This is a genomic window from Liquorilactobacillus hordei DSM 19519, assembly GCF_019443985.1.
GTDB classification, from domain to species: Bacteria; Bacillota; Bacilli; order Lactobacillales; family Lactobacillaceae; genus Liquorilactobacillus; species Liquorilactobacillus hordei.
Map to the genome: position 1 here is coordinate 2076173 of NZ_CP049303.1, position 57671 is coordinate 2133843.

The window sequence follows — 57671 nt, forward strand, 5'->3', positions numbered from 1 at the left end:
GTTGTTGTTACCCACGAAATGGGCTTTGCAAAAGAAATGGCTGATCGTGTGGTCTTTATGGCAGACGGTGTCGTTGTTGAAGAAGGCAAGCCTGAAGATGTGTTTGATCATCCGCAAAACGAACGAACAAAGTCTTTCTTGGATAAGGTTATCAATGTTTAGATTGAACTAGCAAAAACATCGATGTAAAGCATTTGGAAATGTCGGATAAACAAGCATATCCAGGTTTAACTCAATAAAAAAATTAGGTTATTTTGAGGAATACTTCTAGCATTAAATCTTCTATTTTAATGCTAGGAATATTCCTCATTTTTTTCATTTATTTATTATGAATAACTGTACTTTATAAATCAAAATTCTCTGCTAATATCAAATTTTATTACCTGCTGCTATTCACTACTTTGTTCTCTAAATGTTCATGTTTTATTTGAAAAACAAACAAATATCGTTTCAAAAAAAATCTTATGTTTCTTCTAAAATAATGTATAACTTATACTTCAATATATTTATTTAGAAAGAGGTTTATTTTGACTAATACTACTACAAAGAAAAGACAACATTTGTATGAAATTGATTTTATGCGTATCTTTTTTACGCTAGGGGTATTATTCAATCATACAGTTAACCAATTTACTTCAGTAATGACAGATGGTAATGCTTATTACACTATCCGTAGTACCCGTGTTATGTTTCACTATACTAGGATGGGATTTATTTTCATTAGCGGAATTGTTCTAACAATGACATATTTTAAAAAGCATGATTGGCCGAAATTTCTCAAAAAAAGATTTGGTGGCAGTATCTGGCCCTACCTCTCATGGAATGCTCTTTTAATGTTTTTAATGATATTAATTGGTAACCCGAATTATTCACTTAATTCATTTGGCAATAAATACTTTACAATTGTTCTACATGGAAGTAGCTTTTATCTTTATTACATGTTGCTGGTAATGCAATTATATCTGCTATTTCCCGTAATTGTTTATCTTTTTCAACATTTTACAAACCATCATTCACTGATTCTCTCAATCAGTTTTACTATCCAATTATTACTAGATTTCTGGATTAAATATGGAATGAGTCAAGCTGATACTAGTTCTTGGCCTTATTGGATTAAAGCTGTCAGTATCAATATCTTTGCATATCAATTCTATATATTCTTCGGCGTTTACACTTGGTTATATCACAAAAAAGTGTATGATTTTCTTGATAAACATATTAAAAAAATTGCAGCACTAGCTATATTAATGGCTTTTGGCATGATTATTTATTATCGTATTTGGAACCAACAATATTTACACTTAGACAGCGATCACGCATTGTCCCTCCATCAACCTTATATCGTTTGCTATGATATTATAATGCTCAGTCTAATCTTTTGGATCGGTAAAAAGTATGCCAAACGGCAAGCTCAGGGCCTACCAATCTGGTTAGAATCTTTGATGGATCGAGCTGTTAAAGTTAGTTTTGGTATGTACTTGATCAGACAATTGGGTTGCTAATTATAAGTACAATTTTAAATACACTCTCGTTGCCCAATTGGCTGCTAATCGTGCTCATCCCTGTTGGCTGGATTACTGTTATTTTTATCTCATTCGAGCTTGCTTGGATATGCTACAAAGTAACACCTCTTGGTTTTCTAGTTGGGCGTCCCAACTGGCACCCCTTAAAAAAACAAAATATTTCACCCATTAAAAACATTTCGACTTATAAAGATTAGACATGGCACTCCTGATTATAACTTCTTACTACTGCTAATCTTAACTATGGTCTAGTGATAAAGTTTATTCAAAAGTAATCATCCACCAGCATAGCTGGTGGCTTTTTTTAGCCCTAGAAGGGCTTGACCCGACACAAAAAGCCCCTTAAAGGGGCCCAGCAAACCACTACCAACTGCTACAGCATTATTCTTATTTTTATTTTGACTGTTTAAATGGATCGATATATTCCCGTTTGCTCATACTATCACTCAATCGATCCTCAGATTCTTGTTCTCGAATGTATTTTTGAATGGTCTTCTGATTCAAACCAACCGTGCTAACGTAATATCCGCGTGCCCAGGAACTTCGATTGCCATAGTTATATTTCAAATTGGCATGTCTCTCATGGATAATAACGGCACTTCGTCCTTTTAAATAACCCATGAATCTCGAAACACTCATTTTAGGCGGAATTTTAACTAACATATGAATACGATCAGGCATGGCATTCTCGATAATTTCAACCTCTTTCAATTCACACAGACGTCGTAAAATCCTACCAATATCTTGCTTTAATTCACCATAAATATTCTTGCGCCGATACTTGGGTGTAAATATAATGTGGTACTTACAATTCCATCTTGTGTGTGCTAAGCTATTATCGTCTTTAGACAAGGCAAAAACTCCCTTTCGAATGTAGTTTTGGTTGGTAGCCGAAACTAATTATATCGAAAGGGAGTTTTTCACGCTAAAGCTTTTTTCACCCCCACAAGTAAAACTTGTGGTTTATTCGCGGGTATTAAACTAAATTTTTTGTTCTGTAACAAAAAAAGCCCCCTGCTCAAAAGTTATCTTTAAGCAAGGGACGAAATTATTCGCGTTACCACCCTTTTTCGCACTAAAAGTGCCTCAACAGTACAAAAATACCAGGGAAATTAACGGTTCCTACCGAATATTTGGCGTAAAACCAAATATCATTTGTTCAAAGTTCATCTTCACCCAGTTAAACTAATGCCTATTTTCAGCAATTTAGGCTCTCTTAATAATTAGCATACATGGTTACTCTTCTTCTCATAAATTTGTCATTTTTAATAAAAAACTTAATGTGATCTTAACGCTTGAAAATCACTATGTCAATCTTTTTTTAATATTTTTATTTTAATGAATTTTATAATTCAGGTTCCTTAACTGTTCCTTATCAAAACTTAATCAGTTAAATTCTATACATCATTTTTTAGTTATTAACTCAATTAAATAATCCGCAAAATCACTTGTTGAAAGTTCAACTGCATTGGATAATTCAGCTGCAAAATCAATCGTAACATGTTGTTTTTCAATTGCGGTTGCAATTGCCGTCTTAATTTCCAAGGCAACTTTGCCCCAACCAATATATTCAAATAGCATTACACCTGAAAGAATAAGTGAAGTTGGATTCAACTTATTTTGTCCTGCAAATTGAGGAGCAGTTCCATGAGTTGCTTCGAAAATCGCCCGCTTAGTCTGATAATTAATATTTGCACCAGGTGCGATTCCAATCCCGCCAACTTGAGCAGCCAATGCATCTGATATATAATCTCCATTTAAATTTAGAGTTACAACTACATCGAAGTTTTCTGGATGTAACAACGATTGTTGAAAAAAATTATCAGCAATGATGTCATTGACAATTACCTTACCATCTTTTTTTGCTTGTAGTTGGGCTTGAACAGCAGCTGACTGACCTTGTTGTTGTTTAATCTGAGTATATTCAAGGTTTGTAAATACCTGATTTTTAAACTCGGTTGCAGCGACTTCATACCCCCATTTTTTAAAACTACCTTCTGTTTTTTTCATGATATTACCCTTATGTACAAGAGTAACACTGCTTTTTTTGTGTGCAATCGCATAGTCAAGTGCTGCTCTTACAATTCTTTTAGAGCCCTCACTTGAGACAGGTTTGATTGCAAAGGATGAGGTTTCAGGAAAACGCACCTTATTAGATTGCTGATTTTTCTTAAGTAAATTCAATAATTCTTCTGCTTCTGTTGAACCACTTTCAAAGTCAATCCCAGCATAGATATCTTCTGTATTTTCTCTAAAGACTGTAATATCAACATTTTCCGGATGTTTCACGGGCGAAGGTGTCCCAATATAATATTGTACAGGTCGAACACACGCAAATAAATCTAGTTCCTGTCTTAGTGTCACATTGATTGAACGGTGTCCTTCTCCAATTGGAGTCGTTAACGGTCCCTTTATTGCAACGAAATACTCTCTGAAAGCTTTCAATGTCTCATCTGGCAGCCAATTTCCACTATTCTGATAAGCTGTTTCACCAGCAAAAAGTTGTTTCCAATGTACTTTTCGATAATCACCATAAACCTTACAAACAGCTCTATCAAAAACACGTTGCGCAGCTTGCCATATTTCTGGTCCAATTCCATCTCCAGCGATATATGGAATTATCGGATTATCAGGAACAATCAATTGTTCATCCATAATCTTTATTTTTTCTGGTTGTTTCATTTATAATCCTCCTCTGACTCCTTCCGTAAATAATGTTGATTAGTCGGCCCAACATACTCTGAATTGGGACGAATTAGACAATTTTCTCGGCGTTGTTCCATGATGTGTGCTAGCCAACCTGCTGTCCGACAAGTTGCAAAAATCATAGTAAACACTGACTTATCAAGTCCAAGGCAGTGATATATCAGTGCTGTATAATAATCAACATTCGGATGGAGTCCAAATCGCTCTAACATATATTTAGCAAGTGCTTGTTGAATCTTAAGATACTGCTTATTTCCAGTTTCAGGAGCCAATTCAGCTGCAATCTCTTCCAAAATAAAAGCTCTCGGATCTCCATTCTTATAAATTCGGTGACCAAAGCCCATGATTTTACGCTTCTTTTTTAATTGAAGTTCAACAAAATCTTTGGGATCAATTTGTTCTTTTTCGATTTCTTCAATCATCTCAAAAACACGTTCATTGGCACCACCATGCAAAGGTCCTTTTAATGCAGAAACAGCCGCTGTTAAACATGAATAATAATCCGCAAAAGTCGAAGCAACCACCCGTGCTGTAAATGTTGAAGCATTAAATTCATGATCAGCTTGTAAAATCATTACGCTTGAAAACATCTTAGTCAACTTTCGATCCGGTCGTTTTCCTTTAATCATATATAAAAAATTTTCAACAACGTTCAAATTAGGATCAACAGCAATTAACGGTTCATTGTCTCTGATTCGTAAAATGGCAGCAATTGCTGTCAACATTTTTGCCAAAATCTTTGGTGGTTCATCATGTTCAACATCATTTGTTGTCCCTAAAAGTGAAGTGGTTGTCCTAAGAATACTCATTGGATGTTGCGGTTCTTTAGCAATATACAGCAATAAGCGAATTGTTTCAGCTGGTAAAACCATTTTGCTAACTAAATCAGCGCGAAAATCATAAAGTTCTTGTTCGTTGGGGAGCCTTGTATTCCATAATAAAAAGACAACTTCTTCAAATGAAGCTTCACTTAACTCTTCAATCGGATAACCAGCATAAGTTAAGTGAGCTCCGGCTGTAGAACTTATTTTAGTTTGATCAACCACCACACCTGCTAAGCCTCTTGGGTAATCCATCCTCATTTTCCTCCTTCATACTAACTCATTAATTTCCAGAAATCTTTTTTTCTAATACATAGGGTAAAATTCCGTTTGCTTGGTAATATTTAATATCAATCGGTGCATCAAAGCGCGAAATTACATCAAACTTAGTGATTTTATTTGTAGATTTGGCTATTACATGGGCATATTTTCTATCTAATGTAATTGAAAAACTTTCTGTTCCGTCTAACTTAAGTGACTGTGCATCCTCGCCTGGTAAATATTGCAATGGTAAAACTCCCATCATTACTAGATTAGAGCGATGAATTCGTTCAAAACTCTCAGCAATCACCACCTTAACTCCTAATAACTGAACGCCCTTAGCTGCCCAGTCACGAGATGAGCCCATTCCATAATCTTTCCCCGCTAAAATTATCGATCCTATTTTTTGCGTACGATAATTCATTGCAGCTTCATAAATTGTAGTTTCTTCGCCAGTTAACCAATCCTTGGTAAAACCACCTTGTTTATCTGGAGTTAACTGATTTTGAAGACGGATATTTGCAAGTGTCCCTCGAATCATAACTTCATGATTTCCTCGTCGTGAACCATAGGAATTAAAATCTTTCGGATTTACTTCATGTGCTAGTAGATACTTTCCAGCGGGTGTTCTTTGACCGATAAAACCAGCTGGTGAAATGTGATCGGTTGTTATTGAATCACCTAACTTGGCTAAGACCCGCAAATCTGTTAACTTTTTTTCATTATTTTCAAATAATGGAGGTGAAGCAAGATATGTTGACTTTTTATCCCACTTATAATTAATAGATTTAGTGCTTGGTAAGGCATTCCAGCTTGCATTTTGCTTAAAAATATTACTATAATTGTTGGAGAAAAGCTTTGGTTTTACATATTTGTGAATTGCCTCACTTACTTCCTTTGAGGTTGGCCAAAGATCAGTTAAATATACCGGTTTATTCATTTTATTGTATCCAATAGCATCTTTACTCAAATCAATATCAAGTGTTCCAGCCAGTGCATACGCAACAACTAGTGGCGGTGAAGCTAAATAAGTATCTTTAATAAGTGGATTTACCCTACCTTCAAAATTACGATTGCCACTTTCAATTGCAGCGATTGGATAACTCGTTTTTTCTATTACATCTTGTACTCCGTCCTTCAGTTTTCCTGAATTTCCAATACATGTTGTACAACCATAACCAACTATGTTAAATCCTAAATTATCAAGATATTTTTGTAACTTTGCCGTGACCAGATATTCCGTAACGACACGTGAGCCAGGTGCAAAAGAGGTTTTTACATACTCTGGAACCTTCAATCCATTTTCAACAGCCTTCTTAGCCAATAAGCCCGCTGTAATTAAAATCTCTGGATTCGATGTATTTGTACAACTCGTAATTGCTGCAATTCCCAATGCCCCTGGGCGAAGTTGAAATTCTTTTTCTTCGATACTAACACCACAATTCTCCAATTCGTCGTACTTTCTGAATTGTTGCGATAACTGGGATAATTTAACCAAATCTTGTGGTCGCTTTGGTCCAGCAACACTACTTTCAACTTCATTTAAATCTAATTCAACATATTCTGAATATTTTCTTTGGTTATCCTCATCTTCTTGATACATCAAAGAATTTTCTCTAGCATATGTTTCAACAATTTCAATTTGTTCTTTAGTCCGATCTGTTAACCTCAAATAGTCTATTGTTTGTTGATCAATTGGGAAAAATCCACAAGTTGCTCCATATTCAGGAGCCATATTTGAAATTGTCGCTCGGTTAGCTAGCGGAAGATCTTTTAAACCTGGACCGTAAAACTCAACAAATTTTCCAACAACATTGAATTCTCTTAATAAATGCGTTAAGGTCAAGGCCAAATCAGTTGCTGTGGCTGTCACCGGTAATTTGCCAGTCAGCCGTACTCCTACAACCTGAGGCATCGGAAAATAAGATTCTTGTCCAAGCATGCTGGCTTCTGCTTCAATCCCACCAACTCCCCAACCAAGAACTCCCAATGCGTTAATCATTGTAGTATGAGAATCGGTTCCAACTAACGTATCTGGAAACAAAACAGGGACGGCATCATCAGATTGTCTGATAACTGCTGAAAGGTATTCAAGATTAACTTGATGAATAATTCCAGTATCTGGCGGTATTACAGAAAGATTATCAAAACTTTCTTGAGCCCACTTCAAAAATAAATACCTTTCTTTGTTACGCTTGAATTCTTGTGCAATATTATATTCAAATGCGTCTTCATTACCCGCCATATCAACTTGAACAGAGTGATCAATTACAAGATGAACTGGCACATCTGGATTTATTTCATTTGGATCTTCTCCTTGAGCTTCATATTCTTCGCGCATTGCCGCTAAATCAACTAATGCAGGGACTCCCGTAAAATCTTGTAATATAACGCGTTCAGGTTTATAAGGAATATCATGTTCATGTTTTTGATCCCAATCTAGATAATTAGGAAGAAATTGTTTCATCTCAGAATATTTATCACTTCTACGCAATGTTAACTCTAATAATATTCTAATCGAATAAGGAAGCTCTTGAACTTTTTTTCCATTATCCATCATAAATTTATCGATATTATAAAATTGGTATTCCTTATCACCAATTCGGATATTATTGCTATAATCATCTGCCATAATTAAACCTCCATCCTCTTTTTAAAACCTTATAATTTTTGCTAATTCTAACATAGTTTTAATAATGGACAACTTACAAGCAGTGTTAATTTCTCCTTTTTATTTACTATTTGTGCATTTTATTACTTTTCCATTTAGCTAAACAATTATATAAGCACCATTTCATTTACAAAATAAACTGTTTTTGCTATTATTCTTATTTTTGTTAGTATCTTTATTTTTTTCATAAAAAAAATAAAGTGGATTGAAATTTAAATCTCAATTCACTTCATTTCTTTTTTTTTGAATTTAGTTCACTATCAAATTCATAGTGTTTTCAAAATACTTAATCACTGTCATCAAAAAAATAATTTTTAACTCCTAAGTATTTACGAATGGCCCTTTGTGTCAAAATTTGCTCTTTTGTTCCTGAAACTAATTGATTAGCAGTCAAGAACCAAATGTTATCACTACATTTACGCGTAAATACAATATCATGTAAACTAATAAGAAAAGTTCGTCCTTTTTTCTTTTCTTCCATTACCATGTCATAAAAAACTTGTTGATATTTTACATCCAAGTACGTCAATGGTTCATCGAGCAGTAAAATATTGGTATCTTGTAGAAACGCATAAGCCAACCACGCTCTTTGCTGCTGTCCACCCGACAAATTATTAACATCACTGGTTAACAACTTCTTCAATCCTAGACTTTTTATTATATCTTCTGTATTTGTAATATTATTTTTTCTACCATGTAGTTGAGCAATTTCAAGTAATTGTCCTACAGTGACATAATCAAAAACCTGATTTTTTTGTGGCAAGTAAAAAAATGTTTCTGCATTCCTTATTATGCTTCCCCTACTAGGGGAGATAAGCTGTGCCATTGCCATCATTAATGTTGTTTTACCACTGCCATTTGGACCTAAGAGAACTGTTATTTGTTGATCTTGCAAAGCTCCGCTGATTTCTTGAAAAACTGGTTTCTTGTTATATTCAATTGTTAATTCTTCAAACTGCACGCGACCACCTCATTAATAGCAATAAGAATGCAGGTGCTAATAATACCAATAAAACTGCGTTCGTGGGTAATTCAGTTGGATAAAAAATAAAATGCGCAACTGTATCTGCCAAAAGCACATCTAAAATACTAAAAGTAATAACAAATGGTATTCTTGCGATTATTCCAAGATGAGTATATTCACGAACCAACTGATTAATTATCACTCCTGCAAAAAAAACAGTTCCTAAAACAGCTGTTACTGCACCTAATAAAGCTGCTGCAATTAACTGTAAATTCATGGCAATTTTTGCTTCATCGATTCCAAGTTGTTTGGTCTGCAGCTCAGGTAAAGCAAAGTATTGTAAATATCTGCTATTTTTTCTCCAAGAAGCAATTACAAGCGAAACAATCAGAAACAGCCAGCTGACATCAAGCCATGTAACATTGGCCAAACTTTTACCAGTCCATCCACTGCTTTCAGTCAAGATAGTTGTAAGTGCGTTGAAAAACATTGCGAGACAAAATCCACCTATAACTAAGAACAAAACATGATTATGATATTTGAAGATACTGCCGCGCAATAATAATAAACACAGTATTCCCGCAACAGTCCCAATTAAGACACGATATGTTAATGAACTTGGGAATAAAACCGTTATTAATGCAATCATTAATTCTGAACCACTTGCAATCCCTATCATAGAGCCATCAAGGTAGGGCTGTCTCAATGTTGCTGCAAGCAACAACGCACTTAATCCTATAGCAAACCCTGTTCCAAGTTCAAATATTAACCTTGGCAACCTTAATTGAATAATAATTAATTGCCAGCTGCTTTGATTTCCTATTCTGAATATTAACTGAAAAAGAACTATAAGAATACATCCTAAAAGCATTAAAACAAAACATTTTTTTTGCTTATTTGTCAATCTGATCAAGCCACCTCTTTACCTGATTGTATGCTTGTTTAACTTTCAAGTTAGCCGTTGGTGAAAATTTTGGTGCTACTACATCGTAGACATGTTTCTCCTTAACTGCTTTCAAATTATTATAAGGACTTTGTTTGAAAGTTGTTATAAAAGCTGCTTTTACCTGTTTAGGCATTGCATGTGCTAACCGAATAACAATATCCGGATCAGCTTGGACAATCGCTTCACTACTCGCTGTAGTATAAAGCGAAGACGGGCTGGCTCCAACTACCTCACCACCAGCTCTTTTAACCAAATCACCTAAGTAAGTTTTTGAGTTCATTACCAAGAAACTTCCGCCAGGCATTCCCATTAAGATCAATACTTTAGGTTTTTGAACCCGACTAATTTTTTTTATTTTTATTTGAGAAAGAAGTTTCTGCGCCTCTTTTTGTTTATCATACTTCCTACCCAAATATTTAATGCTCTTTACTAAGCTTCCATAATTTTGAAAATTTAAGGATTTCATACCTATCTTTTGTTCTTTTAACTTGCCTTGATACTCATCCGTCAGTTCAGAGTCTACATAGACTATATCGGGTTTAGCCGTCAACAAGTTATCCCAATTAATACTCACATGATTGCCCACACGTGTAACATTATGGTATTTATTAGGTACTTTTTGAAGGCTACTATCACTCGGAACACCAACTAATTTCATATTTAAGTGGGCAAAAACTTCTGTAATAGCTACTGTCGTTGCTACTATTCTGGGCTGTTTTTCAGATGTTTGACTACTTTGTTTTTGCTGACTCAAATACACTAATCCAAGCACTGCCACTAAGATAATAATGCTTGAAATTATTTTTTTAGATCTTATAATGGCGAATCAACCCCCACGCTCCAACACAGCCACCAATTACTATTGCTGTTATTGAAAATCCGAGCACGCTCTTATTAGTGCTTTTGCTCTTATTATTCTTGTTCTCTCTTTTTTTATTTTTTTTGTCCCATCTTCTTTATACTTAGTCTTTTTACTGCTATATTTCTTTTTACCGCTGTTTTCCTTTTCACTAGCTGACTTTGTCTCACTTGTACTTGAACTGGCTATGTTTGAAGTAGTGGCAGAAGACTCTATTGAGACAGAACTAGATGAGCTCGTTGCTGCAGTTGAACTAGTATTACTTGAAGATGCAGTTTTATTAGCCGTACTGCTACTAGATATTGAACTGTTGGTTTGCTTCGAACTTGCCGTAGTACTTTGTTGACTGGCCGAAGATGAACTACTAGAAAGTTCGGGAACACTTCCGCTATTCATTAATAAATTAAAACCATATGTGTGATGATAATCCATGCTATCAATATCAACTTTCATATTTCCTGATATTGACTGCTTCACTGACTTGGTAGTAAAGGAAAAGGTGTAATAATCTTCATTTCCAGAGGTACTTTTACTGACTTGTGGTCCCTGACCGTTAATATTTAAAATTTGTACAGGAAATGAACCTAAATCATGACTTGTTTTGACTGTGATACTAACATTATATTGTTCTTGCCCAACTGAAACTGTTGCTGGTTTTACAAAATATGCATCTGCAATAGATGTCTGCGATGTACCATATTTTTCAATCGTATAATTAACCTGATATGAAGAAGCAGAAACTTCTATCGTTTTCATGAAGAAAACCAATAAGAAAGTTCCTGCGACTACTAATAAATATTTAATTCTCATTTGCCAGATCTCCTAATGCTTAAAAGTGTTCCTCCTAATCCAACCGCAGTAATAAGTGCTAAGACACCTAAGATTGAAGCATAGGAATAATTAGACTCGCCTGTTTGTGGAAGGGTCATTTCACTTGATTTTACAGAACTATCAGCACTTAAACTTATAGAACTATCGCTGCTTGATGAACTGTTGTGCGGATCTGTAGAAACTGCCTGTGCTGGTGCAACTACATCTGTAATCTTCTTATCAGCCGTTGTGGTTCCGTTACTACCAGACTCCTTTCCGGATCCGACTTCGTTGATACTTTTTATGACTGCCAACGCTTGAACATTATGGGTAAACATATTTGGAACTGTATATGTCATATCAAGCAAAATCTTGTTTCCTACTGTTAAATTAGCAACTTTTTCTTTACTCAAAACAGCCGTCCATGTGCCACTAACCGCATCTGCTGAAGCAACATTTTTAGTCATTTCTACACCATCAAATTTAACTGTTGTCATATAATTCATCATTTTGCCCTGCGTAATTGTAACGGTCGCTGTTCCATCAGTATTTTTTTGGATCTTAATTGCTGTATTCCAGATACCATCTTCTTGAATCATTGATAAAACATTTAGATCATTGCCGTTACCATCAACCTGATGATATTCAACTGTTGGGGCTGTGCCATAAGTCCTTCAAAATAGAAGAGATTAGTGAAAATCGTTCTTTGATTTTCACTAATCTCTTCTTTTTGTTTATAAAACAGTTATAATTGGTGCCTTTCGCCACCAATTTTCTAATATTCATTGCCATCAAGGCAATTCCAGCTTCCCTTTTTACCTTCTCAAGACCTCTAACCGAAAATTTTTTAAAACCCAAACAAGCCTTCAATCCACCAAAAACTGATTCAACATCTATTTTACGTTGTCCGTAAATTGAACCAGTTTGGTGATTTGAAAGCAACTTGCGTTCCTTAGCTTTGAAATACTCCCATGCGCTATTAATACTTATTTTACGAGGATTTCCGTTTTTAGTGAATGCTCGGTGATCAATTTTAAAATCGTTATCGTATTTGTTTGCCTGATACTCTTTAAATTCACGTACAAATCCGTACTTATCTTTGCGCTTACGGTAAGCATAAAAACTAAATCTAACTCCCTGCAGATCAATAAAATAATCGTCTTTAGGATGATACGCCCAATTCATGACCTTACGGTCATCACTTTTCCATTTGCGACTATTTTCTTTTAACATTGTCCCATATGGAATTAACGCTGTATGTTCAGGTAATTCATCTTCGAGATATCGATAATTTGATTCTGAACCGTATCCTGCATCAGCCACAATATACTTACCTAAAGTTCCAGCTGCTTTTTGTTGCTGTAAAAAAGGAATTAATGTTTTGGTATCTCCTGGATTTTGAAAAATGCCGAAGGCAGTTACAAATTGTTTACTTGTGGCGATTTGTAGATTATAAGCCGGTTTTAGCTGTCCGTTGAGCATTGGATCTTCCTTAACACGCATGAAAGTTGCATCATGATCTGTTTTTGAATAACTATTTCTTTTACCATAAATTCTGGTTTGTATTTTATGAGCTAATAATTTAGTTTGCCGTAACTTAAGTTTTCGTTTTAAAGATTTTAGTTTTCGACGCCTTGACTTGTCTGGGTTTGGAGAGATATGTTCTTTTTCAATCTTTTTATTCAAATCTTTCAAGTCATTTTCTAACCGCAAGGTAATTTCATCAAGCATTTCTAAAGTAAGATCTGTCTCTGCTGGGAGCTGACACTTAAACTTAGCGTCATTTAATTCTTCCAGAAGGGTTATAATCGCAGAGCGATTAAGCTTGTCAAAACGAATCGTATTCTTACGCCAAACAAAACTATATTTATTGGCATCAGCTAAAATTTTAGTCCCGTCAATAAAAGTAACTTCATCAATAAAATTGTTTTGTTTCAGATATTTGGTTAGTTTTAGAATACATTGATTAATCAAGCTCTCAACTTCATCTGAAATTCTAAAACGACAAATTGTTCGGTAGGCTGGAACCTGTTCTTGTGTCAGCCAACGGGCTGCCAAATTCTCTTCTGCCAACGTATTAATACGGCGACTACTAAAGATACCTTTTGTGTACGCAAACAAAATTAATTTTAAAAGTACACGCAGATCATACTTACGCGGTCGTCCAAAGATGTAAGGATCATTAATTTTAAGGTCTTCAACTATTTGATTAATCATCCGTGCAGGATGATTTTCTTTTGGCTCCCAGTCAGTTTTAATACTAAGTACAGTCTGATTTATGTTATAATTATTGTACATTTTGATTATCCTTTCTATAGGGGTATTGTTTTTGAAAGTACTGGCTCCAACCAGTGCTTTTTTATTTTTAATTATACCAAAAGAGCTTCACCAGAAAAATCATTACTTTCTCTGGTGAAGCTCTTTCACTTAGGGACTTATGGCACAGCCCCACTTGAACTTATTGAACTTGCATTAGAGCTTGATACATTGCTTGAACTTGTTGAAGTTGCGTTAGAACTTGGTGTGCTACTTGAACTTGCTGCACTTGAACTTGTTGAAGTTGCATTAGAGCTTGATGTGCTACTTGAACTTGCCGAACTCGATGATGAACTTGCTGAGCTGGAGCTTGACGAATCTGCATCAGAAGTTGTCTTAGTAATTGCATCAGGTACACCACTATTAATTTTTACATAAAAACTAGGATTTCCATTATATCCACCAGAACTATAACTTACATCTGCTAAATACACACCGCTATTAACTAAAGTCAACGCTTCTTGAGACGATAAGCTAGCCGTCCATGTACCAGTATTTCCTTCACTTTTTTCAACTAATGAGTGTCCATCGAAATTAGCAGCGGTCATTATCGACATACCTGACACTTGAGAAAAAATTAATTTTGCCGCATTGCTTGAATCAACAACAAGTTGTACAGATGTACCCCACATGTTATCCATTGACGAAGCAGAGGTTGTAGCTTCATCTTTATAATACCCAACATTCAATGTATATGTACCCGTTGGTAAGACTTTTACACTATCTGCATTGATACGTGCCGTCTTAAAAGCCAACGTAAAAAAGGCAAATGTAAGCATTAACAGAAAAATAAACTTTTTTTCATAAATATTCCTCCCTTTTTAATTGAGAATCACTATCAATTAAGTTGAACTAATTTTAGCACATCCAAAAAAATATTCAATAACTAATCAAAAATAATTTATATAGATAAGAAACTTTCTTAGTGCACAATATTTATTACATTAGATTCTTTAAAAAAAGCGTAAATTAATTCTGCATCTTTAACGTTTCTTATTATTTTAAGATATACTTGTGTTTTTTTTAAAATGAACTATAATGACACATTGTCACATGACAGGTCGTCATAAAGGAGGATAGAATAATGCCCAAGGATACTTTTTTTAATCTTATCCCAGAAAAAAAAGCAAGGCTCTTCGCCGCAATTAGCCATGAATTTTCTAGGAAAAGCTTTGATGATTCTGCAATCAGTGAAATTATTGAATTTGCTGGTATTCCCCGCGGAAGTTTCTATCAATATTTCAATGATAAATTAGATTGCTACCTCTATTTTGTCGGACAAATTCAAAATGAGCAAAATGAACTTTATCTGGCTCTTTTAGAAAAGAATGAAGGAGATTTATTTGAAGCGTCTAAGCAATTCTTCAAAGAAACCATTAAGGATGTTTTAGAGGGGGATCATTCTGATTTTTATCGAACAATGATTGAAGCCCATGACTTTCGTCTTCAAAAAGTGCTAGGTCACGGGAGTATGCATCAATTAATTCAAACATTATATGCACAGACTGATCTAACTCACTTACACATTGAATCATTTGAAGAATTTCGTGATTTAGTTAGTTTAATGTTGAATATTTTCTTTAAGTCTGTTGGTGGCTACTTTCACCATCATCAAGGAAAAGATCCGCTTTCTGTCACCGCAGTTCAAAAAAGCTGTCTTAAAATGCTGTCTTGGCTTCAATATGGAGTTACAAAATAAATTGATTTAGATGTTATGGAGGTCGATTATGTATAAAATTGTTCGCACTCGTTTAGAAAAGTGGCCCGTTCTAGCTGCTGCATTCTTTATGATTATTCAGGTTTTTTGCAATCTTACTTTGCCAACACTCACTTCCGATATGATTAATAAAGGTGTAGCCGCTGGAAACACAAACTACATCTGGCAGGTAGGCGCGAAAATGTTAGGAATCACCCTGATTGGAATTCTGGCTGCCGCTGGAAATGTTTTTTTCGCATCAACGCAAGCTCAAAAGCTTGGTACTAAATTGCGCAATGCATTATTTGAAAAAGTTCTTAAATTTGGAAGTCACGAAGTTGATAAGTTTGGTGCTTCTTCACTTACTACAAGAACAACCAATGATGTTTTACAAATTCAAAATGTGACAGTCATGATTTTACGGATGATGCTACAGGCACCTGCAATGTTAATTGGTGGTATCATAATGGCTTATCTTAGTGAAAAAAAATTAACAATTGTTTTTCTCGTATCACTTCCGCTATTGGCAATTGCAATTGGAATTGTTATGTCTTTAGCTGGACCGCTATTCAGTAGTCTACAAAATAAGATTGACCGCATTAATCTTGTTTTCCGTGAAGGATTGACTGGTGTTCGTGTTGTACGCGCCTTTCGACAAGATAATTTCGAACAGACTCGCTTTGAAGATGCCAATAAATCTTACACAAATACTGCTATTAAGGCTTTCAGCTTGGTATCCTTGATGTTTCCAGTTATGACATTGATTTTAAATGGAACTAATATCGGAATTATTTGGATTGGGGCTAACCTAATTGCCAAGCAGTCAATGGAAGTCGGGAATCTAGTTTCTTTTATGACATACGCTGCAATGATTTTGTTTAGTTTTATGATGCTCTCCATGGTTTTTGTTTTTATCCCCAGAGCACAGGCTGCCGCTGTTCGTATTCAAGAAGTTTTAGATACTGAATATTCAATTAAAGAGGATCCACAACCAACTGTTTTAAATAACTCTGAGATCTCACTTGAATTTAAAAATGTTAATTTTCGTTATGCTCATGCTGAACGTCGTGCACTTGAATCAATTAATCTCAACCTGCATTCCGGACAAACACTTGCAATCATAGGTGGAACTGGAGCAGGTAAGTCGACCTTGATAAATTTGATTCCACGATTATACGATATTGAATCAGGTAAGATTAGGCTTAATGGTATTGATATTTCCAAGTTACCGCAAAGTCAACTTCATGAACAAGTTTCCTTCGTGCAACAAAAAGCTTTCTTATTCAAAGGAACGATCCGCAGTAACTTGCAAGTCGGGAAGCCAGATGCAACTGAAAAAGAAATGTGGCATGCACTTGAAGTCGCTCAGGCAACTGAATTCGTCAAGGAACTTGACAGTGGGTTAGATTCTGTTGTTGAACATAATGGAGCTAATTTTTCTGGGGGACAACGTCAACGTCTAGCAATTGCCCGTGCACTTATAAAGCCAGCTGCTATCTATATCTTTGATGATTCATTTTCTGCACTTGACTTTAAGACAGATGCAAAACTACGAAAAGCTCTCGCCAATGATAATAAAATCAGTCATAGTATTGTCATTATCGTTGCTCAAAGAATTGCAACAGTCACAACCGCAAATCAAATTATTGTTCTTGATGGAGGTAAAGATGTTGGACATGGAACACACAATGAACTAAAAAAATCTAACCCTACTTACCAAGAAATTATCAAATCACAATTGAAAGGAGAGGATATTTAATGGCTAGTCGTGGACCCGCAAGTAATATTGGCAAAGCAACAGAAAAACCAAAGAATTTTTGGCAAACAACTTGGCGTTTATGTAAATACATGGCACCTTGGAAATGGTTCCTTTTTATTGTTATTTTGTTTGCAATTGGATCTGTAGTTTTCCAGATTATCTCCCCTAAAATTTTGGGAGAAGCTACTACTACTATTTTTAATGGTTTTCTCAAAGGTTATAAAGAAATCAAGGCTGGACAACATATCAGTTCTCTTCCTATTGATTTTACAAAAATTAAAACAATTTTATTGACCGTTGGCATCATGTACATTTTCTCAGCCGCTCTATCCTTCTTTCAACAATTGATTATGGCTAATATCTCACAAAAAATCGTTTTCCGCTTACGGCAGGATCTTAAATCGAAGCTACAAAGGCTTCCGATTGTATACTATGACACCCACTCCAATGGAGATATCATGTCTCGTGCAATTAACGATATGGATAATATTGCTGGAACACTCCAACAGAGTCTTGCACAAATTGTCACTAGTGCCGTTACCTTCGTAGGTGTTTTATTCATGATGCTTTCAATTAGTTGGGAAATGACCTTGATAGCTTGTATCACAGTTCCGCTTGGTGTACTTGTGATTTCATTGGTAGCACCTCGATCGCAAAAATACTTTGCAGCCCAGCAAAAAAGCTTGGGGTTGCTTAACGATCAAATCGAAGAGAGTTTTTCTGGACATACTGTGGTTAAAACTTTCAACAAGGAAAAATCAAGCATCAAAACATTTAAAAATCAAAATAATAACTACTACCGTTCTTCCTGGAAAGCACAATTTATTTCTGGATTAATTATGCCGCTTATGAACTTCGTTTCTAACATTGGATACGTTTTTGTAGCTATTGTTGGTGGTTTAAAGGTGGCGAATGGTCAAATTACACTTGGTAATATTCAAGCCTTTCTACAATATGTTAACCAGTTCACCCAGCCGATTACGCAACTCGCTAATTTAGCTAATACTATTCAAGCAACTGTTGCATCTGCTGAACGTATTTTCCAAGTATTGGATGAAGATGAGATGGAAGAGACAAGTGTTGACATTGCTGATGAAACACATAACACTGCTAAAGTAAAATTTGAACATGTTGATTTTGGCTACAACAACAGTGAAATTCTAATTAAAGATATGAATCTTTCAGTCAAATCTGGTGAAAAAGTTGCTATTGTCGGTCCTACTGGAGCGGGGAAAACAACTTTAATTAACCTACTTGAACGGTTCTATGATATCAAGAGTGGTTCACTTAAGCTTGATGGTCATGATACAAGAAATCTCTCACGTGAAGAAGTCCGCTCACATTTTGCAATGGTCTTGCAAGACACTTGGCTCTTTACCGGTTCGATTTACGATAACATCAAATATGGACGTGAAGATGCTTCAGAAGAAGAGGTCTACAAAGCTGCTAAAGCTGCACATGCTGATACATTCATTCGCCAATTACCAGAAGGCTATCAAACGATTCTAAATGAAGAAGCATCGAATATCTCTCAAGGTCAACGTCAGCTTTTGACAATTGCACGCGCCTTTTTGGCTAATCCAGACATCTTAATTTTGGATGAGGCAACTAGTTCAGTTGATACAAGAACAGAAATTCTTATTCAAAAAGCCATGGAACGATTACTTAATAATCGTACGAGTTTTGTAGTCGCTCACCGTCTCTCTACGATTCGTGATGCAGATAATATACTAGTAATGAATCACGGATCCATTGTCGAGACTGGAGATCATAACTCATTAATGAAACAAAATGGATTTTATGCTGATTTATACAATAGTCAATTTACTATTCCAGTTGAATAGTTATGAAAATAGAAGAAGAGGCTGAGCCCAATTTAAATTTGGCCCAGCCTCTTCTTCTATTCTTTTGTAAATAAACGTATTTTATAAGTCACATTCACACTCTTTTTTGTTTCCTCATTAATCCATCAACTATACTCCAAAAAATCTGATAAGTGCTAAGGAAATCGCACCAACTACAACCACAACCAAAAGACTCTTAGTTAAAATTGCACTTAAAACCGTTGGAACTGAAGCTACCAAGTTTTCAAAGTTTAAACTTGGTAGATGACCTAAATGTTGAACAAATAAACTCTCAAACCACAGTGCAGACATGATCGTAATTGGAACAAAACTTAAAAAGTTAATTATTTTTTCATTCAAACGATACTTTTTCAGAATCACAAGAGGAAAGATTTTAGACAACCAAACCACAAATCCAGAGCATATAATAATTTTTAATACATAATCAAAAGAATACATTTTTCATTATCACTCCAAATAAACAACCCAAGATTGTTACCAATAAAACCAGTATGTTTGCAGAAACAAAAATTAATCCAAAATACATTATAAATAGTGTGAACATAATAACCAGTACTTGTAATCCAATTTTGATTTCTTTTTCACTGATAATTTGTAGATACAATAGCCCAATGAACATTGCAATTAAGGCAAAGTCTAAGCCAAATTTCTGTGGTGTCTCTACGTAATTACCTACCAAGGCCCCAGTAAATGAAGCAATTGCCCACGTGAAATATGCTATCAAGTTACTGATATTAAGCCATTCGAAATTTAGTCTCTTCTTTGTATAATTAATTTTATTCATGCTTAACACGTATGTTTCATCTGTTAATAACGAGCCTAACAATATATTTTTAAAAACTGATTCTTGTTCTAAATAAGGTGCAACTGACATACTGATTAGAATCATTCTTGCATTAACTAAGAATGTTGCCAAAAGAATTGGCAGTAACTCACTATGGTTGATAATCATACCAATAATCACAAATTGGACAGATCCTCCGTACGTAATCATTGACATCAATACTACTTCTAACACGTTTAGCCCAGCAGCGCGTCCAACAATTCCAACAGTGATCCCAATTCCAATATAACCAAGGACGGTAGGCAATGTTTCAATAATTGCCCGTTTTCTTGTTAACTGATTATTCAACTTTACCGCCTTTCATTCTCTCTCATAACTATTACTCAATATTGTCTAATGCTTGTTGGAGGTCCGCAATCAAGTCTTCAGCATTTTCAATTCCAACTGAAATTCTGATTAAATCTGGTGTAATTCCAGCCTTTTCCAGCTCTTCTTCGTTCAACTGTGCATGTGTTGTTGACGCTGGATGAATAATTAATGATTTAGCATCTCCGACATTAGCCAATAATGAAAAAATTTCAAGCTTTTCAATCAATTCTTTTCCTGCTTTTTCTCCGCCAGTTAGTCCTAATGTAAAGATAGAACCCACTCCATTTGGAAAATCTCTTTTTGCTAATTCATTATATTTATTATCTGTTAATTCAGGATATTTAATCCATGATACCTTTGGATGTTTTTGTAAGAATGCAATAATTTTTCTAGTATTTTCAACATGTCGCTCTAATCTAAGTGATAACGTTTCTAGTCCTTGAAGTAACAAGAAAGAATTAAATGGACTTATAGCTGCCCCAGTATCACGCAAGCCTTCAGCACGGACCTTTGTGGTAAATGCGCCACCCGCTAAATCAGCAAAAACTAGCCCGTTATATTGTGGGTCTGGTGTTGTAAATTCAGGATATCTACCACTCTTTTGATAATTAAATTTACCATTTTCTACAATTACTCCGCCCATTGCTGTTCCATGTCCACCAATAAATTTAGTTGCAGATTCTACTACAATATCTGCCCCATGATCAAGTGGTCGATACAAGTATGGTGAAGCAAATGTATTATCAGAGATAACTAAAATTCCATGTTCATGCGCAATCTTTGCAATTTCTTCAAGATCAATCAAGTTAATATCTGGATTACCAATTGTTTCAACATAAATTACTTTCGTATGTTCATTTATATTTTTTGCGAAATTATTAGGGTCGTCTGGATTCACAAAATGGGTTTTAATTCCCAGTTTTGGAAGTGTTACATTAAACAGATTATAAGTCCCACCATAAATTGTACCTGCAGAAATAATTTCATCGCCTTGTCCTGCAACATTAGTAATTGCCGCTGTAATAGCTGCTGCCCCAGTTGCTAGAGTCACGCCACTGGTTCCGTGCTCTAATTCTGCAACACGTTCGTCAACAACTGCAGTTGTCGGATTAGTCAGACGATTATAGATATTACCAGGATCTTTAAGTGCAAAGCGCGCCGCTGCCTGAGCAGCATCTTTAAATACATACGAGGTTGTTTGATAAATAGGTACAGCACGTGCCCCTGTTTCGTCAACTTTTTGTCCAGCATGTACCTGTAATGTTTCAAAATGTAAGTTTTGTTTTGTCATAATAAATCCTCCAATTTCATTTATATTTGCTTCTATTTTCAAAATTACACATTTTTATTTTTTTAAATCTCTTATTTCCAAATTTGCTTTGCTGTATCAACTACCAATTTTATTTTGGCCCACTGCTGCTCTGGTGTTAACTTGTTTCCTTCTTCCGTTGAAGCAAAACCGCATTGTGTACTCAACTTAAGATGTTCTAGCGGTACATATTGTGTAGCTTCCTTTACTCTGGCAATTAAAGACTCTGCTGATTCAAGCTCTGGGTGTTTACTTGTTACCAATCCCAAAACAACATCCTTTCCCTCTGGAACCTTAGCTAGTGGTGCAAAGTCTCCTGAACGATCATCATCAAATTCAAGATAAAAAGCAGAAACATCTTCTTTTGCAAACAAGTAATCGGCAACTGGAGCATAACCACCTGAAGCTGCCCACGTTGAATGATAATTTCCTCGACAGACGTGAGTACTAATTCTTAAATCATCTGGGAGATCAATCAATGCCGCATTATTAGCCGCCAAATACTTTTTTTGAATCTCTTGTCGATCTAGTCCTTTGCCTGCACGAGTAGCCCAGTAATTATTATCAACCACCATTCCCCAAGTACAATCGTCTAGCTTTACATCTCGACAACCTGCTTCATATAATGCAAGAATTAATTCACGATATGCTTTTCCAATATCAGCGATTAACCCATCTTCATCCGGATAAACTTTTCTCAAAGCTTTAATATTTTCCTCGTCTCTTACAAGTTCCGAATAAAATTGTGCAGGTGCTGGAATACTTTGACGTGCAGTTATCTCATCATTTTTTTCAACCAATTCTTCTAAAAATTTATAAGCTAACAAATCTGGATGATCTGGTTTAAATTCAATTTTACCAATAACTCTTGCAGAATCGGCTCTAGTTTCTTCATCATGAAATAAATATCCATGACTAGGAATGACATGCTCAATCCCTGCAAAACCCCAAAATGTATCTAGATGCCAATAACTTCTTCTAAATTCTCCATCTGTTACAATTTTCAAACCACTTTCTATTTCTTTTTCCACTAATTCTCGAATTAAGTCATTCTCAACTTCTTGTAATTCTTCTGCAGTAATTTTCTTATTAAAAAATTCTTCACGAGCTTTTTTTAATTCAGTAGGTCTCAAAAAGCTTCCCACAATATCGTAATGTAACTTTGTAGCTGTTTTAACCATAATTAAAATCCACCTTCCATTAATTCATAATCAACTTTAGCCTATTAAAACAACAAAAAAGCCCCCTATCTGCTTATAAAAAACAGATAAGGGGCGAATTAGCGCTATACCACCCTTGTTCACACTTAAAAAAGTGTCTCATCAGCACATAATGGATACTATGCTTGGGAAGCTAACGGTTCCTACCGAATATTCAGCGATCTACCAAATATCTCTATCTCAAAGTTCATCTTCACTAACTTAACTAATATCTGCTCTCAGCAATGTCAGACTTTCTGTAAAAAATTAACATTAGCTACTCTTCTTCTCATAAGATTATTAATATCGTTCTAATAGCTTAATGAGATTCTAATACTTAAAAAACTACTTGTCAACTAAAAAAAAGATTATTTTTCAACTTTTTTTGTACGTTTCTCATACAATATAAACAACCAATAGCCAATAATTCCAAAAAGAACTGGCCCAATCAATTCTAAAAAAAGATTCAAATAATTCTGAGTTGTAATTGCATCAACCATTGTCGATCCAACTCCTAGTAAAAGAACAAAATTAACAATCACTACTATCGTCACATATTTCCATTTAACTTTAAAAATCTCATAGGGTTTCGCAATTTTTTGATTGTGCTTAAAAAAGATAAAAGCACTCACCAAAAATAAATAAGGCAAAGTAGACGAGACATTGTCCATTAAAGTTAAAATTTCATAAAAAGCTTTTGCAGAATTATTCCCAAATGATGTTAATGCGATTAACACACAGACAATCAATGCCTGCCACCACATAGCATTACTAGGCATTCCGAAACGATTAAGTGCTGGAAGTGACTTTGGCCATAATTTTTTGGGAGTACCAAGAATAAATGATTTTATTGGCATATAAACAATCACAAAAAATGATCCTAAATAACTTAGCAACATTGTAAAAGAACCAAAGCGAGCGAAAAAGAAACTGAGTTTTTCGGATTGATTGGCCGATAAACCAACCGTATTCCCAATACTATATCCCAAATTACTCATCAAAACATAGGTTGTATTACCTAAATTCACACCTTTTCTCTGAAACACTTCATGCCAATTCGCAGATGTGCTCCATAGAAAAATGATAAGCGCATAAGCTGATGCAATCAATAATGCACTTATACCTAATGCAATTGGAAAATTTCTTTTTGAATTTTTCATTTTATCCGAAATACCACCTAGTGCTTCAATTCCAGCATATGCATAGACAGCATATATCAAAAAAGAAATCATTTGGCTAGTTGACTGATAGCTTGGTCGAGGCGATTCAATGAAACTTTTAGGAAAGTTAATTGGTTCTGCGAGCTTGAAACCATTCAGAACAAGAAAAAAAAGACTTGCCGATATAAAAAACAATACCAAAACAATTGCTGCTATTCCCCCAATTGCAGCCAATCCAGATACCTTATCTAATCCTCTTGAGGAGATAGCTGTGACAACAATAATAAATATTATGCTGATTAAACCAATTGTCTCAGTTGAATTCAGACCCAAAACATGCCATTGTCCTGTTTTATCCGCCCCACTAATTGTTGTAGATAGCATTATCCAAATCTTAGAAACAGTTGAAACTGTTAAAATTATCCAAGATGCAATCCATATGAAGCCTCCGATGAATGCCCATTTTAGTCCTAAAGACTTTTCTAACCACGAGAAAACTCCACCAGGTTCATCACGCATTGCGACCCCAAATTCTGAAAACATTAGTGTTGATGGTACAAAAAAGAAAAGAGCAGCCAAGATGTACCAGATAATCCCAGCATCCCCCATAGTGTAATACGCAATCGATGTGTTATCGAATGAAAAAGTCGAAGTAAATATCATGAGCATGACGCTCATTAATGTAAGCTGCCTTTTATCTGTCATCTTTATTCTCCATAAATCCTAATTAATCTTATTAAAATACTATTCAAAAGTAACATTTTGAAACTACTTGTCAAGTGGTATAAGTATCTATTGCTATTCAATTTACTTTATAAAAAGTGCCTTCCATATAGCAAACAATTAAGGAAGCAAAGTTTTCTATAGCATTGTATTTTCATAGTAAATAAGTTAAAATTAGTTTATTAATTTATTATGAGAAAGATATATTTTTAATTTTCTTAATCGTGATTAAAAGTAATTTCCAGCTATAAATTATTTTGTTTTACAATCGTTTAACATCATCAAGATTTAATTAGTCACACATGGTTAATTGATAATACGCATTTATTGCGTAAATTAGCAGAAAAAAGCCGTGGCAAAATTTTTTGTCGTGGCTTTTTTCTGTAAGAGGAGTGTACATAGTGAAAAGAAACAACAAAGAATTAAATCGTGCTTTATCTTCGCGTCAAATGCAGATGATCGCACTAGGAGGAACGATTGGAGTTGGGCTGTTTATGGGATCTTCCGCTACAATCAAGTGGACTGGTCCATCTGTCTTATTAGCGTATGGATTAGCCGGATTAGTGCTATACATAGTAATGCGTGCACTAGGAGAAATGCTTTATGTTGACCCTTCAACGGGTTCTTTTGCAAATTATGCTTCGGAATATATTCATCCTCTTGCAGGTTACCTTACTGCTTGGAGTAACGTCTTTCAATACCTAGTAGTTGGTATCAGTGAAGTGATCGCTGTTGGCCAATATTTAAATTATTGGTGGCCCAATCTTCCAGACTGGATCTCAGGAACAATTGTAATTGTTACACTATGTATTGCAAATCTTGTTTCTGTAAAAGCATATGGAGAACTAGAATTTTGGTTTGCACTGATTAAGGTCTTAACAATTATCTTTATGCTAATTTTGGGAGCCCTCGTAATCCTATTAGGTTTAGGAAATAACTGGCATCCACTTGGCTTTTCTAATTTATGGTCTCACGGTGGCTTTTTTACAGGTGGATTTAAAGGATTTATCTTCGCGCTTTCAATAGTAATTGCCTCCTATCAAGGGGTTGAAGTCATTGGAATTACTGCAGGTGAAGCTAAGAATCCCCAAGTCACAGTTATTAAGTCAATTAAGTCGATTGTTGCCCGCATCTTATTATTTTATATTGGTTCAATTTTTATCATTGTCACAATCTATCCATGGAATCAGCTTGCTAATGTTGGTTCACCATTTGTCGAAACTTTCTCACGCGTAGGAATTTCAGCCGCTGCAGCCATCATCAATTTTGTGCTTGTAACTGCCGCAATGTCTGGTTGCAATTCTGGAATATTCAGCTCAAGTCGAATGCTTTATACCCTTGGTCTAAAAAAAGAAATTAATGATAAGTTCACAAGATTATCTTCCAAAGGTGTTCCAGTTTTACCAGTTCTCACAATTTCTACAGGGATTTTACTTGGATTATTATTAAATGAAATTTTGCCTTATTTTGTTAAAAGTAGTTCTAACATTTTCGTTTTGGTCTATAGTTCCAGTGTCTTACCTGGAATGGTACCTTGGTTTGTAATCTTATTTAGTCAATTGAAATTCCGTAAAATAAAAAAAAATGAGTTAACGGATCACCCCTTCAAATTACCGTTATATCCTTTCAGTAGCTACTTCGCAATTTTAGCATTATCTCTAACTTTATTATTTATGTTCTTCAATCCTGAAACTAGAGTTTCTGTAATTGTTGGTGCAATTTTCTTGATTATTATGTCTTTAATATTTTGGAGGACGCATCGCAATAACTAAGCCAACTCAAAATCAGTATAATATTAAAAAAGGGCTGTAGAAAATTCTACAGTCTTTTTAATATAGAAATATAAATTGGCTCTTCCACAAAAAGCCTTGTTGCATTTTAACGCCTGCTTGATGAACCATTGTTCTCATTTTTTCAGAATCAATTCCTTCAATTACAAGTTCTACCTTTGCTTCATTAGCAACTAACTTCCAAAATTTAATTAATAATACCAATGATTCCATACTCAGTGTCTTAAAGGGCACTATTGATAATTTTAATCTTTTTATGTGATTAGTATTTGCTAATACAAATGCCAGTGTATTCATCCCCATTCCTACATCATCAAGCGCTATTTCGTATCCCATTTCTTTTATCTTGGATATTCGTTTTATTGTTTCTCCTGTTTCATTAGAAGCGCTTTCAGGAATTTGCTCTGGATTCTTAATATTATGTTTATACTTCAATTCATGTTCTAAACTAGCCCAGGAGTCCATGGCAATCGTTCTCAACTGAATCTCTGCATAATAATCACCTGGAACATGCCCATTAATATCTGGATATGAAGTATTAAATTTTATAATTAAGTGATAACTTCTATAGCCATTGGGTTTTGACTTTGACACGTAATCCTTTTCCTTAATTACATCACACCAGTCTTGTTCCTTTAAAAGACCAACTAATTTGTAAATGTCATCAATAAAGTTGCATACAACTCTAATCCCAATTGCATCCTTACAATCATTAAGTGCACTTCTAGGGGTCAGATCCAAACCTTTTCGCTGACATTTCTCAATCATACTTTCTTCTTGTTTAACTCTGCCACTTAGATGTTCGTATAGTTTCTCTTCATCTCGTTTTTCAATTTGATGACTAAGCTCGCTGATTTTGTGCATAATTTCGTTTTTTATTTCTGGAAGATACTTGCCATAAGCACCATATATTTCCATATTGTTCATTCCTTCAACTGCTAATTTGATATTTTCACTTCGCAAAATTAAGAATTGATTTTTCCATACTGTCTTATATTCTTAAAATAACACACAAATATTAAGTAAATATGGATAAAATTTGAAAAAGATCTTTAATTATTATTTTTCTTACTTCTTTATTGATATTAAAATTATTATTTCATACTAGCCGCCATCTTGATAGCCGTTGTAATATCATGTGCGTTTAACTGATATATCACATTGTTTTGCTGCCACATAATTAATTGATTACGACTACCATATGAACTATTCACATCCGCTTTAATTACCCCATATTGCGAAGGTGCTGGTAATCTGTAGGACTCTAGCATATTCACTATTTGAACGGCCAAAGTCTTAGGATCTTGTTGATTGACAGCCGTTGCATGGACTGTTAACGACCAATTTCCTTCATACCACGAAAGATATCTCTGCCCTGCGCCTGCATCTTTATACCCTGTTATGTTGTGCCCTAAATCTATGGTAGGCAAACCATTTAAATCATTTTGTTTAATATAATCAATTTGCGCACTCGCTTCACTTGAAGTTCCATATGATGTTTTTTTAAACTGAACATAAGGAATTTCTTTTGATACTGCTTCATCATTTAATTGATACGCGGTATTCCCCACACTATAACTGATTGTATAATTAGCTTGATTTCCTTCATAGCGCACATTTAATTTATTGCTCCCATTTTCTAACCCATCAGTAGTTGGTAAGATAACATTTCCTAGAGCATTACGTAGTTGCTGATTAAAAACACTCAACCTAGTTACCGTAGATGAATTGTTGCTATTAGATGCAGTTGAATTTGATGTTGTCGTACTCGAGCTAGTCAGTCCTTGACTAGAAGATGTTGATGTTGACTCAACAGCAGAACTTTTTTCACTGCTGCTCTTTTGTGAAGATTTAGAGTGCTTTTTTACTGAAGTCTGCTCTGAAGTTGCTTTTTTACTAGAATTTGCTGCTTGCTTTTGACCTCCACATGCAGTTAGTAAGCCTGCCATCAATATTGTTAATAATAAAGCTGTCTTTTTCCCCTTTTTCATGATGATTCCCCCAATTTTAAATTGTTAGTTCTCGCAGACAATCTCCCTTAATTATTTGCTGAAACTTCAATCATCTTTCGAAATATCTTGTTTACACTTTTAACACTGTCAATTAACATTTCTGGATGAAATTGAACTCCTAAAAAAAACTCCAAGCTGGGGTCTTCGAGGACTTCTACAACACCGTCAGAAGTGGTTCCTGTAATCTTTAGACTCTGTGGCACAGATTTAACCAACTGATGGTGAAACGAATTAACAACCAAGCTGTCTTTTTGAATAACCCTATCCAACAATGAATTCTCTGCAATTTCAATCTTGTGCGTTGAAATTGGCGGATCTTGAAGTTGGAAATGTCGCAATGTATGCTCAGCACGGTAAGAAATATCCTGGTATAATTTTCCTCCACGATAAACATTAATTATTTGTGCACCACGACAAATACCCAATATCGGAATTTTTTTTGTTTCAGCTGCTTCCAGCAACGCAAATTCAAAATCGTCTCTCTCAGGAAAAATTGCACCACATTTTTGCTGAATCTCTTCGCCATAATTAAAAGGATTCACATCCTGCCCACCTGAAAGAATCAAACCATCCACCGAGGCAATAATTTGCTTAGCCGTTTCAGCTGGACTTGTTGGTAAAATCAGTGCAACTCCCCCATTATTATTTACAGCTCTAATATAATCATTATTTACGTAAGCACGCTGGTAGCCTGGAAATATTCCTCCCTGATCTTTGATGATGCTTCCTGAAATACCAATAATTGGTTTTTTAGTCATATTTCTCCTCCAATCAAATTCGATAAACCGCTCTTTTTATTATCGGATTCAAAGGTTCTAATTTCTATCATTATAACAAAAAAAGGGGAGACTGAGTCAAAAGTTAAATTTGTTCTATTCTCACTATCGATTGCAAATACAAATATTTTGCAAAAAAAAGGAAGAGATTGGTCAAAATGATTTTTTGATAGTCTCTTCCTTTTTTTCAGTTAAGTAAGGTTACTTTTTTGTTACTCAATTCAATAATAATTATCTACAAAAATTAGCAATCATTTAATTTATTTTCTAGTAGGGGATGTGCCAAACGTTAAATTTTGTCCCAGTTTCGCTAATTATTTTGTATAAACGTGTTTCATAAGTTTAAATTCTACCAACTTATGAAACACTCCCATTAACTATTTTTCTTTGAGGATTGAAGTGCAAGCACTTCGCTCAAGCTCGGTGCTTTCGAATCTTTTTCAGATATCTGCTCACGATTATTTGGATCTATACTGATTGGCCATTCAATACCTAATTCAGCATCTAGCGGAGTCAATGCAACCCCAGACATTCCTGGAGCCCACTCGTTGTCAAAGAAATACAAATATTCCGTGTTCTCATCAAGTGCCTGAAATCCGTTGCAGACCCCTTGTGGAACAAATACTTGGACTCCTGGAGTTAGTTTAACTGTTACAACTGCCCCAATTGTCTTACTATTTACTCTCGTATCCACATAAACACCATAAGCAGATCCATAGGCTACTGTTACCAACTTTGACATTGCCTCACCATGAAGTCCGCGAACTGCACCGCGTTGAGTCCGTGTTAAATTCACTTGACTCCATGCAGAAACAGTATTTGGAAGAAAACTTGAATAGCTGCTTTGACGATAAAGTTCACGAACAGTACCGCGACCTTCAGTTACCATTTTAGCATTAATAATTTGTAACCCTTCAATTTTTGAATCTGTGACAGATAATTTATCAATATGTAAACTCAACTTAATCCCTCCATTGGCTTTTTATAGCATTATCAATAAAGATTTCAAAAAGACAAATACTTCACCAAGTATTACTGTCTAAATCAATTTCAATATTTAAGTCATACCACTTAAACAAAATTGATTCAAGTTCTTAAAAATTACGTTCTTCATTTAAATGATTACTTTTTAAAAACTCATTGCAAGACATTATTTCTATCCTAATATTTGGTATATAAATACTTAGACATTTATGACCTAATTAAATAACTAACATAGGAGTTTTTATATATGAAACGATATACCAGCGTTTTTAAAGCGAGTGTTATGTTATTAAGATGCAAAATACGGAAAAAAATCAGTTCGTTTCGTTCTCTTTCAGAAGAATTATGAATTACCTCCTGCATCAAGATTAAAGATGCAAAATTGCTGAAATTATAATGGAACTGAAGTTATTCCTAAAGAATTTAAAAAATTAAAAATAGGGAACCACACCCCAATCTGATTAAAAACAAACCAAAAACTAGTGCTTGGCGGGCTGATATCACTTATCTTAAGCTTCAATATGAAACTTGGGTATATCTTAGTTCAGTACATAAACCAAAGATTCATAGGATGCTCGCATATAAATAGGAGGATAGCTGATTAGTAGCTACAGTTAACCAAGCACTTGAATATCATAAAAAACCAGCAGCTTTCACTAGCTGCCTAGATCTAACATTATTGGTTTAACGTCTTTCTAAAACTAACTTCGCCTTTAATCTCTCCGTTTCTAAGGATCTAACATTATTGGTTTAACGTCTTTCTAAAACCAGCCGAATGCAGCTCCTGGCACATCGCTTGGATCTAACATTATTGGTTTAACGTCTTTCTAAAACCGTTATTTTCTAATCACGATCTCACAAAGAAAGTATCAACACAATAATATTATTCATACCAATCGACATAATCCTTGTCAATATAGTAAAAATTGCAATTTTTATAAAATTCATTTGCTTTATTATCTGTGAATTCAATGAGAGCAAGTGGCAACATCACGTCTTGTAGGAATGCTGCTAAATCTTCCATTTGTTCAATTGTTATGTAATGAGCTACATTACAAATAGTTAAACATGATTTCATTTCACATATTTGATGAATTTTAAGAACTGTTTTTATTATATCATATGGTTGTTTCAAAATATCATCATCAAAATGTGTATGCGCAAATTTTAACGATTTTCTCAAATCAAAATCATAAGTAACCTTAATTGGAAAGTCTGCTAAATACAGACCCTCTTGAATAGCGTTATCCAGATTTTGAGTTGCCAGATGAATTCTACCTCTTTGTTCATCTGGCATATCTGCGAACATCTTTTTAAAAATAGCCGGCAAATACTTCTTGTCAAGATTCTGCGTTATCATCAAGTCTCCCAACCAATCAATCGCCCCGGTTACTTCCACTGCATTAAATTCATCATCATAAGCTTTTACTAGGTCACTTTGATCTCTGCATCCTAGAATAAAATCTCGGTAAACTATCGGATTATCAGTAGCAATCACATTGATCTTCCCCCGCTCAATATTGAACAATTTATGCGTGGCGTATGATATCTTCATAAAATCACCGTCCGATCTGAAGAATTACGCACATCCTCAACAGGGGCCCCCACCAGAAAGTGCATATCATTATATTGTTTCTCTGTTAATACCAATGATTGAACCAGTCCACTCTCAGGTAAAAATGTTTCAATTCTATGTTCCATGAACAAAGCAGATTTTTTATTCACACAAACTCTAACATATACGGAATACTGCACCATAATAAAGCCCTCATTTATTAATGACTTTCTAAACTTCCGATAGTCCTTTCGCTGCTTACTTGTTTCTACAGGTAAATCAAACATTATCATTAACCGCATTATTTGGTACCTCATTTGTTAACTCCACCTCAATTTCGACATGATCTTTCTCACCATTCAAAAACTTTAAAGAATTTCTGACATGCTCAATAATGGCATTTTTAAAAAGCATTTTTCTGCCATTGAATTTAATCTCTAGACTTAACAATTCTACTAGTCCATACTTAATATCTGGTGTAAATTCAACAAATCTTTGGCCAGCAACCCAATAATCAATTACTGGTCTAAACGGCTCCATCAAATCTGAGCTTAGATTAAAAGAATTATTTTCACTATGATGGTGGATACCAATATAAGTTAAATACCCATTGGTCACCACTTCTTGATTAACCGTCGATAATAAAATAGAATACCCATAGTTAAGGGCTGCATTAATTGGTGAATTATTACGCCTTACAAATTTTGTATCAAAAAGCAGTGGAAAATATTTTCTGGCAACTGTTGCTTCTCGATTAGTAAAGTCATTAATTTCAATTTTCTCTAATTCTGTACCAATATCAGTAATATCTCTTTTATATAAAGATAAAACATTCAGTTGATTTTTAATTTTGCTAAAAATTATTTTTGTCCATAATATTTCTTGTGTTTGGACAGACCAGTTAATCTGCGTTGTCAATAGATCGATATCGCGATTATTAGGATAGTAACTAACTGTTTCACAAATCGGTTCATGCATACTATCTGAAAATATGACTTTCACTTCATGTGCCGCCAAATGACTGATCAATGCCGAAGTTATTACTGCTTGAGTCGTTGCAATCAACAATAGGCTAATATCATCCAGAGGAATTTGATTAATTCCATCCCTAGTCTGAACAGTCATCATGCGAGAAGCATATGAAAGTTTTGCGTGTTGTGTAATGATAACAGATCTCCATCCCATCTTAAAACCACTCCTTGTCAAAATAATAATAGTGTTATATAATTACGGCGCTGGGTAGCTCCCAGCGGATTAACATTATTGGTTTAACGTCTTGTTTTAAAATCAAACAAAACACTTTAGTGTTGAGTTTTAACTTTTGACCCACTTTATTAGTGGGCAGTACATAAAAAAGGAATCACTCTTATAATGAGGAGTGATTCCTTTTTTATTAATACATCTACAAATCTTTAAGTGTCACTCTTCGCTCAAAAATTCCTGTTGGAGATTGATAACATAGAATTGCGTTTTCCGAAAGTATAATCCCACTTGGATACTGTATCATTCCAAGTGGTGTAGAAAATTTAAGGCTTTTTAAATCTTTCTTAGTTGCATTTGCATGCAATCCTTCCAATATTTCATTCAACGTCTCACGTTTGCCGCTTTTTAATAATTTTGTTCCTGAGAATAAATTATTTATTGGTAATTCAGTAAAAATCTTTCTACTTTCATGTAATTTCTGGCGAAATTTATTTTTGTCATATAAAGAAAAATATTTGTCTACCTGTGCAAGAATTTCATCGTAAACATTATCTAAATCAACAGTTGTGTATTCTTTTTTTTCAAAAATACTTCTATCTAAAACTTCCAATGCATACTCAGATAAGACCAGTTGCTTAGCATTATATTTATACGCTGAACTTCCCAACATATATTTCTGATCACCATCAATAATCAGCTGTCGATATAGAGTTTTGGAAACCACGATTTCAAAATTCTCTAACTTTTGTGTAATTTTACCGGTTTTTCTATCTTTCTTTTTCTTAATAAATTGTGGTTTTATAACATTGTATAAAACTTTTTGGTATGCTTTACTACCTTGCTTTGCGGCATCATTCAGTTTAACTACTGCTCTTTGTGGTATACCAACTACCATATATTGCTTTTTCTTAGTAACTTTAACGATTGCCAGAAAAGCATCATTATTATTGGTGTATCCTCCATAAATATCAATTGGTCGATCCTCTTTAACAGGAATCAATTTTTTGCTTCCTGCTACTGCGGCCGAGTATACAGTTTGCTTAAACATCGCACCTTGTCTAGTCAAAACTTCATGCGTTACCAGCATATATTTAAAATTATAAATTCTTTTAAATCGTGCAATTCCTTCATCACGATGCCAGAGAATTTCTCCTGTATCATTATCCTTAATGATCTTTTTCTTATCATCTTCTATATCATGCAAAAAATTAAAATACTTTAATTGGGAATCATCAACCTTTTTAAAGCATCCATAAGTGAAATATGCACGCAATTTTGGATAACGCCGATAAAGATAATTTCCGATAAAGGTAGTTAAATAGGCGTCCAAGGCATGATGATAATCATTGACATTTCGGTTTTTGATTAATCCAAAATCCTTACGTAACTGTGAATTCATTTTAGCTCGAACTTCAATGATCTCACTTTTACTCTGATATTTGTTATACAAAAACTCAGCAACTAGTCGGATAACTTGGCTTGTTTCAACCAATTGTCGTTTAACAAATCCTCTTGCAGTAAATTTATTAATAGAATCAGGATCAGTTATCAAATTATTAAATTTTCGTTTGGATATCAACCCCTGATCATACAGTCTTTGCCCATGTTCTCGCACTTTATACCTATCATTTTTTGTGGGAACATTATCAGATTTGCCATTATTTACGGCTGCACTCACTAAAACACGATTATCAAGCGAATCATCTTTAATAAATGCTTGCGGTAGAATATGGTCAATTTGATAATTACCAATCTGATCAATGTTAATTGACTTACCAGTATACATATCTTTGCCAAGCTGGGTAAAGTACAAGAAATATTTATCAGTTAAAGTCTGTTTTCTGTCAGAAAAACGTTGTAACTCATCCTTTACTCCAGCGTTCTCGACCTCATTTGCAACGCTTTTATAAATTTTTTCAATTTGCTGCTGTCGCTCGACAGAACGACGCGGTTTTTCTTCGGGCGCTCTAGTAAATTCAATTGATATTTTTTGCGGAGCTATTCCGCCCATAGCTTTTTGAATATCTTCAATAACTTTAACTACTTGTCGAATAGCTTTTTTATTTTGCGGAGATGTATAGGCATCTGCCAAAACTTCTTCTAAAGTATTTCCTTTTAAATGCTGATTATTTTCTTCTTGAATTCGTTGTGCGAAATCTTCTTCAGCTTGAACTTGCATAAAGTTTTGTTGAGTATTCCACATATGCTCAATAATTGAGCATTCATCAGAATCTCTTAAGCCTTTAAGTAGCTTGGCTGATAATTTACCCCAACCATGGTAATTTTTATTTTTTAATTCTTTTTTTTGCCTATCGTTTAACCATTTAATTTCATTTAATTTTTCACTGTAAATATTTTTGTCTTCAAAAATAGTTGCCCATTCAATCATACGTTCAAAGTCATTTTGTCTAGCAGGATTATCAATATCTTCGCCAAAAATTTTTTTTAAATCAATATAGGTCGCTAGACTGGAGACAAAATGCTCTGGTTTTGATAAGCCACTAATCTCAGGAGTAGTTAAAAAGCTGCACTCAGCTTTTAAATAATTTTGTAACTTAACTATTGTAATAGTTTTTTGTTGCTGAAATAACTCTTTAAAAACTTTCTGCTTAACAGAAACTTTTAGTTTACGCCCATCAGCTCGCAAGTTATTTAATTCATTCAACACTTTAAACTTCTGGTAAAGAAGGCTTTCATCAGGTAAAACATCTTCTGCAATTAGATAACTGTCTTTTGTTGTCATACGTCGAATAAAAGTATTTGCTGACTCCATTTTGTTAACTTTCTCATCAAAATTCCATGGTGTGATTCTACCAGGCTGTTTACGTACCATCCAAGCAAATTCTTTCCCTGAAGTTTTCTTTTGGTCAGTTGCTGTAATAAGCGGTCCAACGTAATATGGCACACGAAAGGCTACTAACTCATCCAATTTATACTTTGCAACCTTACTCCGTTTTTCATTCGGATTAGTTTCTGCCAAAAACGGATAGTACTTTGCTTGATTTTGAATAATTCTGTCTAATTCTTGCTGATGTAACTGATGTGGGATCACACCATTAGCAGATGTTCGCTGTTTAGGCATAAAATTCTCAGCATTAATCAATTCTAGAATTTCATCCGTAATCAAAGATGATTCTAGATTTTGCTTAACCTTAGAATAAAAATCTGCTTGATTTAGTTTCTTGTTATTATTTCCATGTACATATTCGTTATATGCCTCATGTAAACCATGTGCTTTCTTTTTATCTTTAGTATTATTAATCTGCTGTTTTAAAAGTGCTAGATGCTCTTTATGTAGTTCATAGCTACTAATCATTGCTTCTGAAATCGATTTTCCATCGGGAACAATTCCGTTCAAGGAAATCTGTGAATACCATTGATGAATAATATTCAAAGCTTCCTGCTGTGGGGTATTTAATTCTTCCAGCAAAACGACGATTTTTTCGTCTGCATCCTCATCTTCTAACTTAAAAGACCAATCATTCGAACTATCTGTAGTAACATTTAAAATGACATCAAATTTAGCTTTATTTCCCAGAATTGCCTTACTGAATTCCGTTGCAATTTTTTGATGCTTTTTAGCGACAGATATATCATCTACCTTTTTTGCTAGTTTTTTTAAACTTTCACGCTGACGGTCAAGTCTAGTTTTGGAGTTATCAAGTAATAATTCACTAATTTCATTCATGTCAGCAGTATTCAATTGAAAAGAATCGTTAATATCAGAAATATAAAATTGCTCAAATAAATCGTTTAATATATCAGCATCTTTCTTAAAATCAACTGCTTTGGAAGAAAATTCATTTATCAAAGTATTAATTAAGAAGTTTCCTCGATATTTAATAATATGATGCACAGCCAAATAAATTTCTCTAATATCAAACTTTCTATCCTCTGTCATTAAGGCATGTCTCAAATGATAAACTGTTGGATATTTATCATAAAAAACGGTATCATCAGAAAAAAGTAGTGAACCATAATACTTTTTGCGTTCATCTCGTGGTGAAATATTTGATTCCTTCATACGTGCTAAAAAATATGGATCCCCCTGTGCTAAGTATGGTGCAAATATTTCCTCCAAAAGGCCTAAACGCCATTTTCTCCTTTTTAGTCTTCTACGTGTTGTTCGAAAGCTACGCCGTTCTGACGCAGTTTGACCTTCCTTAAAAAGTCTTACTCCAATATAATTTTTTCCCTTAACCTGTACTAACTCATCTTGTTCATCTGTCACAGCAAATCCGATTGAAGATGTCCCAATATCCAAGCCAACATTATATCTATTATTTTCCACGCTATATCTCCCTCTATATAATAATTACAGCTTACTAATTATATCTTTTTAACAGTTTTTTTTGACTGATTCTTTATAAGTGTATTTTACTACTTTATATCTAATTTTAAGGCTTTTTTTATACGTAATATATAAAAAAAGAGCAGCAACATACTTTCTTCGTTGCAACTCCCATGGAACCTTAGTAATTATAAATTCTCTAACTTGTTTTTCTTTTCGTTTTTCGCTAAACAAACTGCAACTGCATAGATTGACCATGCCCAAACAATATGTCCAAAAAATTCAGAAAAATGTTCGTCAAATGGTTGGTTCCAAGCTGCTGGAACAGTCCCCATTGCAGGCATAATAATAATATGGAAAGCAATCCAAATTACAATCCCGTATGCAGCACCTTGCCACATTGTTGTTTTCTTCCAATATTGTGCCAAAAAAATGAATAATGCAGCAAAAACAATTGAAAATGCAAAATGAATAATTAGTGCAACAAAGAAAACCTTCTGATCAGTAGAATAATAAACGAATGCATGAACTGTTTTTGAAGACATTCCGAACTGTTCTAATAAGTGCTGTGGTGGATTCGTGGCATTTCTAGCCAATGTACGTGGTGGTAAAATATTTTCCCATCCGATTTTGACCATACCTGAAATCATACCAGCAATAAAGCCATACCAGATACTCTTCCAAACAATTGTTTTAAAAGCTATCTTAGGCTTTGATAAACTTAACATTACCTATTCCCCCTTCTTACGGTTAAATATCATACTATTTGTGAATGATTTTTCAGATACATCGTGTACCATAATCTCTCAATATTAAAGGTATTAATGTCTTAAAAGTAGAAATAATTGCCCTTTTTTGCTCATAATTAGCACATTAAAGCATAATTTAGATTTGTAATTTATTTTTAATTTTCAACCCATCTAATTTCCGAATTTACTTTTAAAATCAATTAAAAACTTCTCTGGTTAGTCATAAAATATCCTTATTAACTTCATTCTTCCTTACTATAAACAAATAAACCTTATGTTAAGATATTTGTGTAATTTTCCATAAAATGATCTGGAAAGGTGAGTAATTATGATCAGAAAATACGATAGTCAAAGAATGTATCGATTAATACTCAAAATCTATGAAGCTTATGGCTTTTCCACTAGTGATAGCGAAAAAATTGCGCATATACTAATTTATACTGACATGCACGGCATCGAATCACATGGTGTTCAGCGTATGTCTATGTACGATAAATTTATTCAAAATGGCAAAATTAAAATTAACAGCTCTCCTGAAATCATAAAAGAAACTAGTGTTAGTGCTGCTGTTGATGCTCACTTTGGAATTGGTCAATTAAATGGTATCTACAGCATGAATCTTGCAATCAAGAAAGCAAAAGAACACGGTGTAGGAATTGTTACTACCAAAAGATCTGGTCACTATGGCATAGCTGGCTTCTATGCAAACATGGCTGCGAAACAGGACATGCTCGGAATATCTTCAACTAATTCTCGACCTGGAATGGTCCCAACCAACTCAACTCAGCCTTTTTTAGGAACTAATCCAATCGGTTTTGCAATGCCCGCTCATCCTCACAACTTCATTCTTGATTTTGCAACCACTACTGTTCCGCAAGGAAAAATTGAAGTTTATCGTAAACTAGAAAAGAACTTACCTGAATTTTGGGTGGCCAAAGATGGTATTAACCCCATTCATGATCATAATGACAAAAAAGATCTAGATTTACTTCGAGTACCAAAATCAAATGTTGGTCTGACTCCACTAGGAGGTATCTCTGAATTAACCGGTGGTCATAAAGGCTTTGGATTAGGAATAATAGTAGAGATCTTCACCTCGATTCTTTCACAAGGAGACACCTCATCTGAAAATGATGGCAGCAATCCAGCAATTGGTCCTTGTCAAAGTTTCATTTCAATTGATCCAGCGATTTTTGGAAGTAAGCAAGCAATTATCAACCGTTTTTCTGATTATTTACAAGAAATTCGTGAACTACCTGCTGTTCCTGGTCGGACAATCTATGTTCACGGGGATAAAGAACAACTTAGATACATTGATGCAAAGAAAAATGGAATTCCGGTTGATGATGCTACAATATCTGAAATTAAATTAATTGCCACTCGTTTAGGCGTTCCTTTTAAAGAATACTTATTGTAAATTAACTCTAAACTAAAGTTCTCAATTTCGTATAACAGGAGTTTTTTTACAATTATTAATATATTGTTTTGATCATATGAACTCTACAACTTGTCTTTTCTCGGTTTCAATTTATTTTTGCGCAAGTAAAGAGGCATTGCAAAAGTTAACTTTTGCAGTGCCTCTCTCTTTATTTATTCTGGAATCAACTTTGAAGCCACTATTGCCAAAGCCACACCTGCACCAAGCGGTAAAAAAGCAGAGTAATTTAGATGGCTGATTTCAATTATCATCATCAGTGCCATCAGTGGTGCTTGCTGTGACGCCGCTAATAATGTGCACGCACCTAATAAAGAACACTGCCAAATCGGAACAATAGTAAAAAAGGAATGGAATATAATACCTAAAACTGTCCCAATAACTGCCCCAATTGCAATTGATGGTGTCAGTGTTCCACCAGAGGCACCAGCTCGAATAGTAAATACTGTGATAGTAGCTTTAACAATTGCACCCAGAAGTAATGCCCAAATCATCTGCTGATTAAAAGTATCAATGGATAATTGTGCCAGTGCTCGTCCATTCCCCATAATTTGTGGAAAGGATAAGGCAAATATTCCAGTTATTAATCCCATCAGTGGCAACTGCCATAAAATCCCACTACCTTTTGGCTGGTGCTTCCCTGCCCACTTAAAACTCCTGCGGAAAATCCCACCTAATATTCCACATAAGGGTGAGACAAGAAGCACAAATATCAGAAAAGTCATTGAAAATTGTTGATTTCCTACCAAATAATAAGGGCCAAATCCCTTAACAATTGTGCCAATCAGCATTGCTATTGCAGACATAATTATACTTACCACAACTGCTTTTTTAGTTACCTTCTTAAGCAAGATTTCTATACAAAAAAGCATTCCTGTAAATGGAGTACTGTATATTCCAGCAAATCCAGCACCAGCAGCAGCAGCCATTAGTAACTTTGAGTCATCGTCAGATAATGCAAGATGCAGTTTACCCAAAAAAGTATTCCAACATTGCGCCAACATTGCCCCAGCTTCACGTGGTGCAAGTTCTCGACCAACAGAACCACCCGTGCCTACATAAAAAATTTGTGTCATTACATGTATTGCAGTTTGAACCGGAGGCATTTTCTCGCCTGACAGTCCTTTAGCGATCGTCACTGGTTTATTAATCCTTGTTCTAATAAACCACCAAATAATTGCTGCAATTATTGCACCAATAAAAACAGATACCATCCGATGGGCTGGAAGAATTTCCAATGAAGCTGGGTTTGCTGCATTTTCTTGAAAACTAAGAAATAATCTTTCTACACCATCTAATAACAGACTTAACAGCAACGAGCTAGTTCCAACTATAATTCCAAGAACAATTGTTGAGAGCAAAAGAACAAAATTCTCTTTTTTTAAAAACTTATTCACGTGATACACAACCTAACTGACATATAATTTATTATTATGGATAGTCCTAAGTCCCCATTATAATAAACTATAAAATACATCTCAAATTTAAATAGCATAAATCTGTTAAAACTTGTAAGTTTCATTTCTGATAAATAATATAGCAAAATATTCAACTGCTACTTGCTTTAATTATTTTTTCGTAAAACTTATTTGATTGAAATATCAATAAACTTTCCTTCAACAAAGTCATATAATCCTTGATCTGTTAATTTAAGTGAAGGGATCACAGGTAATGTTAAGAATGACAACGTTATAAATGGATCAAATTCTAAATTATTGCTATTACTTATTTCCTGAAATGCCTCAATAATATTGTGTAAGTCTTTGGCAGCTTCTTGATATGGCTTATCTGACATCAGTCCTGCTATGGGTAACGGCATATCTGCCAATACTTTGCCAACTGAAGTTACTGCTATTCCCCCGTTAAGTGCAGTAATATGTTGAATTGCAGCGTAAATCGAATCGTCATCACTTCCAACCGCAACAATATTATGCGAGTCATGTCCAACCGTTGTTGCAACCGCACCATTTTGGATGTTAAAGCCTTGTACCAAGCCTATTCCGTATGTCCCTAGATTTTTGTGGCACTCAACCACAATCATTTTTGAAATATCTTGTTCAAAATCATTAACAAATTTACCATCTTTTATTGGAACCTTCTTCTTAAGATGGATAGTCTCAATATGATTAGGGATAATCCCAATTACATTACATAAAGGATTGGATAATGATAACGCCAAATCTTTAAGCCTTAATCGCTGATGTACTGTTTTCTGTCCAAACTCAAGCGTTACAGTATCATTTTCATCAATCCATTTACCAGTCTTCATTACTTTTTCAATCTTGACCTCATTCACATCTGATAGAATTAACAAGTCTGCAACGAATCCTGTGCTAAGTGCTCCAAAGTTCATTAACTTATGTGCCTGTGCAGCATTATAACTAGCAATTGTATATGCAGTTTCCGGTCTAATTCCATTTTGAATTGCTAATTTAATAGAATAACTTATCCCCCCCTGCTTTATCAAATCACTAATCAATTTATCATCAGTACAAAAAGCAAACCTTTGCGCATTTTCTTCGTTCACGGCCTTAATAACTTGTTTAAGATCTCTTTCAACAGATCCCTCTCTAATAAAAGTCCAAAATCCCGCAGCAACACGTTCAAGAGCCTGTTGCTTGGTCGTACATTCGTGATCAGTGTCAATCCCGACCTGACGATAAACATCTAACTGTTCAGTATTTAAGCCCGATCCATGTCCATCAGCATGATATCCTAAAGATTGTGCATCTTTAATTTTTTGCATCATATCGTTATCACGCCGCGCAACTGCAGGATAATCCATCACCTCTGCCAAGCCTTTTACTTCTGATTCCTCATACAAAGGTTTTAAATCTTTTGCATCTAATTTTGCACCATTATGTTCAAAACTGGCACATGGTACAGAAGACGGGAGCATAAAGGAAATATCAAGCGGTGTTTGGCGTCCATCACAAATCATATATTTGATGCCCTCAGTTCCACAAACATTCGCGATTTCATGCGGGTCAGTTACAATTGAAGTTGTTCCCGCAGCTAAAAGAACTTTCCCCAATTCACTGGGTGATACCATTGAACTCTCAATATGTACATGCGCATCAATCATTCCAGGCACTATATAGCGATTCTATGCATTAAAATATTCTGCTGCATCTAGCTTAGCATTGCCAGTTGCTACTATTTTCCCATTATTAATCCATAACTTTTTTTCTTCAAATTGACGACTATAGACATTCAAAACCTTTCCATTTTCTATACATAATTCAACTTTCCCACTCATCACTATCAATTCCCCCCGTACACCAATAAAAAACTCTTGTGTTACATACTATTCTCCCAAAAATATAAGTTGCAAGACTGTAACAGTAATACTTTACGATAATTTTAAATTTATTGATTTTAGCTGGCAAAAAAAACAAAAGTCAGTAAAATTTGTACACTAATACGAAACTATGAACATGTTCTGGTTTACTATGATTAATTTTGAGTTGAGAATAGAACAACGATTTATCTAGCACGTTTATCTGGAATAAAAATAGAGGTCAGATCAAAATTTAACTTTTAATCCAGCCTCCAATATATTAAACATATCTCAACAAACAAAATTGTAATACTTTTAGTACTCGCCCCAGTACTTCTCTATTGTCGTCTTACCGACACCGGGATTAAAACTATTTGTTGGATCATTCTTCTTATAATGTGCTACTAATGCCGGTGCTGCTTTATACAAGTGTCCAACATTATGCTCTGCAGGGTAGATCGCACCCCTTTTATCCAATAACTTCAACATTTCTTCCTTTAATTCATGTGGATCCACACCAGGTTTTAAAATATAATCTTGGTGCATAACATGGTCCAAGAAATGCCCGTAATATAACTTGTGTTCAATCTTATCTTCAATTTCTTTTGGCAACTTTTCAAACCAATCATACTCATTGCGTCTCAATGCAACATCAATTGGTAAAATATCAGTAATCGTGTCTTGGAAGACTTCTTGATAGCGAATTGCAATTCCAGCGGTTACATAACGATGTAATTCAGCACGCTTCGTTTCTTTCGCAGTAGCTTCAAAATAATCTCCTTCAGCAGTTTGAAAATACGTCTTTAAATATTCACGCGCTTCTTGAATACCATCACCTTCCATTTTTAGAATAAGGTAATGTTCATATTTTTCGTGAAATTCTTCTAGGCGTTTCGGAAGTTGATTTGGGAATATCATTCCTAACTTCTGCAAAACTCTATCTGGTAAATATGGTTTAATGAAGTGAAAATGCCCCAAAATTCTTTCTGCTGTCGCTTTTAATGAAAACAAATATGGTAAGAAATCCGTTCCCAATCTATCAATAACTATTAAGGAATCTTTTCCATATTTTTTTGCCAGAGTATAGGCTTCACTGTGCATATATTCACCCGAAATCGGTAAATTCTTAAAGTTTTTCATGATATGGCGTCTGAGATCTTCCAATACATTAGGATGATTGGTTCCTATATAGAAAACTTGTGATGCTCCATCCTTAGGGAATGTATCAAGACGAACTGCAAAAGTTGCAACTTTACCTGCTGAACCAGAAACCTCATACAATTGGTGTGGATCGGCGTTATAACGTGCTGGTGTATCAGCCTCAACATCACGTACACGTGCCTGATAATTTGGAATATGTCCATAATGTTCAGCCTTCTTTACATTATCAACATCAAAATTACGCTGTTCTAAATTAGTTAAGATTTCCTCTGGAGTTGTTCCTAAATCAATCCCCAAATGATTGACCAAATGCAGTTCATCATTCTCGTCAATTCTTGCATATAAGGATAATTCAGTATAAGCTGGTCCACGTCGAATCAATGCACCACCAGAATTATTGCTGACTCCTCCAACTACAGAAGCACCTAGAGTTGACGAACCAATTACTGAATGTGGCTCACGATTAATTGGCTTCAAAGCATTTTCCAACTTAAATAGTGTCGTACCAGGAAATGCTAGCACCTGTTCTCCATGGTTAATCAGTTGCAAACTCTTGATACGATGACCACTCACAACAACAACTTCACGATCATATCCTTCTGCAGGTATAGATCCTTCTGTTAAACTTGTATTAGAAGCTTGCATGATAATAATAATATCATGCCGATGCAGTATTGTTAGTACCTGCCAGAGTTCTACTAAATTTGCTGGAAATACGACAGCCAAGGCATCGCCCTTACCTGAACGATATCCCTTTCGAAAACGGAGTGACTTTGCTTTATTTGTAATAACATGTTTTTTCCCGACAACTGTGTTTAATTCTTCTACTGTTGACATTTTTTCTCCCTCACAAAACAAAATTTATATCAAATACCTATATTTTAATATCTGTGTAAAAAACATCTTATAGGATATATTATTAGTAAGTGTATAATCAAATTTGATAAAAGCTATAACCATATGTTATAAAAAAGGAGTACTGGTGACTATGAACATTCAAGATATCCAATATTTTAGAAAACTGTATGTATTAAGAAATTTCTCAAAAGTCGCTAAGTTCTACAATGTTAGCCAACCTGCTATTAGTAATTCAATCAAGCGCTTAGAAGTTTTATTTGATGCAAAACTAATGATTCGTGAATCGTCCCGTAAAGAACTTCTTATCACACCTGCAGGGGAGCAACTCTTTCAGCATTCAATTAGAATTATCAATGAATTTGAAACGGCTAAAAAAGAAATTAACCGATTGAATGCAAAAGTCTTTAATCTAGGCTTGGCCTCTGTAATTGAAAATACATATTTTTACAAAATCGCCGAGAGACTTAATGATAAAGGCTTGTTAAACCACATTAAAATCTATGAATCAGGATCTAACAGTCTTCGAAAATCTCTTCAAAATGGTAAAATTGATGTTGCCTTAATTGGTTCTCTAAATACTGAAAAGCTCTCTGAAATCACACAAAATGACTTAATAATTCAAAATTTTGCTACAAGTAATTTCCATATTTTCTTATCAAAAAAGCATCCTTTAGCACAAAAAAGAGGAATTTTCTTTTCCGAGTTAAAAAATGAAAACTTCGTATTATTAAACCAGAACTTTGTCCATTTGAAAGTCGCACAGATTTTATCTAAAGCTAATAATTTCAAGCTAAATGTCGTCCTCGAAACCAATAATGTAGGTTTTCTAATGGATATGGTCTCTCAAAACGTTGGCATCACTATACTCTCTGAAGTTGCACAAAATAATCATCCAGGTATCGTAAGCATCCCATTGCTAGATAAAATTCAACCACAACTAATTGCAAGTATCGCTTATCGACGCAATCATTATTTTACAAGTGAACAAAATAAATTATTAAACTTCATCGCAAGCGAACTAGGAACCGAAGTTGATCTTTAATAATCAATCTCGCTGTTTAAAAAATTAAATTTCAATTCATTCGTCTATTTATTACCCATGGCCACGTTTTATAAGTTAAAATTCTGCGTCTGATTTTGAAGTACTCATAACAAAATACTTGTCACGTTCATAATTTTTGATTATTCCTCTAATTTCCCCTATTTATGTTACGTGTTTATTTTGCTTACTACTTTTAGCTTCAGCATATGTATAAATGTTTAAATATTTATTTGCATATGTCCCCAAATATACATCTTTGACTTCCAAGTTTTTACCTACTAATTGTTTTTGGAGCCATTCAATACTGTGTCCTGTTTCTTCCAAAATGGCTTCATTTATTTGTCCATCCAAAATTAAGGGATATTTGATTGTTTCATCCCCATACTCAGTAATTGTTAATTGTCCATTTTGCTCAAGAATAGCTAACTTTACTTGCTTAATATCTGAAATCCCCTCAGTTCGCAAACGAAATGTTAAATCGTTAGCACTCATTCCATTTTTCAGTGCGGTGGCGACAATTAATTCTCCGTTTTTAATCAAGGTCTGTGGTTTCCCGTCAATTAACCACTTCATATATTTATTATGCTTTGTGATAAATCTCAAAACTGTTACTAGTAACGTCCAAATCAATAACACTAAAATATATTGCAAAACAGTAATGCTTTCATTGTAAATCATGCCTCCAACAATTCCGCCTAGAACATAATTTTGAACTTGGTCAAGGGCATTAATAGGAGCTAAGTTACTTTTTCCAGATAAATTGATTTGCAAAATAATTGTTAACAATCCAATTGCTAACTTAATTGTTATATCCGTATAGGATAACATTTTAATTTTTCACCTCACCTTCACGTAATGAATTGTACGATTAATTAAGACAGACTTAGACATTGTAAAGCTACTGCTATCATCGTTCACTTCTATTTTATAGAAGCATTTTCTAACTTTAATCAACATCCCACTAGTAACATTAGTTGTACTTGCCCATACTTGGTCTCTTTTTACATGTTTTTCTTTTGCCACGCTCTGAACAATTCGAATTACTTGTGATTTTTGACTATATTCATTTCTTACGTTCTGCCATTCATTTACCTGACTTCCAATAACTAGAAAAAGCAACAGCATCATTATCACAAATAAATCACGATATTTTAATTCTGTCCGCTGCCGCCACCAAAGTACCCCCATAATAATAGCAATTATTGCTACGGTGGCAATACTAATAAGATAAAAAATATTTTGCTGATTATTTTGATGAACTAGGTAATCATAAGAATAAAAATTCATTGCAAATTTTCCTTTTCTTTTATTGATAATTTTTATGATATTCTGAGCTACTCTGATACAATTGCACTTCAACATTTAATTATCACAATTGTTCATAAATTCAATTAATGTTCGCTTTAATTCAAAAACACTAATTAATACAAAAAAGGAACTTCTAAATCAGTTCCTTCATTTTAAATATTCTATACTTTTATTTAGAACATTTTTATTTCTGAACTTTGTAGCAAGTCTTCAGTAATCTCAACTTGGTTTAACTTCGTGTCATCATATGCCATAAAATAATAACTCAAATTATCTAAATCCATGACTGCCTTATATTGTGTATAGTCGGAAACGTCCTTGGCTGTAACCTTAACACCCTTAGGAATATCCACAGCATTTAAGATATGTAACACTGCATTAACACCCGCTTTTGTTCCCTTCACTGGGGCAGAGTATTGACGTAAAAATGCGGCTCTAACAAATCTTGATGCTGCTGTATAGTCTCCTGGTAAACCTAAAGCACCAGACCCTGGACCATCAGAAACAGTTGTATAATCGCCATATTGCTTTGGCTCAAATTCCGTAGGCTGTAAATTTGTATAATGGTTTAAATTATCCAGATGCCATGGAAACTCTGGTGAATTAGTCATAACGCCAACTGAATTATGATAAAATTTTGACCCATCCTTTGTTATTTCTAAGACGCCAGTATTTCCTGTTTTGTCTGCAACAATCCAATGAAGTGGAACATTTACTTGAAGCAACGGATTTATAACAGCTACTACGTTAATTTTTTGACAATAATTCTCAAATTCCGCAACTGATTCAATATTTCCTAAAGCCCATGATACCATCTCGGTAGATGCTATATTCAAAGCGTCTTTTTTTGATTTTTCATTATACTTTGCGTTCTTTTCAAAATACAGTGAAGCTATTGAAAAACCTCGTTCATTAAAACCATCCGCAAATGTAAAACCGTCAATGTCTTTACCCATTCCGATAAAGCCATATTTACTTACAAATTCTGTATCTGGAACTAATGATTTAAATTTATATTTTCTTGGAACATAAACCGGCTTTGCATCTAATTCAAATGAAAAGTCCATTGTTCGAGCTGAAAAATGCAGATTGTCTGATGTTAAAAAAGTGACTGCTGTACACATATATTTCCACTCCCTCATTAACTAATTAGTTCACCTTGATGGTAGATCTATTCGCTTTATATATCAAGAAAAAGGTAATATCTACATCATTATAAAAACATTCTAGAAAAATATAATTTTCATCATATTTTTACAATCACAAATTAAATTCTAAGTTTATCCTTATTAATTCTTAATTTTCAGAAAAAAAAACCGATTAGTTGAGTGTAGGTGTTCTTAAATGAAGAGGAGTGTCTTTTAGATGAAAACAAAAAAGAGTTTAGGAAAATTTGTCTGGAACTTATTAGTATGGTTTACGGTGATCACCGCCTTCTTAGTAATGTTTTTTTCATACATTTCAACAAGGTCAATGATGACTACCCGCAATGAGGTCAATCAAAGAGGAGCTGTCAATACATTAGCAGCCAGCAATGATGATCTACATACTTCAACAAATCAAGAATTAAATAAATTAGCATCATCGTCTATTTTTACAAAATCAAGTTACAATTCTAAGGACATTCGCTATGCACTAGGGATGGTTAAAAAAGGTAACACTAAAATGGAACAAATTGAGTTTGGATCTACTAGCGGTAAGATGATTACCTTTACGGAATTACCAACTGGCTTTGATCCCCGCGAGCGTCCTTGGTACAAAGGAGCAATTAAAAAAAATGGAGAAGTTTTTTGGACAAGCCCTTATAAAGATACAGGAACCGGTAAAATGCTAACTACAGCTGCAATTGCAGTGAAAAACAAGCAAGGGAAAGTAATTGGTGTTTTAGGAATTGATTTGTCTTACAATGGTGTTCAAAAAACCATTTCAGGTTTGAGCATCGGAAGAACAGGTAGTGTAACACTTGTATCTCAGAACGGAACTGTAATTGCCTCTAAGGGTAAATCTAAGAATTATACTTTTGACAGCGGCAAGAATATTACCAAAAACTCTGTATTTAAAGCGATTAAAGCTGCAAAGCAACAACAAGGAGTTTTGCGAGTTAGTGACAGCGATACCGACCAGATTGTTTATAGTAAAAAAGGCAGTGAATGGTCCTTTGCCGTTGTAGACAAAAATGATTTATACACCGAACTACATACCGTGCTAATAATTTCAATTATTATCATGCTTGTATTGGTAATCATTGTATCATTTTACGCACTATATGCATCAAAATTCATTAAAGAAACAGTTGCGGTATATATCCAACATTTTGAAGCCGCTAGCAAAGGTAAATTTACAAAAATAAGCACTCCTGAAGATAAGAATTTATTTAATACTTTCTTGCATTCAAAAGAACTAGGACTTTTGCTCAGTAGACCTGACAAAAAAGGCCATGAGTTTAATCAGATTTCCTATCATTACAATGAAATGGTAGCCGCTGTGGGCAAAGTAATTCGTAGCGTGCAAGAAGAAAGTGTAGCAGTTGCAGACAAGTCGAAATCCTTATTAGATTTGTCACAACAAACAAGCAAAGCCACCGAAGAAGTAGCGCAAGCAATCACAGGCGTTGCAGAAGTGACGACTTCACAGGCGCAGGAAACTTCGGATAGTGTAAGTCAATTAGAAAACTTAACCACTATTATTAGTAATCTCGGAACAAAAATCGAGAACATGCTAAAACAATCTCGGAACTCTGGTAAAATGAATCAGGAAAACTTGACACTTTCTAATCACGTTGCAAATAATTGGGAAAGTGAGCTTGCTAAAACAAAAGAATTAGGCGCAAGCATCAAAGCTTTAAACAAACAAGTTCAAAGTATCAACAAAATTGTATCTGTTATCAGTGGTATCTCACAACAAACTAACTTATTGGCTCTAAATGCTTCAATTGAAGCTGCAAGTGCAGGTGAAGCTGGAAAAGGTTTTGCCGTAGTTGCAACTGAAATCAGAAAGCTCTCAGATCAAAGTAAAAAATCGACTAAAGAAATTATTGAAATTTTAGGGAAAATCCGCGGTGATGCAGATGAAATCGCAAATAAAATGAATGTCTCTATTGAAGGCGGAGAAAAGCAAACTAAGTTGATTGAGAATGCTATTACATCTTCCAAAAATGTCTTTGATGTAAATCAAGAATTAATACTTGGAATCCAAGAAATTGAAGAAGCTAGCAAAAAAATTGAAAAGATTCAAAATAAAGTTCAAGCAAGTTTGGAAAATATTGCTGCTTCTACTGAAGAGAATTCGGCTGGCACAGAAGAAGTTTCGGCTAACTCAGAAGAGGTTCAAGCATCAATGGAAGAATTTACTAACCATGTGGCTAAATTGCAACAGTCATCAGTTACATTAAAAAAAGTTGCTGAGACTTTTAAAATTTAAATTTATTTTATTTCCGTTTAATCTAATAGTTTTGAGTTCAGAAAATCATTGTCCCATTTGAGAATTTAAATATTTTTATTTAATCACTGTTGCACATAGATTGTAAAATTGTTACCCGTATAGAGGATAGATAGAGGGATGGGATGAAAAGTTAACTTTTGAGGCTCTTTGTCAACCGCTGTTGATGGGAAATTTTTAAAAGAAAATCAATTCATTTTCGAATTGGTTTTCTTTTTTTTATTCGAATCGTAAATTCAATTCTAATCCGGGTGTAAAAATGTGACCAGTTTCTATAGCCGTATGCCGTGCGTTTAATTTGTTTGATTTTGCGATTAACACCTTCTAGTGGGCCATTTGAATAGTTGCTTGCCATCATGTTTTTAATTAATGGTAGATATTTGCGATAGGTCTTTATTGTAGTTTCAAGCTGTGGGCTGACTTTGTCAGCTCGATTTAGTGTTTTAATGAACTTTAAATAATCACGCTTTCTTAAGGCATCAACTAGGGAATGCGCAACGAAGTAAGTGTGTTGGTAGGTTGAATCTAACTCAAGACCTTGCCAGACTAATTGTTCTTGGGTGAACCAGTTCTTTAAATGCGCAAACCATTGTGGTTTACGTTGATTTAAGCCAGAATAAGTTTTTAAAAATAAACGCCAGTGATGTTTGAGAACTCGATATTCTCGTGAATTTTGAGTGAATCGATGCATTAACTGTACGCGTGTCTGGTTCAGTGCTTGGAGTCCCATTTGAACTAGATGAAAGTTATCGGCGATAACTTTTGCTTCTGGAAAAATTATGTGAATTACGGATTGATACTGTGCATTGAAATCAATAACTACTTGTTTAACTTTCCTACGTTCAGCTAAGGAATAGTTACTTTCAAAGTGATTTTGGATACTTCGATTAAGGCGATTAGGTAAAACAGAAACTAGCCGATGTGTATCACCATCAATGGCAATAAAACTCATCTGATGACCAGTGGAGCGAAATTCATCAAAACACAACGTAGTTGGTAAGGTAAGCAAGGCGGTCTTAGTCTGAATCGCTAATGAATCAAGTACTCGATTAACTGCCACTGGTGAAACATTTAATTCCTCTGCAATATCAGTAATACTACGATCTTTAGTAAGCTGTAGAATAATCATCTGTTTGGTATCTTCTGAGATTTGACAGTGTGGTTTAACTAGCGACGTTTCAGCACTAAAAGTATGTTGCCCTCTTTTGCACAGATAACGTTGTTTAAGCAGTTTTAAGATAACTGGTCGTTCTTTGATAGGTGGCATCCTGACGTTGATCAAATTAGTTCCAAAACGGACTACTTGGGATTGGCCACAAAGTGGACAGCGCTTTATCGAATAAGTTAATTTGGCATGAATGACTTGTTTCTTGGGATCAGAATTGTCAATACTGATACATTTAATATTTGGGTCTTGGATTTGAAGTATATTTTCGATAGAATAGTCTTGGGACATGTTTTCTCACTTGCCTTTACTTTTACTTTGGTTGGTATGTGGTGGTGCATTTGGGAACTTGTCCTTTTATTGTACATGAAAATTGGGTGTTGATGGAAGTTCATCAACACCCAATATTTTAGAGCCACTTTTGATCCCATCCCTCTATTTATTACTCATAAATGTGGTATATGAGTTTAAATTCTCCATCTAATTTCGAATTGATCATAACCAAACCAAAAGCTCAATATGTACAATACTTCAAATTAGTACTCAACTTTGTACCGCCTCAAAAAATTTGAATATCTATATCAAGTTTTCTAAGGCTTTTCACTTGTTTTGATTATATGGAAAATGGAATTTGTTGAAAAAACTAGATTATTTTTATCAGGAAATTATTGTAACTGATAACTTTGAGCTTAATTGAACAGTATGTATCATTTTCACCCATCAAATCGGGAAATTTATCCACACCTAAGATTTAACAGCTAGTATCTCAGACATTTATAGACTAGCTTATTTTTTTATTTGAAATTCATACACGATCAGCTCTCATCTCTAACAATAATACTTGTTTCAAATTCAACCTTTTATTCTTAAAAAATGTCAAACACAGTTTCGCTTTATATAGCTCACAATTTATCTTCTTTAAAAATGACAAAATAAGAAAAAGCTACAAAAAAGAGATTGGGTCAAAATAACTCTTGACCTAATCCCTTATTCATTATAGCAAAGATGCCTATTAATTTTATCTGCTCTTTTTTTCGAATTTAAAACTTGCTACAACCTTCTTTAAGGTATCAGCCGTATTTCTTAATTCTGCAATATGGTTAGTAAACTCTTCCATTGACGCTTGAACTTCTTCTGAATTAGCCGAAACTTCTTCAGCACCTGCCGAGTTTTCTTCGGTTGATGCAGAAATATTCTCTAAACTTTCTTCTATCTTCAGTTGAACTTTCGTAATTTTTCCACTAGCCTTTTCAATTTCTTGAATATCTTGAACCAACTCTTGATTTACACTAAATATAGCTTTCGAAGAACTGATAGCTTGATCTAGCAATTCAGTCTGATGTTCACCGCCAGATACAGAGATATTCATTTTTTTAACCATTTCTTCAGAATCTATTTGAATTCCACCTAAAATATCACTAATTTCTTTTGTCGACTTCTTACTTTGATCTGAAAGCCTTCTAATCTCGGTTGCAACCACAGCAAAACCTTTCCCAGCTTCACCTGCTCCTGCAGCTTCAATTGAAGCATTTAGAGCTAATAAATTTGTTTGTTGTGAAATACTGTTAATTACATTAATAATCTTATTGATGTTCTTAACTTGTTGATTTAAATTACCTACACTCTTTTCTAATTCTTGCATATTAGCTAACTCTTGTTGCCAGCTATTTGCAACTTCGTCCGTAATATCCAGATTTTGCTGATTTAATTCACTTGAGTTTGATGAACGTTCATTCATCTTCTTGACATTATCATGTAACGTAGTAATGACATCTGATAGATCTCTAACTTGCCCTACACTAGCCGAAGTTTCTTGCGCCTGCGAAGTCGTCACTTCTGCAATTCCAGTAATTGCTTGTGCCACTTCTTCAGTAGCTTTGCTTGTTTGTTCCGACAATCCCAACAAAGAAACTGATTTATCGGCAACAACTTTGCTTTCTCCTTGTATCTGTGCAAAAGACTTACCAACAGAGTCTATCATCTTATTATATTGATATGAAATTTGATTGAACTCATTACCATCTTTATCAGGGGAACTCATTTTTTTACCCAGTTTCGTCGGTTGCGTATACAATTTGAAACCTTTCTTTTCACTAGATGCCCTGATTTTAGAAAATTCACCTCTGCTAGCTGCTTCAAAATGCTGGGTATAAACTTGCACAGCTGCCTTAATTACTTTAGAAGTGTACCCTGCATACAGACCTGCAATGATTAACATCAACACTATAACAATAATCGTAATCACAAGGATTGAATTCAATTCACTGTTTAAATCATTACTGTCAACTACAGCAAAACTCCAATCAGTACTTTTTTTGCTTCCTTTATCGAAGTAAACCTTACCCACATTATTAATCCGTAAAATTCCTTTTTCGGCACTTGTATTAACAATTGCTTTAAAGATAGCCTGATTTTTTATACTTTTTCCTTGCTTAAATGTATATTTTTGAGATTTGCCTTTTGAAACAATTACCGTCCCACTCTTATGAACCAACGTCACACTTCCAGTTCGACCAATCTTCATATCTGCAGTTGCATCAATAATCCCATTATAACTCAAGTCAAGTTCGAGTACTCCCACTTGACCACTAGCATTCTTCAATGCGAGCGAAGCCGTTGTTACAATCTGGCCAGTCTCTGCATCTTTATAGGGGGCTGTCCATACAACTTTGCCAGAAGAAGCAATTGCATTTTTATACCATGGACGTGTACGCGGATCGTACCCACTTGGCATTTTCGATAATGTAAGATAATTGCCATGCTCCTATCCTAGTATTTGGTACATAAATTTCTGAACAGTTATGCCATAATTAATAAAACAAGATAGGAGCATTCCAATGAAACGATATCAAGATGATTTTAAAGCCAGCATTGTGAAGATGCATCGTGAAGAGAAAAGATCTATTCGCTCGCTTTCCGAGGAATACGGTGTTTCTCCAGCCGCAATTCATAACTGGGTTAAAGGCGCTAAATCAGTTGAGCTAGAAGACGGTACTGAAGTAACGTCCAAAGAATTCAAACAACTTCAAAAGGAAAATCAGCGATTAAAGGAGGAACTTGAAATTTTAAAAGCTGCGGCGGTGTTACTGGGAAAGCATTAGGACGAATTAATTGCCTTGTCTTCATAGAAGATCAGTTATTGCGACACCGCTTATCAATTATTCTTTCGGCACTGAAATTACCGCGTAGCACCTATTACCATTGGAAAAGATATCAACCTAGTCAACACGAACGTGTTGATAATCAGCTCAAAGAAAAAATTAAATTGATTTGGGAAAATAATTATCGTGCCTATGGTTATCCACGAATAACGATGGTGCTTCGCAAGTCAGGCATCCGTGTTGGGTCAAAACGAATTTTACGATTAATGAGGGAAATGGAGATTCACTCTTTAATGAATCGGCGATTTAAAAAACCTGGCACTCATGTGGATCATTCACAACGCCCCAATTTAATCAAGCACCAGCCCAATGCAAGGATATGGCGTGCTGACATTACTTATTTGGAATTACGTCCAGGAACCTGGGTTTATCTCAGTTCTATTTACGAACCAAAGGTTCATCAAGTTCTTGCTTTCAAGATTGGTCGTCAGATGGAGGCGCCGTTAGTTGTAGAAACGATTAATCAGGCGCTTGAATGTCATCAAAAGCCACAATATTTTCACTCTGACATGGGTTCACAGTACACCAGCAACGAAGTTGAAACTTTACTTGAACGGCATCAGATTAGCCACTCATACTCAAAACAAGGTTATCCTTATGATAATGGGCCAATTGAAGCTTTTCACTCATTGTTGAAGAGAGAGTTTGCCTTTCAAACAACTTTTTCCAATTTTGAGGACTTGGTAATCCGAACCTCAAATTACATCAGTTGGTTTAATTCCGACAGAATTAGAACGAGTGTTTAGAAAAAGATGTGCCATTTATTGACATAGGAGCACCATTCTTTGTAGCAAAACCACTATATTTAACTTGTACATTTGCGTTCTGTACGTCTTTTAATACCTGTTTAATATCACTATCATTAAATGATTTGCTATTAAATACTTTGCCTGCAGCTAGTCTAAAAAGTTCCCGTTGCGTGGAGTCTTTAAAATTACTATTGTTTCTTAACAAAGATTGAGCAGCACTTTGTTGACTAAGCAAATTTCGCTGTGTTAACAATCTTGTTGTTGAAATGTACAAGCTCACCATCAATACTGCCACTGTCACTAATGTAATACTAAACACTATTTTCCCAATGTACTTACCTAAACTTTTTTTCATATGATGCACCATCCCTTTATAAAATACTCCAAGATGTATTATCGGTAAATTCAAAGAATATTTAAGTAGCTTTAAAAAGATAGTGTTTGTTAAATTCAAAAAAGTCTGGTATAGCAAAAAAATTAAATTAAGCTTATAATTAAATATTAACTATTGAATGTAACGGAAAGAAGCAATGTTGATTTTTACTTTAACTTCCATATATATTAACCTCTAATTTTAGACTTAATCATTAATGTAATCTTCTTGTTGCAACAAACTGTACAGTGCACCATATAAATTCGCATTATTTTCAAACCGAGCCGTCCTTATCTCGGGTCGCGTTAGTGTTTTTTTTATTAAAGGAAGTTCCAATAATATCTCATCATACTGCTGATTAATTGTCTCAATTAACAGCGATTGCGCACTTATACCACCGCCAATTGCATAGATTGACAAATCAATGACACTTTGAACGTTCAAAATCAGATAAGCAACCCGGCGACAATATCTTCTAAAAATATCCCAAGCTAATTTATTTTTCAGATTAAGTTGTTCAAAAACAGCTAGTCCATCTTTTTTATCTGGTAAATTCAATGCAGTTGCAATTTGTTCAATCATTTTTACAGATGAACAACTCATCCAAACCATTTTGTCATATCCTTTAAGTTGATAATTATTAACCATAAAACTCAGTTCTCCTGATTGAAAATGACTTCCTTGTAGTAACTGATTATTAATGATAATTCCACCACCCACACCAGTTCCAAGAATGATTGCTGCTGAGTTTTTTTTATTTTTTAAAGTACCTAACCATAACTCAGCCAATGCCCCTGCCTTACCAGTGGGCACAATCAAAATTTTTAATACTAGTCGTAATGAATGTTTTAGTGTCATTATTTTACCTGACAATAATCAAAAAATATTAATTCTTTGGTGCAATATCCAAACAATTTCTACCCTTGGTTACTTTCGTGATAGTTTTCCAAGTATTAGTTTAGAACGCCTCACTTCATATACTAAAGTCCTATATTTTAGTCTTTTTCAAAAGATTCCATTAATTGAGCAACCACATTTTATTAGTGACTTGGCATTCATCACAGAAGAGAATGATGACACAAATAATCGAGAATCTGATACCTATCATAATAATTATTATAAAGAAAGATTAATGCTTAAAGCTCTCGAGAAGGGTATTCTTGCAGAATTCCGTCCCCGCTTAGCCGACTTTATCAATAGTGGAACTTTTGGAAAAATGGCTTCTGGAAATGAATTGCGTAATAGCAAAAATATTCTCATCGCAGCTACTACTCTCTTCACACGTGCTGCAATCAAAGGAGGAATTTATCCAGAGTCTGCATATGCATTAAGTGATCGATGCGTACAAAAAATTGAACGTTTAAGAAAAATTGATAGCATTATTGATTTAACACAAGAAATTGGTGAATTATTCGTTAATCGCGTTAGATCCGCGCAAAATTTCTCCAATTCAAATTTAATCTTTTTGATTAAAGACTATATTTTCAAACATTTAAACGAACCTGTTAATTTATCAATCATGTCAGAAAAACTTGGTTACTCAAAAAATTATCTGTGTTCTTCTTTTAAATATGCTACTAATCAGACTATCGTTAACTAC

General features: G+C 34.5%; 47 protein-coding genes (2 of these 47 running past the window's edge). 11 read left to right on the plus strand and 36 right to left on the minus strand.

Annotation, left to right across the window (positions count from 1 at the left end; genetic code table 11):
* Both G6O70_RS11390 and G6O70_RS11395 read left to right on the plus strand, forming a co-directional pair.
* Positions 1 to 162, plus strand: the end of a protein-coding gene (locus G6O70_RS11390) for an amino acid ABC transporter ATP-binding protein (RefSeq protein WP_057869924.1). 579 nt of this gene lie to the left of the window's left edge; 162 of the gene's 741 nt are visible here — the last part of the coding sequence; its start codon lies beyond the left edge, outside the window; its stop codon occupies positions 160 to 162.
* A 365-nt stretch (positions 163 to 527) separates the two neighbouring features.
* The gene (locus tag G6O70_RS11395) at positions 528 to 1502 is read left to right on the plus strand and encodes an acyltransferase family protein (protein WP_233419168.1); all 975 of its coding nucleotides are present in this window, start codon (positions 528 to 530) and stop codon (positions 1500 to 1502) included.
* A gap of 414 nt (positions 1503 to 1916) precedes the next feature.
* Here the strand turns inward: G6O70_RS11395 and tnpA are convergent, their stop codons facing one another.
* The 11 genes from tnpA to G6O70_RS11450 all read right to left on the minus strand — a co-directional run bounded on the left by tnpA (position 1917) and on the right by G6O70_RS11450 (position 14656).
* A complete protein-coding gene (tnpA, locus tag G6O70_RS11400) occupies positions 1917 to 2375 on the minus strand; it encodes an IS200/IS605 family transposase (protein WP_057869925.1) in 459 nt (152 codons plus the stop codon).
* Positions 2376 to 2927: 552 nt separating this feature from the next.
* Complete coding sequence (gene icd / locus G6O70_RS11405; protein ID WP_057869926.1) at positions 2928 to 4205, minus strand: NADP-dependent isocitrate dehydrogenase; 1278 nt, start codon at positions 4203 to 4205, stop codon at positions 2928 to 2930.
* The gene (locus G6O70_RS11410) at positions 4202 to 5305 is read right to left on the minus strand and encodes a citrate/2-methylcitrate synthase (RefSeq protein WP_057869927.1); all 1104 of its coding nucleotides are present in this window, start codon (positions 5303 to 5305) and stop codon (positions 4202 to 4204) included. Before G6O70_RS11410 ends, icd begins: the two co-directional genes overlap by 4 nt.
* A gap of 28 nt (positions 5306 to 5333) precedes the next feature.
* Complete coding sequence (gene acnA / locus G6O70_RS11415) at positions 5334 to 7943, minus strand: aconitate hydratase AcnA (RefSeq protein WP_057869928.1); 2610 nt, start codon at positions 7941 to 7943, stop codon at positions 5334 to 5336.
* 325 nt (positions 7944 to 8268) lie between these two features.
* Positions 8269 to 8943 carry an ABC transporter ATP-binding protein gene (locus G6O70_RS11420; protein ID WP_057869929.1) on the minus strand — a complete coding sequence of 225 codons (675 nt, stop codon included), beginning with the start codon at positions 8941 to 8943 and terminating at the stop codon, positions 8269 to 8271.
* On the minus strand, positions 8933 to 9850 hold the full coding sequence (locus tag G6O70_RS11425; protein ID WP_057869930.1) for an iron chelate uptake ABC transporter family permease subunit: 918 nt from the start codon (positions 9848 to 9850) through the stop codon (positions 8933 to 8935). The genes G6O70_RS11420 and G6O70_RS11425 overlap by 11 nt, the downstream gene beginning before the upstream one ends.
* Positions 9840 to 10670 carry an ABC transporter substrate-binding protein gene (locus tag G6O70_RS11430; protein ID WP_057869931.1) on the minus strand — a complete coding sequence of 277 codons (831 nt, stop codon included), beginning with the start codon at positions 10668 to 10670 and terminating at the stop codon, positions 9840 to 9842. The genes G6O70_RS11425 and G6O70_RS11430 overlap by 11 nt, the downstream gene beginning before the upstream one ends.
* Positions 10671 to 10760: 90 nt before the next feature.
* Complete coding sequence (locus G6O70_RS11435) at positions 10761 to 11561, minus strand: NEAT domain-containing protein (protein ID WP_057869932.1); 801 nt, start codon at positions 11559 to 11561, stop codon at positions 10761 to 10763.
* Positions 11558 to 12160: an LPXTG cell wall anchor domain-containing protein gene (locus tag G6O70_RS11440; RefSeq protein ID WP_057869933.1), complete on the minus strand. Its 603-nt coding sequence runs from the start codon at positions 12158 to 12160 to the stop codon at positions 11558 to 11560. The genes G6O70_RS11435 and G6O70_RS11440 overlap by 4 nt, the downstream gene beginning before the upstream one ends.
* Positions 12161 to 12206: 46 nt before the next feature.
* Positions 12207 to 13859 carry an IS1182 family transposase gene (locus G6O70_RS11445; RefSeq protein WP_219934282.1) on the minus strand — a complete coding sequence of 551 codons (1653 nt, stop codon included), beginning with the start codon at positions 13857 to 13859 and terminating at the stop codon, positions 12207 to 12209.
* 137 nt (positions 13860 to 13996) lie between these two features.
* Positions 13997 to 14656 carry a hypothetical protein gene (locus G6O70_RS11450; protein ID WP_057869647.1) on the minus strand — a complete coding sequence of 220 codons (660 nt, stop codon included), beginning with the start codon at positions 14654 to 14656 and terminating at the stop codon, positions 13997 to 13999.
* A gap of 305 nt (positions 14657 to 14961) precedes the next feature.
* Between G6O70_RS11450 and G6O70_RS11455 the strand changes: the two genes are divergently transcribed.
* The 3 genes from G6O70_RS11455 to G6O70_RS11465 are packed head-to-tail and all read left to right on the plus strand — an operon-like array spanning position 14962 to position 19176.
* Positions 14962 to 15576 carry a TetR/AcrR family transcriptional regulator gene (locus G6O70_RS11455; RefSeq protein ID WP_057869648.1) on the plus strand — a complete coding sequence of 205 codons (615 nt, stop codon included), beginning with the start codon at positions 14962 to 14964 and terminating at the stop codon, positions 15574 to 15576.
* Between the two features lie 28 nt (positions 15577 to 15604).
* Positions 15605 to 17332 (plus strand): ABC transporter ATP-binding protein, encoded by a 1728-nt coding sequence (locus G6O70_RS11460; protein ID WP_057869649.1) that lies wholly within the window; start codon positions 15605 to 15607, stop codon positions 17330 to 17332.
* Positions 17332 to 19176 (plus strand): ABC transporter ATP-binding protein, encoded by a 1845-nt coding sequence (locus G6O70_RS11465; protein WP_057869650.1) that lies wholly within the window; start codon positions 17332 to 17334, stop codon positions 19174 to 19176. Before G6O70_RS11460 ends, G6O70_RS11465 begins: the two co-directional genes overlap by 1 nt.
* 129 nt (positions 19177 to 19305) lie before the next feature.
* Here the strand turns inward: G6O70_RS11465 and G6O70_RS11470 are convergent, their stop codons facing one another.
* The 5 genes from G6O70_RS11470 to yjeM form a co-directional block, all read right to left on the minus strand.
* Positions 19306 to 19635 (minus strand): AzlD domain-containing protein, encoded by a 330-nt coding sequence (locus G6O70_RS11470; RefSeq protein ID WP_057869651.1) that lies wholly within the window; start codon positions 19633 to 19635, stop codon positions 19306 to 19308.
* Positions 19622 to 20329 carry an AzlC family ABC transporter permease gene (locus tag G6O70_RS11475; RefSeq protein WP_057869652.1) on the minus strand — a complete coding sequence of 236 codons (708 nt, stop codon included), beginning with the start codon at positions 20327 to 20329 and terminating at the stop codon, positions 19622 to 19624. The genes G6O70_RS11470 and G6O70_RS11475 overlap by 14 nt, the downstream gene beginning before the upstream one ends.
* Positions 20330 to 20360: 31 nt before the next feature.
* Complete coding sequence (locus G6O70_RS11480) at positions 20361 to 21641, minus strand: O-acetylhomoserine aminocarboxypropyltransferase/cysteine synthase family protein (protein WP_057869653.1); 1281 nt, start codon at positions 21639 to 21641, stop codon at positions 20361 to 20363.
* A 71-nt stretch (positions 21642 to 21712) separates the two neighbouring features.
* A complete protein-coding gene (locus G6O70_RS11485; protein ID WP_057869654.1) occupies positions 21713 to 22840 on the minus strand; it encodes a 5-methyltetrahydropteroyltriglutamate--homocysteine S-methyltransferase in 1128 nt (375 codons plus the stop codon).
* Between the two features lie 386 nt (positions 22841 to 23226).
* Positions 23227 to 24723 (minus strand): glutamate/gamma-aminobutyrate family transporter YjeM, encoded by a 1497-nt coding sequence (gene yjeM / locus G6O70_RS11490; RefSeq protein ID WP_057869655.1) that lies wholly within the window; start codon positions 24721 to 24723, stop codon positions 23227 to 23229.
* Between the two features lie 467 nt (positions 24724 to 25190).
* Between yjeM and G6O70_RS11495 the strand changes: the two genes are divergently transcribed.
* A complete protein-coding gene (locus G6O70_RS11495) occupies positions 25191 to 26513 on the plus strand; it encodes an amino acid permease (protein ID WP_187327477.1) in 1323 nt (440 codons plus the stop codon).
* A 57-nt stretch (positions 26514 to 26570) separates the two neighbouring features.
* Here G6O70_RS11495 and G6O70_RS11500 read toward each other — a convergent pair whose 3' ends face one another.
* The 9 genes from G6O70_RS11500 to G6O70_RS11540 all read right to left on the minus strand — a co-directional run bounded on the left by G6O70_RS11500 (position 26571) and on the right by G6O70_RS11540 (position 38080).
* Positions 26571 to 27449 carry a GTP pyrophosphokinase gene (locus G6O70_RS11500; protein WP_083481922.1) on the minus strand — a complete coding sequence of 293 codons (879 nt, stop codon included), beginning with the start codon at positions 27447 to 27449 and terminating at the stop codon, positions 26571 to 26573.
* 176 nt (positions 27450 to 27625) lie between these two features.
* On the minus strand, positions 27626 to 28522 hold the full coding sequence (locus G6O70_RS11505; protein WP_057869656.1) for a hypothetical protein: 897 nt from the start codon (positions 28520 to 28522) through the stop codon (positions 27626 to 27628).
* 47 nt (positions 28523 to 28569) lie between these two features.
* The gene (locus G6O70_RS11510; protein ID WP_057869657.1) at positions 28570 to 29301 is read right to left on the minus strand and encodes a gamma-glutamyl-gamma-aminobutyrate hydrolase family protein; all 732 of its coding nucleotides are present in this window, start codon (positions 29299 to 29301) and stop codon (positions 28570 to 28572) included.
* Positions 29302 to 29692: 391 nt separating this feature from the next.
* Positions 29693 to 30280, minus strand: coding sequence for a dTDP-4-dehydrorhamnose 3,5-epimerase family protein (locus tag G6O70_RS11515; protein ID WP_057869658.1), 588 nt, complete (start codon positions 30278 to 30280; stop codon positions 29693 to 29695).
* A gap of 906 nt (positions 30281 to 31186) precedes the next feature.
* Positions 31187 to 31858, minus strand: a complete 672-nt coding sequence (csn2, locus tag G6O70_RS11520; RefSeq protein WP_057869659.1) for a type II-A CRISPR-associated protein Csn2 — start codon at positions 31856 to 31858, stop codon at positions 31187 to 31189.
* A complete protein-coding gene (gene cas2, locus G6O70_RS11525; protein WP_057869660.1) occupies positions 31855 to 32160 on the minus strand; it encodes a CRISPR-associated endonuclease Cas2 in 306 nt (101 codons plus the stop codon). Before cas2 ends, csn2 begins: the two co-directional genes overlap by 4 nt.
* Positions 32138 to 33043: a type II CRISPR-associated endonuclease Cas1 gene (cas1, locus tag G6O70_RS11530; RefSeq protein WP_057869661.1), complete on the minus strand. Its 906-nt coding sequence runs from the start codon at positions 33041 to 33043 to the stop codon at positions 32138 to 32140. Before cas1 ends, cas2 begins: the two co-directional genes overlap by 23 nt.
* Positions 33044 to 33260: 217 nt before the next feature.
* A complete protein-coding gene (gene cas9 / locus G6O70_RS11535; RefSeq protein ID WP_057869662.1) occupies positions 33261 to 37352 on the minus strand; it encodes a type II CRISPR RNA-guided endonuclease Cas9 in 4092 nt (1363 codons plus the stop codon).
* Between the two features lie 188 nt (positions 37353 to 37540).
* Positions 37541 to 38080, minus strand: coding sequence for a YagU family protein (locus G6O70_RS11540; protein ID WP_057869663.1), 540 nt, complete (start codon positions 38078 to 38080; stop codon positions 37541 to 37543).
* A 349-nt stretch (positions 38081 to 38429) separates the two neighbouring features.
* On the opposite strand from G6O70_RS11540, the gene G6O70_RS11545 reads away from it, so the two are divergent.
* The gene (locus G6O70_RS11545; protein WP_057869664.1) at positions 38430 to 39518 is read left to right on the plus strand and encodes an Ldh family oxidoreductase; all 1089 of its coding nucleotides are present in this window, start codon (positions 38430 to 38432) and stop codon (positions 39516 to 39518) included.
* A 173-nt stretch (positions 39519 to 39691) separates the two neighbouring features.
* Here the strand turns inward: G6O70_RS11545 and G6O70_RS11550 are convergent, their stop codons facing one another.
* The 4 genes from G6O70_RS11550 to dld all read right to left on the minus strand — a co-directional run bounded on the left by G6O70_RS11550 (position 39692) and on the right by dld (position 44814).
* A complete protein-coding gene (locus tag G6O70_RS11550) occupies positions 39692 to 40933 on the minus strand; it encodes a chloride channel protein (RefSeq protein ID WP_057869665.1) in 1242 nt (413 codons plus the stop codon).
* Between the two features lie 188 nt (positions 40934 to 41121).
* Positions 41122 to 42630 (minus strand): adenine deaminase, encoded by a 1509-nt coding sequence (gene ade, locus G6O70_RS11555; RefSeq protein WP_309137215.1) that lies wholly within the window; start codon positions 42628 to 42630, stop codon positions 41122 to 41124.
* Positions 42631 to 42642: 12 nt separating this feature from the next.
* A complete protein-coding gene (locus G6O70_RS12370) occupies positions 42643 to 42798 on the minus strand; it encodes a hypothetical protein (RefSeq protein ID WP_309137216.1) in 156 nt (51 codons plus the stop codon).
* A 333-nt stretch (positions 42799 to 43131) separates the two neighbouring features.
* Positions 43132 to 44814 (minus strand): D-lactate dehydrogenase, encoded by a 1683-nt coding sequence (gene dld / locus G6O70_RS11560; RefSeq protein WP_057869666.1) that lies wholly within the window; start codon positions 44812 to 44814, stop codon positions 43132 to 43134.
* A 151-nt stretch (positions 44815 to 44965) separates the two neighbouring features.
* On the opposite strand from dld, the gene G6O70_RS11565 reads away from it, so the two are divergent.
* Entirely contained in the window at positions 44966 to 45877 is a 912-nt protein-coding gene (locus tag G6O70_RS11565; protein WP_057869667.1) for a LysR family transcriptional regulator, read from the plus strand.
* A gap of 162 nt (positions 45878 to 46039) precedes the next feature.
* Here G6O70_RS11565 and G6O70_RS11570 read toward each other — a convergent pair whose 3' ends face one another.
* The 3 genes from G6O70_RS11570 to G6O70_RS11580 form a co-directional block, all read right to left on the minus strand.
* Positions 46040 to 46705: a DUF421 domain-containing protein gene (locus G6O70_RS11570; protein WP_057869668.1), complete on the minus strand. Its 666-nt coding sequence runs from the start codon at positions 46703 to 46705 to the stop codon at positions 46040 to 46042.
* Positions 46706 to 46714: 9 nt separating this feature from the next.
* Positions 46715 to 47164, minus strand: coding sequence for a DUF3290 family protein (locus G6O70_RS11575; protein ID WP_057869669.1), 450 nt, complete (start codon positions 47162 to 47164; stop codon positions 46715 to 46717).
* 194 nt (positions 47165 to 47358) lie between these two features.
* On the minus strand, positions 47359 to 48309 hold the full coding sequence (locus G6O70_RS11580) for a choloylglycine hydrolase family protein (RefSeq protein WP_057869670.1): 951 nt from the start codon (positions 48307 to 48309) through the stop codon (positions 47359 to 47361).
* Positions 48310 to 48550: 241 nt separating this feature from the next.
* On the opposite strand from G6O70_RS11580, the gene G6O70_RS11585 reads away from it, so the two are divergent.
* Positions 48551 to 50605 (plus strand): methyl-accepting chemotaxis protein, encoded by a 2055-nt coding sequence (locus G6O70_RS11585; RefSeq protein WP_057869671.1) that lies wholly within the window; start codon positions 48551 to 48553, stop codon positions 50603 to 50605.
* 211 nt (positions 50606 to 50816) lie between these two features.
* Here G6O70_RS11585 and G6O70_RS11590 read toward each other — a convergent pair whose 3' ends face one another.
* Both G6O70_RS11590 and G6O70_RS12375 read right to left on the minus strand, forming a co-directional pair.
* The gene (locus G6O70_RS11590) at positions 50817 to 52079 is read right to left on the minus strand and encodes an ISL3 family transposase (RefSeq protein WP_219934280.1); all 1263 of its coding nucleotides are present in this window, start codon (positions 52077 to 52079) and stop codon (positions 50817 to 50819) included.
* 727 nt (positions 52080 to 52806) lie between these two features.
* Positions 52807 to 54522: a methyl-accepting chemotaxis protein gene (locus tag G6O70_RS12375; protein WP_057870475.1), complete on the minus strand. Its 1716-nt coding sequence runs from the start codon at positions 54520 to 54522 to the stop codon at positions 52807 to 52809.
* 103 nt (positions 54523 to 54625) lie between these two features.
* On the opposite strand from G6O70_RS12375, the gene G6O70_RS11600 reads away from it, so the two are divergent.
* Positions 54626 to 55695, plus strand: a protein-coding gene (locus tag G6O70_RS11600; protein ID WP_219934255.1) for an IS3-like element IS1163 family transposase whose coding sequence is annotated in 2 segments (ribosomal slippage) — positions 54626 to 54854 and positions 54854 to 55695 — 1071 coding nt in all. Because the reading frame shifts where the segments join, the coding sequence is not laid out codon by codon here.
* On the opposite strand, the gene G6O70_RS11605 is transcribed toward G6O70_RS11600, so the two are convergent.
* A complete protein-coding gene (locus tag G6O70_RS11605; protein WP_157047976.1) occupies positions 55679 to 56053 on the minus strand; it encodes a hypothetical protein in 375 nt (124 codons plus the stop codon). The genes G6O70_RS11600 and G6O70_RS11605 overlap by 17 nt on opposite strands.
* A 225-nt stretch (positions 56054 to 56278) precedes the next feature.
* Positions 56279 to 56860: an ROK family protein gene (locus G6O70_RS11610; RefSeq protein WP_258236140.1), complete on the minus strand. Its 582-nt coding sequence runs from the start codon at positions 56858 to 56860 to the stop codon at positions 56279 to 56281.
* A gap of 16 nt (positions 56861 to 56876) precedes the next feature.
* Here G6O70_RS11610 and G6O70_RS12295 point away from each other — a divergent pair, with 16 nt between their 5' ends.
* Positions 56877 to 57671, plus strand: the 5' portion of a protein-coding gene (locus tag G6O70_RS12295; RefSeq protein WP_233419188.1) for an AraC family transcriptional regulator. It continues 171 nt past the right edge of the window; only the first 795 of its 966 coding nucleotides appear in the window; its start codon is at positions 56877 to 56879; the stop codon falls past the right edge of the window.

Coding starts and splice junctions, on each gene's coding strand:
- icd (WP_057869926.1), bottom strand. CDS start 4,205: ATGAAACAACCAGAAAAAATAAAGATTATGGATGAACAATTGATTGTT.
- G6O70_RS11410 (WP_057869927.1), bottom strand. CDS start 5,305: ATGGATTACCCAAGAGGCTTAGCAGGTGTGGTGGTTGATCAAACTAAA.
- acnA (WP_057869928.1), bottom strand. CDS start 7,943: ATGGCAGATGATTATAGCAATAATATCCGAATTGGTGATAAGGAATAC.
- G6O70_RS11435 (WP_057869932.1), bottom strand. CDS start 11,561: ATGAGAATTAAATATTTATTAGTAGTCGCAGGAACTTTCTTATTGGTT.
- G6O70_RS11440 (WP_057869933.1), bottom strand. CDS start 12,160: ATGATTCAAGAAGATGGTATCTGGAATACAGCAATTAAGATCCAAAAA.
- G6O70_RS11445 (WP_219934282.1), bottom strand. CDS start 13,859: ATGTACAATAATTATAACATAAATCAGACTGTACTTAGTATTAAAACT.
- G6O70_RS11450 (WP_057869647.1), bottom strand. CDS start 14,656: ATGCTTACATTTGCCTTTTTTACGTTGGCTTTTAAGACGGCACGTATC.
- G6O70_RS11455 (WP_057869648.1), top strand. CDS start 14,962: ATGCCCAAGGATACTTTTTTTAATCTTATCCCAGAAAAAAAAGCAAGG.
- G6O70_RS11460 (WP_057869649.1), top strand. CDS start 15,605: ATGTATAAAATTGTTCGCACTCGTTTAGAAAAGTGGCCCGTTCTAGCT.
- G6O70_RS11465 (WP_057869650.1), top strand. CDS start 17,332: ATGGCTAGTCGTGGACCCGCAAGTAATATTGGCAAAGCAACAGAAAAA.
- G6O70_RS11470 (WP_057869651.1), bottom strand. CDS start 19,635: ATGTATTCTTTTGATTATGTATTAAAAATTATTATATGCTCTGGATTT.
- G6O70_RS11480 (WP_057869653.1), bottom strand. CDS start 21,641: ATGACAAAACAAAACTTACATTTTGAAACATTACAGGTACATGCTGGA.
- G6O70_RS11485 (WP_057869654.1), bottom strand. CDS start 22,840: ATGGTTAAAACAGCTACAAAGTTACATTACGATATTGTGGGAAGCTTT.
- yjeM (WP_057869655.1), bottom strand. CDS start 24,723: ATGACAGATAAAAGGCAGCTTACATTAATGAGCGTCATGCTCATGATA.
- G6O70_RS11495 (WP_187327477.1), top strand. CDS start 25,191: ATGCAGATGATCGCACTAGGAGGAACGATTGGAGTTGGGCTGTTTATG.
- G6O70_RS11500 (WP_083481922.1), bottom strand. CDS start 27,449: ATGGAAATATATGGTGCTTATGGCAAGTATCTTCCAGAAATAAAAAAC.
- G6O70_RS11505 (WP_057869656.1), bottom strand. CDS start 28,522: ATGAAAAAGGGGAAAAAGACAGCTTTATTATTAACAATATTGATGGCA.
- G6O70_RS11510 (WP_057869657.1), bottom strand. CDS start 29,301: ATGACTAAAAAACCAATTATTGGTATTTCAGGAAGCATCATCAAAGAT.
- csn2 (WP_057869659.1), bottom strand. CDS start 31,858: ATGAAGATATCATACGCCACGCATAAATTGTTCAATATTGAGCGGGGG.
- cas2 (WP_057869660.1), bottom strand. CDS start 32,160: ATGCGGTTAATGATAATGTTTGATTTACCTGTAGAAACAAGTAAGCAG.
- cas1 (WP_057869661.1), bottom strand. CDS start 33,043: ATGGGATGGAGATCTGTTATCATTACACAACACGCAAAACTTTCATAT.
- G6O70_RS11540 (WP_057869663.1), bottom strand. CDS start 38,080: ATGTTAAGTTTATCAAAGCCTAAGATAGCTTTTAAAACAATTGTTTGG.
- G6O70_RS11545 (WP_057869664.1), top strand. CDS start 38,430: ATGATCAGAAAATACGATAGTCAAAGAATGTATCGATTAATACTCAAA.
- dld (WP_057869666.1), bottom strand. CDS start 44,814: ATGTCAACAGTAGAAGAATTAAACACAGTTGTCGGGAAAAAACATGTT.
- G6O70_RS11565 (WP_057869667.1), top strand. CDS start 44,966: ATGAACATTCAAGATATCCAATATTTTAGAAAACTGTATGTATTAAGA.
- G6O70_RS11570 (WP_057869668.1), bottom strand. CDS start 46,705: ATGTTATCCTATACGGATATAACAATTAAGTTAGCAATTGGATTGTTA.
- G6O70_RS11575 (WP_057869669.1), bottom strand. CDS start 47,164: ATGAATTTTTATTCTTATGATTACCTAGTTCATCAAAATAATCAGCAA.
- G6O70_RS11580 (WP_057869670.1), bottom strand. CDS start 48,309: ATGTGTACAGCAGTCACTTTTTTAACATCAGACAATCTGCATTTTTCA.
- G6O70_RS11585 (WP_057869671.1), top strand. CDS start 48,551: ATGAAAACAAAAAAGAGTTTAGGAAAATTTGTCTGGAACTTATTAGTA.
- G6O70_RS11590 (WP_219934280.1), bottom strand. CDS start 52,079: ATGTCCCAAGACTATTCTATCGAAAATATACTTCAAATCCAAGACCCA.
- G6O70_RS12375 (WP_057870475.1), bottom strand. CDS start 54,522: ATGCCAAGTGGGTACGATCCGCGTACACGTCCATGGTATAAAAATGCA.
- G6O70_RS11605 (WP_157047976.1), bottom strand. CDS start 56,053: ATGAAAAAAAGTTTAGGTAAGTACATTGGGAAAATAGTGTTTAGTATT.